Origin of the sequence: Asticcacaulis sp. W401b, from assembly GCF_046503825.1 — a bacterium.
GTDB lineage: Bacteria > Pseudomonadota > Alphaproteobacteria > Caulobacterales > Caulobacteraceae > Asticcacaulis.
This window is the reverse complement of sequence record NZ_JBKFEE010000004.1, coordinates 1-57671: the sequence shown is the minus strand read 5'-3', so window position 1 is coordinate 57671 and position 57671 is coordinate 1. Positions and strand designations below refer to the sequence as shown.

51 protein-coding genes (1 of these 51 running past the window's edge) are annotated in these 57671 nt (G+C 61.5%); 27 read left to right on the top strand and 24 right to left on the bottom strand.

Annotated elements, in window-relative coordinates; all coding sequences use genetic code 11:
- Positions 1-438, top strand: partial view of an acetyl-CoA carboxylase biotin carboxyl carrier protein gene (gene accB / locus ACK8OE_RS10040; RefSeq protein ID WP_013480466.1) — the 3' portion only. 54 nt of this gene lie to the left of the window's left edge; 438 of the gene's 492 nt are visible here — the last part of the coding sequence; the start codon falls outside the window, past its left edge; its stop codon occupies positions 436-438.
- Between the two features lie 22 nt (positions 439-460).
- Complete coding sequence (gene accC, locus ACK8OE_RS10035; protein ID WP_410272677.1) at positions 461-1816, top strand: acetyl-CoA carboxylase biotin carboxylase subunit; 1356 nt, start codon at positions 461-463, stop codon at positions 1814-1816.
- Positions 1817-1861: 45 nt separating this feature from the next.
- On the opposite strand, the gene ACK8OE_RS10030 is transcribed toward accC, so the two are convergent.
- Positions 1862-2248, bottom strand: coding sequence for a hypothetical protein (locus ACK8OE_RS10030; RefSeq protein WP_410272423.1), 387 nt, complete (start codon positions 2246-2248; stop codon positions 1862-1864).
- 56 nt (positions 2249-2304) lie between these two features.
- On the opposite strand from ACK8OE_RS10030, the gene aat reads away from it, so the two are divergent.
- Complete coding sequence (gene aat / locus ACK8OE_RS10025) at positions 2305-2955, top strand: leucyl/phenylalanyl-tRNA--protein transferase (protein WP_410272422.1); 651 nt, start codon at positions 2305-2307, stop codon at positions 2953-2955.
- On the opposite strand, the gene ACK8OE_RS10020 is transcribed toward aat, so the two are convergent.
- Together ACK8OE_RS10020 and ACK8OE_RS10015 are read right to left on the bottom strand one after the other, a co-directional pair.
- Complete coding sequence (locus ACK8OE_RS10020) at positions 2892-3701, bottom strand: DUF2155 domain-containing protein (protein ID WP_410272421.1); 810 nt, start codon at positions 3699-3701, stop codon at positions 2892-2894. The two genes, aat and ACK8OE_RS10020, sit on opposite strands and share 64 nt — an antisense overlap.
- Entirely contained in the window at positions 3701-4096 is a 396-nt protein-coding gene (locus tag ACK8OE_RS10015; protein ID WP_013480471.1) for an NADH:ubiquinone oxidoreductase subunit NDUFA12, read from the bottom strand. Before ACK8OE_RS10015 ends, ACK8OE_RS10020 begins: the two co-directional genes overlap by 1 nt.
- Positions 4097-4353: 257 nt before the next feature.
- Between ACK8OE_RS10015 and ACK8OE_RS10010 the strand changes: the two genes are divergently transcribed.
- A complete protein-coding gene (locus ACK8OE_RS10010) occupies positions 4354-7110 on the top strand; it encodes a ribonucleoside-diphosphate reductase (protein ID WP_410272420.1) in 2757 nt (918 codons plus the stop codon).
- A gap of 108 nt (positions 7111-7218) precedes the next feature.
- On the opposite strand, the gene ACK8OE_RS10005 is transcribed toward ACK8OE_RS10010, so the two are convergent.
- Entirely contained in the window at positions 7219-8316 is a 1098-nt protein-coding gene (locus tag ACK8OE_RS10005; protein WP_410272419.1) for an aspartate-semialdehyde dehydrogenase, read from the bottom strand.
- Between the two features lie 312 nt (positions 8317-8628).
- Between ACK8OE_RS10005 and ACK8OE_RS10000 the strand changes: the two genes are divergently transcribed.
- Entirely contained in the window at positions 8629-9114 is a 486-nt protein-coding gene (locus ACK8OE_RS10000; RefSeq protein WP_410272418.1) for a pentapeptide repeat-containing protein, read from the top strand.
- A 129-nt stretch (positions 9115-9243) separates the two neighbouring features.
- Here ACK8OE_RS10000 and aspS read toward each other — a convergent pair whose 3' ends face one another.
- The gene (gene aspS / locus ACK8OE_RS09995) at positions 9244-11025 is read right to left on the bottom strand and encodes an aspartate--tRNA ligase (RefSeq protein WP_410272417.1); all 1782 of its coding nucleotides are present in this window, start codon (positions 11023-11025) and stop codon (positions 9244-9246) included.
- Between the two features lie 335 nt (positions 11026-11360).
- Here aspS and ACK8OE_RS09990 point away from each other — a divergent pair, with 335 nt between their 5' ends.
- The 4 genes from ACK8OE_RS09990 to ACK8OE_RS09975 are packed head-to-tail and all read left to right on the top strand — an operon-like array spanning position 11361 to position 16097.
- The gene (locus ACK8OE_RS09990) at positions 11361-12026 is read left to right on the top strand and encodes a chromosomal replication initiator DnaA (RefSeq protein ID WP_410272416.1); all 666 of its coding nucleotides are present in this window, start codon (positions 11361-11363) and stop codon (positions 12024-12026) included.
- Between the two features lie 37 nt (positions 12027-12063).
- Entirely contained in the window at positions 12064-14292 is a 2229-nt protein-coding gene (locus ACK8OE_RS09985; RefSeq protein ID WP_410272415.1) for an RNA degradosome polyphosphate kinase, read from the top strand.
- Positions 14273-15799, top strand: a complete 1527-nt coding sequence (locus ACK8OE_RS09980) for a Ppx/GppA family phosphatase (protein WP_410272414.1) — start codon at positions 14273-14275, stop codon at positions 15797-15799. Before ACK8OE_RS09985 ends, ACK8OE_RS09980 begins: the two co-directional genes overlap by 20 nt.
- Positions 15800-15803: 4 nt before the next feature.
- Positions 15804-16097 carry a hypothetical protein gene (locus ACK8OE_RS09975; RefSeq protein ID WP_410272413.1) on the top strand — a complete coding sequence of 98 codons (294 nt, stop codon included), beginning with the start codon at positions 15804-15806 and terminating at the stop codon, positions 16095-16097.
- A 211-nt stretch (positions 16098-16308) separates the two neighbouring features.
- On the opposite strand, the gene ACK8OE_RS09970 is transcribed toward ACK8OE_RS09975, so the two are convergent.
- The 3 genes from ACK8OE_RS09970 to purM form a co-directional block, all read right to left on the bottom strand.
- On the bottom strand, positions 16309-18384 hold the full coding sequence (locus ACK8OE_RS09970) for a S46 family peptidase (protein WP_410272412.1): 2076 nt from the start codon (positions 18382-18384) through the stop codon (positions 16309-16311).
- Positions 18385-18470: 86 nt separating this feature from the next.
- Positions 18471-19052 (bottom strand): phosphoribosylglycinamide formyltransferase, encoded by a 582-nt coding sequence (gene purN / locus ACK8OE_RS09965; protein ID WP_290796858.1) that lies wholly within the window; start codon positions 19050-19052, stop codon positions 18471-18473.
- Positions 19053-19215: 163 nt separating this feature from the next.
- Complete coding sequence (purM, locus tag ACK8OE_RS09960) at positions 19216-20244, bottom strand: phosphoribosylformylglycinamidine cyclo-ligase (RefSeq protein WP_410272411.1); 1029 nt, start codon at positions 20242-20244, stop codon at positions 19216-19218.
- Positions 20245-20458: 214 nt separating this feature from the next.
- On the opposite strand from purM, the gene rnd reads away from it, so the two are divergent.
- On the top strand, positions 20459-21607 hold the full coding sequence (rnd, locus tag ACK8OE_RS09955; RefSeq protein ID WP_410272410.1) for a ribonuclease D: 1149 nt from the start codon (positions 20459-20461) through the stop codon (positions 21605-21607).
- A gap of 311 nt (positions 21608-21918) precedes the next feature.
- Here rnd and ndk read toward each other — a convergent pair whose 3' ends face one another.
- On the bottom strand, positions 21919-22335 hold the full coding sequence (gene ndk / locus ACK8OE_RS09950; RefSeq protein WP_013480483.1) for a nucleoside-diphosphate kinase: 417 nt from the start codon (positions 22333-22335) through the stop codon (positions 21919-21921).
- A gap of 96 nt (positions 22336-22431) precedes the next feature.
- Between ndk and ACK8OE_RS09945 the strand changes: the two genes are divergently transcribed.
- Complete coding sequence (locus ACK8OE_RS09945) at positions 22432-24333, top strand: ABC-F family ATP-binding cassette domain-containing protein (protein WP_410272409.1); 1902 nt, start codon at positions 22432-22434, stop codon at positions 24331-24333.
- 142 nt (positions 24334-24475) lie between these two features.
- Here ACK8OE_RS09945 and ACK8OE_RS09940 read toward each other — a convergent pair whose 3' ends face one another.
- The 3 genes from ACK8OE_RS09940 to ACK8OE_RS09930 are packed head-to-tail and all read right to left on the bottom strand — an operon-like array spanning position 24476 to position 26757.
- Complete coding sequence (locus ACK8OE_RS09940; RefSeq protein ID WP_410272408.1) at positions 24476-24811, bottom strand: proteinase inhibitor i78; 336 nt, start codon at positions 24809-24811, stop codon at positions 24476-24478.
- The gene (locus ACK8OE_RS09935; protein WP_126423951.1) at positions 24808-25257 is read right to left on the bottom strand and encodes a DNA polymerase III subunit chi; all 450 of its coding nucleotides are present in this window, start codon (positions 25255-25257) and stop codon (positions 24808-24810) included. The genes ACK8OE_RS09940 and ACK8OE_RS09935 overlap by 4 nt, the downstream gene beginning before the upstream one ends.
- A 30-nt stretch (positions 25258-25287) precedes the next feature.
- Positions 25288-26757 carry a leucyl aminopeptidase gene (locus tag ACK8OE_RS09930; RefSeq protein WP_410272407.1) on the bottom strand — a complete coding sequence of 490 codons (1470 nt, stop codon included), beginning with the start codon at positions 26755-26757 and terminating at the stop codon, positions 25288-25290.
- A 291-nt stretch (positions 26758-27048) separates the two neighbouring features.
- Here ACK8OE_RS09930 and ACK8OE_RS09925 point away from each other — a divergent pair, with 291 nt between their 5' ends.
- The 6 genes from ACK8OE_RS09925 to rsmA all read left to right on the top strand — a co-directional run bounded on the left by ACK8OE_RS09925 (position 27049) and on the right by rsmA (position 35697).
- Positions 27049-28203 (top strand): LptF/LptG family permease, encoded by a 1155-nt coding sequence (locus ACK8OE_RS09925; protein ID WP_290796883.1) that lies wholly within the window; start codon positions 27049-27051, stop codon positions 28201-28203.
- Positions 28200-29339 carry an LptF/LptG family permease gene (locus tag ACK8OE_RS09920; protein WP_410272406.1) on the top strand — a complete coding sequence of 380 codons (1140 nt, stop codon included), beginning with the start codon at positions 28200-28202 and terminating at the stop codon, positions 29337-29339. The genes ACK8OE_RS09925 and ACK8OE_RS09920 overlap by 4 nt, the downstream gene beginning before the upstream one ends.
- Before the next feature lie 217 nt (positions 29340-29556).
- Positions 29557-32484 (top strand): LPS assembly protein LptD, encoded by a 2928-nt coding sequence (gene lptD, locus ACK8OE_RS09915; protein WP_410272405.1) that lies wholly within the window; start codon positions 29557-29559, stop codon positions 32482-32484.
- Positions 32485-32554: 70 nt separating this feature from the next.
- The gene (locus ACK8OE_RS09910) at positions 32555-33826 is read left to right on the top strand and encodes a peptidylprolyl isomerase (RefSeq protein ID WP_410272404.1); all 1272 of its coding nucleotides are present in this window, start codon (positions 32555-32557) and stop codon (positions 33824-33826) included.
- A 5-nt stretch (positions 33827-33831) separates the two neighbouring features.
- Positions 33832-34863, top strand: a complete 1032-nt coding sequence (gene pdxA / locus ACK8OE_RS09905; RefSeq protein WP_410272403.1) for a 4-hydroxythreonine-4-phosphate dehydrogenase PdxA — start codon at positions 33832-33834, stop codon at positions 34861-34863.
- A complete protein-coding gene (gene rsmA / locus ACK8OE_RS09900; protein ID WP_410272402.1) occupies positions 34864-35697 on the top strand; it encodes a 16S rRNA (adenine(1518)-N(6)/adenine(1519)-N(6))-dimethyltransferase RsmA in 834 nt (277 codons plus the stop codon). It begins immediately after the preceding gene.
- Positions 35698-35800: 103 nt separating this feature from the next.
- Here the strand turns inward: rsmA and ACK8OE_RS09895 are convergent, their stop codons facing one another.
- The 5 genes from ACK8OE_RS09895 to ACK8OE_RS09875 form a co-directional block, all read right to left on the bottom strand.
- The gene (locus ACK8OE_RS09895; RefSeq protein ID WP_410272401.1) at positions 35801-36586 is read right to left on the bottom strand and encodes a hypothetical protein; all 786 of its coding nucleotides are present in this window, start codon (positions 36584-36586) and stop codon (positions 35801-35803) included.
- A gap of 12 nt (positions 36587-36598) precedes the next feature.
- Positions 36599-37402 carry a class II aldolase/adducin family protein gene (locus tag ACK8OE_RS09890; protein ID WP_410272400.1) on the bottom strand — a complete coding sequence of 268 codons (804 nt, stop codon included), beginning with the start codon at positions 37400-37402 and terminating at the stop codon, positions 36599-36601.
- Positions 37403-37496: 94 nt separating this feature from the next.
- On the bottom strand, positions 37497-37979 hold the full coding sequence (locus ACK8OE_RS09885) for an NfeD family protein (RefSeq protein ID WP_290796903.1): 483 nt from the start codon (positions 37977-37979) through the stop codon (positions 37497-37499).
- Between the two features lie 11 nt (positions 37980-37990).
- Positions 37991-38920 (bottom strand): SPFH domain-containing protein, encoded by a 930-nt coding sequence (locus ACK8OE_RS09880; protein ID WP_290796906.1) that lies wholly within the window; start codon positions 38918-38920, stop codon positions 37991-37993.
- A gap of 101 nt (positions 38921-39021) precedes the next feature.
- On the bottom strand, positions 39022-39423 hold the full coding sequence (locus tag ACK8OE_RS09875) for an NUDIX hydrolase (RefSeq protein WP_126423963.1): 402 nt from the start codon (positions 39421-39423) through the stop codon (positions 39022-39024).
- Between the two features lie 55 nt (positions 39424-39478).
- Between ACK8OE_RS09875 and ACK8OE_RS09870 the strand changes: the two genes are divergently transcribed.
- Entirely contained in the window at positions 39479-40915 is a 1437-nt protein-coding gene (locus tag ACK8OE_RS09870; protein WP_410272399.1) for an FAD-binding oxidoreductase, read from the top strand.
- A gap of 242 nt (positions 40916-41157) precedes the next feature.
- Here ACK8OE_RS09870 and ACK8OE_RS09865 read toward each other — a convergent pair whose 3' ends face one another.
- Positions 41158-41958, bottom strand: coding sequence for a response regulator (locus tag ACK8OE_RS09865; RefSeq protein ID WP_410272398.1), 801 nt, complete (start codon positions 41956-41958; stop codon positions 41158-41160).
- A 293-nt stretch (positions 41959-42251) separates the two neighbouring features.
- On the opposite strand from ACK8OE_RS09865, the gene yaaA reads away from it, so the two are divergent.
- A complete protein-coding gene (gene yaaA, locus ACK8OE_RS09860; protein ID WP_290796921.1) occupies positions 42252-43013 on the top strand; it encodes a peroxide stress protein YaaA in 762 nt (253 codons plus the stop codon).
- A gap of 142 nt (positions 43014-43155) precedes the next feature.
- Here the strand turns inward: yaaA and ACK8OE_RS09855 are convergent, their stop codons facing one another.
- On the bottom strand, positions 43156-44085 hold the full coding sequence (locus ACK8OE_RS09855) for an L-threonylcarbamoyladenylate synthase (RefSeq protein ID WP_410272397.1): 930 nt from the start codon (positions 44083-44085) through the stop codon (positions 43156-43158).
- 231 nt (positions 44086-44316) lie between these two features.
- The gene (locus ACK8OE_RS09850) at positions 44317-45585 is read right to left on the bottom strand and encodes a YceI family protein (RefSeq protein WP_410272396.1); all 1269 of its coding nucleotides are present in this window, start codon (positions 45583-45585) and stop codon (positions 44317-44319) included.
- 217 nt (positions 45586-45802) lie between these two features.
- On the opposite strand from ACK8OE_RS09850, the gene ACK8OE_RS09845 reads away from it, so the two are divergent.
- A complete protein-coding gene (locus ACK8OE_RS09845) occupies positions 45803-47557 on the top strand; it encodes an acyl-CoA dehydrogenase (protein ID WP_410272395.1) in 1755 nt (584 codons plus the stop codon).
- 3 nt (positions 47558-47560) lie between these two features.
- Here the strand turns inward: ACK8OE_RS09845 and ACK8OE_RS09840 are convergent, their stop codons facing one another.
- Positions 47561-48436, bottom strand: a complete 876-nt coding sequence (locus ACK8OE_RS09840) for a trypsin-like serine peptidase (protein WP_410272394.1) — start codon at positions 48434-48436, stop codon at positions 47561-47563.
- Between the two features lie 152 nt (positions 48437-48588).
- Here ACK8OE_RS09840 and ACK8OE_RS09835 point away from each other — a divergent pair, with 152 nt between their 5' ends.
- A complete protein-coding gene (locus ACK8OE_RS09835; RefSeq protein WP_410272393.1) occupies positions 48589-50847 on the top strand; it encodes a S9 family peptidase in 2259 nt (752 codons plus the stop codon).
- A gap of 240 nt (positions 50848-51087) precedes the next feature.
- Positions 51088-51633, top strand: a complete 546-nt coding sequence (locus ACK8OE_RS09830) for a GNAT family N-acetyltransferase (RefSeq protein WP_290796939.1) — start codon at positions 51088-51090, stop codon at positions 51631-51633.
- Between the two features lie 219 nt (positions 51634-51852).
- Here the strand turns inward: ACK8OE_RS09830 and ACK8OE_RS09825 are convergent, their stop codons facing one another.
- Entirely contained in the window at positions 51853-52287 is a 435-nt protein-coding gene (locus ACK8OE_RS09825; RefSeq protein WP_290796942.1) for a phasin family protein, read from the bottom strand.
- 425 nt (positions 52288-52712) lie between these two features.
- Between ACK8OE_RS09825 and ACK8OE_RS09820 the strand changes: the two genes are divergently transcribed.
- Positions 52713-54107 (top strand): D-alanyl-D-alanine carboxypeptidase, encoded by a 1395-nt coding sequence (locus ACK8OE_RS09820; protein ID WP_410272392.1) that lies wholly within the window; start codon positions 52713-52715, stop codon positions 54105-54107.
- 20 nt (positions 54108-54127) lie between these two features.
- On the opposite strand, the gene ACK8OE_RS09815 is transcribed toward ACK8OE_RS09820, so the two are convergent.
- Both ACK8OE_RS09815 and ACK8OE_RS09810 read right to left on the bottom strand, forming a co-directional pair.
- Entirely contained in the window at positions 54128-54568 is a 441-nt protein-coding gene (locus ACK8OE_RS09815) for a molecular chaperone DnaJ (protein ID WP_410272391.1), read from the bottom strand.
- Between the two features lie 27 nt (positions 54569-54595).
- A complete protein-coding gene (locus tag ACK8OE_RS09810) occupies positions 54596-55477 on the bottom strand; it encodes a division plane positioning ATPase MipZ (RefSeq protein WP_410272390.1) in 882 nt (293 codons plus the stop codon).
- A 192-nt stretch (positions 55478-55669) separates the two neighbouring features.
- On the opposite strand from ACK8OE_RS09810, the gene ACK8OE_RS09805 reads away from it, so the two are divergent.
- From ACK8OE_RS09805 to ACK8OE_RS09790, 4 genes are all read left to right on the top strand, one after another.
- On the top strand, positions 55670-55939 hold the full coding sequence (locus tag ACK8OE_RS09805; protein ID WP_410272389.1) for a type II toxin-antitoxin system ParD family antitoxin: 270 nt from the start codon (positions 55670-55672) through the stop codon (positions 55937-55939).
- Positions 55932-56222, top strand: coding sequence for a type II toxin-antitoxin system RelE/ParE family toxin (locus tag ACK8OE_RS09800; protein WP_410272388.1), 291 nt, complete (start codon positions 55932-55934; stop codon positions 56220-56222). Before ACK8OE_RS09805 ends, ACK8OE_RS09800 begins: the two co-directional genes overlap by 8 nt.
- Before the next feature lie 37 nt (positions 56223-56259).
- Positions 56260-57072, top strand: coding sequence for a type I methionyl aminopeptidase (gene map, locus ACK8OE_RS09795; RefSeq protein WP_410272387.1), 813 nt, complete (start codon positions 56260-56262; stop codon positions 57070-57072).
- A 10-nt stretch (positions 57073-57082) separates the two neighbouring features.
- A partial coding sequence (locus ACK8OE_RS09790; RefSeq protein WP_410272386.1) for a RadC family protein occupies positions 57083-57671 on the top strand: 589 nt, incomplete at its 3' end.

The window sequence follows — 57671 nt, the reverse complement described above, 5'->3', positions numbered from 1 at the left end:
GCGGACATCCTGAAGGAAACCGAGCTGACCGAGATTGAGGTCGAGCAGGGTGAATTGAAGATCCGCGTCGCGCGCACCCTCACCGCCGCGCCTGTGGCCACTTACGCCGCTCAGGTCGCGGCCCCCGCCCCTGTGGCCGCTCCGGCTCCCGCGGCTGCGGCTCCAGTGGCCGCCCCTGTGGCTGCCGAGGCCCCGAAAGCCGCCAAGGACGCGCTGAAATCGCCCATGGTCGGCACCGTCTATCTGTCGCCGCAGCCGGGCGCTGCCACCTTCGTTAAGGTCGGCGACAAGGTGAAGGCCGGTCAGACCCTGCTGATCATCGAAGCCATGAAGACCATGAACCCGATCCCGGCGCCCAAGGACGGCACGGTGTCGGAAATCCTCGTGTCCGACGCCCAGCCCGTCGAATTCGGCGAAGGCCTCGTGGTAATCGACTAACGCCATGTCCGACACCCCCAAACTGTTCGACAAGATCCTCATCGCCAACCGTGGCGAAATCGCCCTGCGCGTCATTCGCGCCTGTAAGGAGATGGGGATTGCCACCGTTGCGGTGCATTCGACCGCCGACGCCAACGCCATGCACGTGCACCTGGCGGACGAAAGCGTCTGCATCGGGCCGCCCGCTGCCGCCAAGTCGTATCTCAACATTCCGTCGATCATCGCCGCCGCCGAAATCACCGGCGCGCAGGCGATCCACCCCGGCTATGGCTTCCTGTCGGAAAACGCCCGCTTCGCCGAAATCGTCGGCGCGCACGGCATGACCTTTATCGGGCCTCAACCGGACCACATCCGCCTGATGGGCGACAAGATCACCGCGAAGCAGGCCGCCAAGGACTCCGGCATCCCCGTCGTTCCGGGCTCTGACGGCGGCGTGGCCACGGTCGAAGACGCCATCGAAGCGTCGAAATCCATCGGCTTCCCGCTGATCATCAAGGCCGCTGCCGGTGGCGGCGGGCGCGGCATGAAGGTCGCGGCCAATGCCGACGTGCTGGCCGAACAGGTAATGAGCGCCCAGACCGAGGCCGCCGCGGCCTTTGGCGACGGCACGGTCTATATGGAGCGCTACCTCCAGAAGCCGCGCCACATCGAGATTCAGGTCATCGCCGACAGCCACGGCAATGTCGTCCACCTCGGCGAACGCGACTGCTCGCTGCAACGTCGTCACCAGAAGGTGCTTGAAGAAGCCCCCTCGCCCGTCATCGACGCGGCGGCGCGCGACAAGATCGGCATGATCGTCGTCGAGGCCATCCGCAAGATCGGCTATCTGGGCGTCGGCACCATCGAGTTCCTGTACGAGGATGGCGAGTTCTTCTTCATCGAGATGAACACCCGCCTTCAGGTCGAACACCCGGTCACCGAATTCGTCACCGGCGTCGATCTGGTCCGCGAACAGATCCGCATCGCGGCAGGCCTGCCCCTGTCCTTCACCCAGGCCGATGTCGACCTGAAAGGCCACTCTATCGAAGTGCGGATCAATGCTGAAAACGCCCGCACCTTCGTGCCATCGCCCGGTACGGTCACCGACTTCCACACCCCCGGCGGTCTGGGTGTGCGCATGGATTCGGCCGTCTATAACGGCTACACCATCCCGCCCTATTACGACTCGATGATTGGTAAGCTGATCGTCTATGGGCGCGACCGTCCCGAAGCCCTGGCCCGCCTCAAACGCGCCCTTCAGGAAACCGTGGTGGCCGGTATCGACACCACGATTCCGCTGTTCCTCGACCTGCTGAACGAAGCCGATATCCAGAAAGGGGATTACAATATCCACTGGCTGGAAAAGTGGATCAAGGCGCAGGAAGAGGCGAAGGTATAACTAAAGAAAAAGGCCTTGTTTCCGACAAGGCCTTTTTCTTACAATTCAATTTGGTTGCAATTCCACGCGATGATGACCAGTTATTTCATCGAAATAAGTAACAACCCATCGACTATTAGGGCTATTGGCAATTTCTGCGTCTCCATTCCCTTTAACTGGCTTATCATAAAGAATTACGTCAACGAGTCCCCCGAATTTATCGACCGCTTTAGAAAGATGTGCACGACGACGAGTGTTACCGGGCAGAGACATTCTCATTTTTTCCCAGTCGGGTATTTGGCGAGTATCAAAAATCGTTCGCTTGTTTTCATATCTTAATTCATGCCGCATTATTGCTATGACTACACCATCTTCTTTTTCAGAACTTACGTCACTTATTGGTGATGAAATGTAATAACCGAGAGTTTTGAAAGCCTCAGCATAGCCTACCATTTGCGCCTCCTAAGAAGTTAGGAGAATATTATCCCACCACTTGCCCAAGTAAAGCCTTGCAGGAATTCACCCTCGACGATCTGGTCCAATGCTACCGCACCGGCATTTTTCCGATGTCGGATGCGCGTGACGATGAGACCCTGTTTCTGGTCGATCCGCCGCTGCGGGGCATATTGCCGCTGGAGGGCGTCCATGTGCCGTCGCGGTTGGCGCGCACCGTGCGCAACACCCCCTTCACCGTGAAGATCGACACGGCCTTCTGGCAGGTCATCGAACTGTGCGCCGAAAGCGCCGCCGACCGCGAAAGCACGTGGATTTCCCATTCCATTCAATCGCTTTACGAAGCCCTGTTCGCGCGTGGCCTGGCCCACAGCGTCGAGGTGTGGGACGGTACAAGGCTGGTCGGCGGCCTTTATGGCGTGGCCATCAGTGGGGCCTTTTTCGGCGAAAGCATGGTGTCGCGCGCCACGGATGCCTCAAAGATCGCGCTGGTGCATCTGGTGGCGCGGCTGCGCGCCGGTGGCTATCGCCTGCTCGATTGTCAGTTTCTCACTGACCATCTGCGCCAGTTCGGCGTCATCGAAATTCCGCGTGAGGACTACAAGGCGCGCCTGAAAGACGCGCTGTCGGTCGAAGGCGACTTCTACCGGCTGGCGACCGCCGTGACCGGCAAGGGCGTCCTGCAACTGACCACCCAGACGTCATAGACCGGGTGTTCCATGCCGTTGACGCCCGGCGTCGAGGCGTAGGTCCAGCCTTTGAACACGTCCTTGGGCTTGGGCACCGTGCCATTAGCCGCTGGCTGCGGCGAGGTACGTACCTCCAGATAGGTCATGGTGTCGCTCATCGCCTCGTCCTGCGCCGAGGTTTCGCAGGCCTTTACCGTATAGACCATGCCGCGATAACGCTTGGGCTTGCCCACCGGCGCTTCAAAGCGAATGGCTTCGCCGGTCACCTTGTCGAGCACGGTCAGGATGGCCGCACTGTAGCGCAGGCGCTTTTCGGGCGGCACCACGACCACAGGGGCCGATGACTGAGACGCGCTGCTGCTGGCCACCGGCGCATTGCCCACCACCTGACCGGCGGAATCGACATACGGCGTGCCCGCCGACGACTGAGCGGCAGCGGTTGGCGGCACGGCGGCGGGCGTACCCGTCCCCACGGCCTGCGGCTGGCTGGCCACCGGCGCGGCCGGGCGGTTCACGGTTTGCGTATTGGCGGCGCGCTGAGGGGTATTACGTTTATTCCCGGTCGGGTCGTAGGGCTTATACTCTACGCCGTCGATATAGTAGGGTTCCGGGTCATAGTCGGCATTGTCGCGCGCATCGCGGCGGTCACCGCGGCGCGGAGCTTCTTCGTCGGGCGGGATGTTCTGGGCATAGAGCGGCAAGGCGATGGCGGCCACGCCGGCCATCAGCAGCACCGCCCGAACCATCGCGCCGGTCTTTCTCATCAGGGCTTCCACGCCTCATAGTCGCCCGACTTCGACGCCTGACGCTCGCCTTCGGCGTTCAGCGACCCCTTGGGGAACTGCGCGAACGGCGTCCCCGACAGGTTAGGCAGGTGCGGCTTTTCCCACGATTTGCGCGGCAGCGGGGCCACCGTCGGCGGCTCATCGTACATATAGTGCATCCAGCCGTGCCAGTCGGGCGGGATCTTCGAGGCGTCGGCATAGCCATTATAGATCACATATCGGCGCGGCTTGTCGCCGTAGCTTTCTTTGGTGTTGCGGGCCTGATAATATTTGTTGCCGAATTCGTCGGTCCCGACGAGCTTCGACGTGCGGCCGATGGTGAACAGCGTACCGAGCGTCGCACCGCTCCACCACAAGAAGGCTTTATCCAGCAAGGTCTTACCCTATTTCACTAAAAGGCGAAGAGGGAGACTCCGCCGGTTATGCGTCCCCTGACTTATAAAGCGCCGCTGCATCTGCGTAAAGCGCTTCAAAGGCCACAACCGGCGAATTATCCCCCATGCGGGAGCTACGCAACATATTGTGGATGGATCAGCCCTCCGGCCCCACATTTATTGCTGAAAGGTTAAAATCGGTCTAGGCTTTATCCCCAACTGTGTTCGCCAATCCGGGGAAGCCAATGGCAAAGATAATGTCCGGCGATTCTGTCCTGCCCGATCTGTCCTTTGCGGCCCGCGCCGAACAGGCCCAGCCGGTGCTGGAATGGCGCGAAATCGAACGCGGCCCCGACAGTTTCAGCGTCCTATGCCCACGCGACTGGACCACGGCGCAAAGCGAAGCCTGGCACGACTGGGTCGAAGCCTTGCCGCGCGACCTGCCCGAAGGGGCGTTTCCGCCCGTGGCCGAAGGGCTGGATGGGGCGTTCGACCTCTATGCCCATCGTCTGGCGGCGTGGGGCCGGGTGTACGGTATATTGCGCGAAGATGAGGCGCAGGCCTTTGCGGCCGAACTGGCGGCGACCCTGCGGTTGGGGCTGGCCGCCCCCGCAACGGGCCTGCGGACCGGGCACCGCGTGCCCTTGCTGGACGGCAGCAAACTCGCCCAGACCGAGACCCGCTACGCCGATATCGAAGACCCTGCCTGCGTGCGTGAGCTGCGCGACCTTCTGGTCGGGGCGCGCTCCGAAGCGGTCGCCCGCGCCACCCGCGATCAGTTGCACGCCGCCCTGTCCGGCATCACCGCCGCCATTGCCCGCGCCGAGGGCGAACAGCGCGCCAGCTTACAACATAATCCAGCGCTGGCCCGCGCGGCGCTGAAGGCCCGGCGTCTGGGGGCTTCGGACGCGCTCATCCAGTCGGTTATTCAGTCCACGGATGGTTTGACCGGCGACAGCGCCCTGCCCGACTGGTCTTTGCAAAATGTCGAGGCCGACCGGCCCGCCGCACCGGTCATCGTCACGGCGCGCCGCGACCTGATCGCCGCGGGTAACCCGTCGGCGCGTCTGGCGGCGCAGGCGGCGCTGGAAAGCGGTCGCCTGTGGATCGCCTTCGATCCGGACGCCGCCGAAGCGCTGGACGACACCCTGATCGCGCCGCGCGCCGCGCTCAACGCCTATGGTTTCCTCAAACAAAACGGCTTTGATGTCGAAGGCTTTGCCGCCTGCGCCGCCCTGTGGACCGTGGCGCTCGATATCGAAAGCCACCTGACTTTTGCCGCCACACCCGAAGCAGCGCAGCGTCTGGCCCAGCATCGCCCCATCGCCCTGACCGTAGCCGGCCTCAGCGAAACCCTTATGGCGCTGGGCCTGAGCGCGCAAACCGAAGCGGGACAGGATTTTGCCGCCGCCTTGATGGCCGTGCTGGATGCCGAAAGCGTGCACGCCTCCGCCGTGCTGTCGCGCCACCTGACGCCCTATGCCGGGTTCGCCGCCGAACGCGATGACCGGGTATCGGCGCTGAGCCAGAAACTCTATCGCCTGTCGGGCCTCAAAAGTGCTGACCTTAAGGCGCACGCCCTGACGCGCCTGCAAACGGCGCTGAAACTGGCCAAGCCCACCGGCCTGCGCCACGTCCAGACGACGACCCTGTTTGACGATCCGGAATTGTCGCTGCGGCTGGGCGTGACGCTGGGCGATGCGCCGCTGACCGCCCTGACCGTGGCGATGGAAGGCGCCGACGGCGTCTTTGTGCGCGGCCTGCACCCCGCCGCCTGGCAAGGGCTGAGCGGAGATGAACGCGACGCCGTGCGCACGCATCTGCTGGGCCACCGCACGCTGGACGGCGCGCCGCATATCCACGCCCAGACGCTGAAAGCCAAGGGACTGAGCGATTTTGAAATCGCGGCCCTGGAGGCGGCGCTGATCACCGCCTACAGCCTTGATGAGGTGGTGTCCCCGGCGGTGCTCGACGCCGATTTCATCAAGGATATCTGGGGCATCAGCGACGGAGACCTGCACGCGCCGGGCTTTAGTCTGCTGCGTTTGATGGGCTTTACGGCGGACGAAATCGCTGAGGCGCAGGCCTTTATCTTTGGCCATGACACCACGGAGGGGCTGCCTGACGCCCTGCGTCAGCGCCTGAGCCCCCCCGGCCTGAAGGCGCGACTGGCTCTGCGGCAAAAACTCGAAAGCTTTGCCTCGGCGCCGGCGGCCTCGGCTCTGGTGCTTGAATGGGATCAGGGGGTGCCCGACGCGCTCAAGGCCCTCGCTCAGGCGGCCGATAGCGGTCTGCGCGCCATCGGCCTCAAGCGTCAGCCGGCCCCGCCGTCGCTGACGCTCGATATTCCGGAATTTGAAGAGGCCCGCCGCCCGCCCCCCGAACCGGTGCGCGAAGCCCCGACCCAGACGGTCATCGAAAAGATCATCGAACGCGACCGCGAACGCCAGAAGCTGCCCGACCGCCGCAAGGGCTATATCCAGAAGGCCAGCGTCGGCGGCCATAAGGTCTATCTGCACACCGGCGAATACGAAGACGGTTCCGTGGGCGAAATCTTCATCGACATGCACAAGGAAGGCGCGGCCTTCCGTTCACTGATGAATAATTTCGCCATCGCCGTGTCGATCGGCCTGCAATACGGCGTGCCGCTGGACGAATTTGTCGATGCCTTCGTCTTTACGCGCTTTGAACCGGCCGGTCCGGTCAGTGGTAACGATTCGATCCGCTCGGCGACCTCGATCCTCGACTATATCTTCCGGGAACTGGCGATTTCCTATCTCAACCGCGAAGACCTGTCGAACGCCGACCCGGATGAACTGAACGCCGACGGTCTGGGTCAGGGGCATGGCCTGTCGAAGCTGGCCGATGACGGCAATGAAGGCATTGCCGCCTCGCACCTGATTTCCAAGGGGTTTATGCGTGGACAGCCGGACAATCTGGTCGTCGTGCCCTTTGGACGCAAACCTTCGAAATCCGACGATCCTTCCCTGCCCCCCGAAGCGCAGGGGGAATAGTCCAGCCTCCTCCTCTGTGAGCGGTGCGAACGGGGGAGGTGTCGAGCAAGCGAAGCGCGTCGAGACGGAGGGGGCGTTCGGTGGGTTTCGCCCCCTCCGTCTCGTGGCTTACGCGACGATCCACCTCCCCCGCTTTGCAGGGGAGGAGATCAGGCCCACGCCTTTTTGCTTCAGCCATTCTTCCGCGATCTGCACGGCATTGAGCGCGGCACCCTTGCGCAGGTTGTCGCCGCTGACGAACAGGGTCAGGCCGTGCGCCACGGTCGGATCGCGGCGGATACGGCCCACCTGCACCGGGTCGCGACCGGTGACGGCCAACGGATTGGGCACGTCGGCAAGTTCGACGCCGGGGGCTTCGGCCAGCAGGGCCAGCGCCGCCTCCGGCGTCATCGGGCGCTCGAATTCGGCATTGATCGACAGGGAATGGCCCGTAAAGACCGGCACGCGCACGCAGGTCGCCGCGACCTGCAATTCAGGGATTTCAAGGATTTTACGGCTTTCGTCGCGCAGCTTCAGTTCCTCTTCCGTATAGCCGTCCTCGCCCAGCACGTAGTTGAGCGGCACGACATTATAGGCGATCGGCACCGCCCATTTGCGCACCGTTCCCAGATCGACCGCCGCCCCGTCCTGCGCCAGAGCGGTGCAGGCGTCGGCCCCCGCCACGATCTGATCGCGCAGGATTTCAACGCCTTCCATGCCGCCGCCGGACACGGCCTGATAGGTGCTGGCGATCAGGCGCTTCAGCCCCGCCGCCGCGTGCAGCGGCTTCAGGACCGGCATGGCGGCCATGGTGGTGCAGTTCGGATTGGCGATAATGCCCTTGGGGACATTGCGCAGCGCGTGCGGATTGACCTCAGCCACCACCAGCGGCACGTCCGGATCGCTGCGCCAGGCCGACGAATTGTCGATGACGATGGCCCCGGCGGCGGCCACCTTTTCGGCCAGGGCCTTGGACGTTGAACCGCCCGCCGAGAAGAAAACGATATCAAGGCCACTATAGTCGGCGGCGGAGGCGTCCTCCACCACGATTTCGCGCTCCCCGAAACGCACGCGGCTGCCGGCCGAACGGGCGGAGGCAAACAGGCGCAGCTTGTTCAGCGGGAAGCGGCGTTCGCCCAGAAGGGTCAGCATCATGCCGCCAACAAGGCCCGTCGCGCCAACTATCCCCACGTTGGGAAACTGCGTATAATGGGATTGATCGTTCATAGGTCACGTCTCCTGCGTCAAAAAAGGTTTGGCGGGAGGCGCGAGGTGTTGGGTTTTCTGTGAAACCGGCCCCGCGCGTTCCGCGGGGCTTCGTCCAGATGCCTTGGCTTACACCGTCAGCACGACCGGACCGGCCCCGCGATGCGGGTCGGCTTGGTAGTGGCTTTGGTGGTGGTCGTCTGGAACATGAAAGCGCCTTTACCGGGAATGAGGGGTTTTGTAAACCGCTCTTATACCTCTCCTGTTTACGGAGGGGAGCGCGCAGGCCCCGATCTTGCTTAAGAAAAGCTAAACCACAAGAGGTGTCCCATCATGAAACGCATCGCTCTGGCCGTGGCCGCGCTTTCGCTGTTTGCCCTTCCCGCTTCGGCGCAAAACCCTGTACAGATCAGCCGTGCCGGTTCGGGCGCGTCCTGCCCTGGCTGCAACCTGTTCCAGGCCGATTTTTCCGGTAAGACGCTGAAAGGCAAGAATTTCGCCGGGGCGCGCCTGCGTCAGGCGGACCTGTCGAGCGGCGTTTTCAACGGCACGAGCTTTGCGGGCGGTGACCTGCGTGACCTTAACGGGTTTGGCTCGCTGTTCGGCCACGCCAATTTCGCGCGCACCAACCTGACCAATGCCAATTTCGTCGGGGCCTACCTCGAAGGGGCCAATTTTGCGGGCGCCAATCTGAGCGGCGTCAACTTTTCCGGGGCCGAGATGGCGTCGGCGCGCGGCATCACGCAGCACATGATGGATCAGGCCTGCGGCGACAAGACGACGGTGGCACCGAAGGGTATCCGCGTTCCGGTGTGCTAAAACGGATGGGGTTTGGGGCCTGCGGCCCCAAGTCTTCTACTTTCAAAGAAAAACCCCTTCGGCAAAACCGAAGGGTTTTTCTTTGAATATTAAAGGTTTGTGGGGTCACAGACCCCACACCCCATAGGTTTAGCTCACCTTGATCGGCAGTTGCGTCCGGATATGCAGTTCCTTCAACTGCTTCTCCGTCACCTCCGACGGGGCACTCATCATCACGTCCTGCCCCTGCTGATTCAGCGGGAAGGCGATGACCTCGCGGATCGCCGTCTGACCGGCCAGCAGCATCACAATGCGGTCGATACCGGGGGCCAGACCGCCGTGCGGCGGCGCGCCGTATTTGAAGGCATTGAGCATCCCGCCAAACTGGCTCTCGACCACATCGGCGCCATAGCCCGCGATCTCAAAGGCCTTAAGCATGATCTCCTGCTTGTGGTTCCGGATCGCGCCGGAGCACAGCTCATAGCCGTTGCAGACGATGTCGTACTGATAGGCCAGAATGTCGAGCGGGTCCTTGGTGAGGAGCGCCTCCATCTCGCCTTGCGGCATGGAGAAGGGGTTGTGCGAGAAATCGACCTTCTTCTCGTCCTCATTGTACTCAAACATCGGGAAATCAACGATCCAGCAGAAGCGGAACTGATCCTCGTCCACCAGGTGGAGATCGGTGCCGACCTTGGTGCGCGCCAGACCGGCAAACTTGTAGAAGACCTTGGGGTCGCCAGCGACGAAGAAGGCTGCGTCGCCCTGCCCCAGACCCAGAGCCGTCATCAGCGCCGTGGTGGCGTCGTTGCCGAGATTCTTGGCGATGGGGCCGCCCCACGCGCCCTGATCCTCGGACCAGAAGATGTAGCCGAGGCCCGGCTGACCTTCGCCCTGCGCCCACGAATTCATACGGTCGCAGAAGGCGCGCGAGCCGCCCTTGGGGGCCGGAATGGCCCACACGGCGTTAGCGCTGTTTTCGAGAATGCGCGCAAACAGGCCAAAGCCGCCGCCGCGGAAATGCTCAGACACGTCCTGCATTTCGATGGGGTTGCGCAGGTCCGGCTTGTCCGAGCCGTACTTGGCGATGGACTCTTTGTAGGGGATGCGCTGGAACGGATAGCTGGACACGCGCTTGCCTTCGCCGAACTCGGTAAACAGGCCGTGCATCACCGGCTCGATGGCAGCGAACACGTCTTCCTGCGTCACAAAGCTCATCTCGATATCGAGCTGATAGAATTCCAAGCTACGGTCGGCGCGCAGGTCTTCGTCACGGAAGCACGGGGCGATCTGGAAATAGCGGTCAAAGCCCGACACCATCAGCAACTGCTTGAACTGCTGCGGCGCTTGCGGAAGGGCATAGAACTTGCCCGCATGCAGACGCGACGGCACCAGGAAGTCGCGCGCCCCTTCGGGCGACGAGGCGGTCAGGATGGGGGTCTGGTATTCCAGAAAACCCTGCGCGACCATGCGGTTACGGATCGACTGAATGACGCGCGAGCGCAGCACGATGTTCTTGTGCAGGGTTTCGCGGCGCAGGTCGAGGAAGCGGTTTTTCAGACGGATTTCTTCGGGATATTCAGGCTCACCGAACACCGGCAGCGGCAGTTCGGCGGCTTCGGACAGCACTTCGATATCCGACACCACGACTTCGATAGCCCCGGTCGGCAGGTTGGGATTGACGGTCGCCTCATCCCTCGCCACCACCTTGCCATCGACGCGGATAACGCTTTCAGCACGCAAGCGTTCGACCTTGGCAAAACCCGCGCTGTCCGGATTGAACACCAGTTGCGTCAGGCCGTAATGGTCGCGCAGGTCGATGAACAACAGGCCGCCGTGGTCGCGCTTGCGGTGAATCCAGCCCGACACGCGCACCTCGGCGCCGGCGTCGGTGGCGCGCAGCGCGCCGCAGGTATGGGTACGGTAACTATGCATTGTGAGTCTCTGAATCCGGCTCAAAAAACGGTTGGGGGCTAGGGCACATGACAGGGGCGGATTGTCAAGACTTGTGTCCGGACTCCCGGCAAAAAGCCGCCTCCGAATTTAATTTTATTTTGCAAGCGAGCTGTCTTTTTGGGTTTTAACCACGGATGCGCACGGATGATCGCCTGCGGCGATCGCACGGATAGTCAGACCCACACGCCTCAGCCTTCTCGGACCCTCCGTGTCTATCCGGGGTTTCTTTTCCCCAGAACGGCCCACCGAACTAACCCCATCGGATGCGGCGGCCACGGATTGCCTTCTGCGCCCCATCTTCCTAAGTTAAGCGCATGGCGCATCAGTACCCGCTCGACCTGTCCCTGCCTGCCCCCTATGCGGCGGCGAACTTTGTCGTTTCCGACGCCAATCGCGCACTGTTCGACCTTTTGAGGCAGCCCGCAGACTGGCTGAACCCGCATCTGGTGCTGACCGGACCGGTCGGCTCCGGCAAGACCCACGCCGGCCATGTGTTTGCTGAAACACACGGCGCGCACTGGCTGAGCCCCGGCGTGCCCGTACCCGACACCGCCACCCTGTTCGTGGTTGATGAGGCCGAGAGCTTCGATCAGGAGGTCCTGTTCCACCTCTATAACCGCACGGCGTCGGACGGCCGCCTGCTGCTGCTGTCACGGCAGCACCCGGCACAATGGAGCATCCGTGTCCCCGATTTCGAGTCACGGTTGAAGGCCATGCGCGTCGTCGATATGCCGGAACCGGACGATAGCCTGCTGAAAAGCGTGCTGAAAAAGCTGTTTGAAGCGCGCGTCATCACGCCCTCCGACGACGTGCTGGAATATCTCAGCCGCCGCATGGAGCGCTCGGTGGCGCACGCCCAAAAAATTGTCACAGGTCTTGAGGCATATGCCAATGGCCGCGCCTTTACCCGGTCTTTGGCGCGTCAATTTATCGAGACCAGTGAAAATATGACTTGGTTCGACGATTGGGATGAGATTTAGTCAGTAAAACATAAGAAAATAAGGATTCTGAACCGCTATGCCCGCCTCCGAAACCGTCAATGACATTATCCGCACGACCGAGTCGGTGGCGGCTGAGCCTCAGCCAGAGGCTCAAATTGATCTGACCTCGGACGAGGCGCTGGGTGATGCGCTCTATATCAACCGCGAACTGTCGTGGCTGGCCTTCAACAAGCGGGTGATCGAAGAGGCCGAAAATCCGCGCCACCCGTTGCTGGAGCGGCTGCGCTTCCTGTCGATTTCGGCCAACAATCTCGACGAATTCTACATGGTGCGCGTCGCCGGGCTTCAGGGTCAGGTGCGCGAAGGCGTGCGTATCCTGTCCGAAGACGGTCACACCCCGGCCGAACAGCTTGAGGCCGTCAACAAGGTCGCTCAGGCCCTGATGAACAAGCAGCAGACCATCTGGTCCAAGCTGAAGGCCGAGCTGTCGGCCAATGGCCTGATCCTGCTGGACCACAAGGAGGTCACTAAGACCGACACGGCATGGCTGGAAAAGCGCTTCCATGAGCAGCTTTTCCCCGTGCTAACGCCGCTGGCCATCGACCCGGCGCACCCCTTCCCCTTCATCCCCAATCTGGGCTTCTGCATCGCGCTGAAACTGCAACGTCGCGCCGATGCCAAGACCCTCTATGCCCTTGTGCCCATTCCTACGGGCGTGCGCCGCTTCTGGGAGATCGGTGGCAATTCGCGTGCTCAGAACACGCGGCGCAAATTCGTCACACTGGAGGGCATGGTGGTCATGTTCGCCCAGCAAATCTTCCCCGGCTTCGATATTCTGGGCAAGGGCGTCTTCCGTATCATCCGCGACTCGGACATCGAAATCGAGGAAGAGGCCGAAGACCTGGTGCGTGAGTTCGAGGCCCTGCTGAAACAGCGCCGCCTCGGTTCGGTGGTACGCGTCAAATTCGGCGCCTCCATGCCCGAAGACCTGCGCGAATTTATCATCGAGCAACTGCATGCCCAGCCGCAGGACGTGACCATTGTCGATGGCATTCTGGGCATGTCCGAGCTGTCGCAGCTTATCCCGCCCGACCGTAACGACCTGAAATTCAAGCCCTACACGCCGCGCTTCCCGGAACGCATCCGCGACAATGCCGGGGACATCTTCTCGGCCATCCGCGAAAAGGACATTCTGGTCCACCACCCGTTTGAGAGTTTCGACGCCGTGGTGCAGTTCCTGCGGCAGGCGGCGCGCGACCCCAACGTTATCGCGATCAAACAGACGCTTTACCGCACCTCAAAGGACTCGCCCATCGTCGCGGCCCTGATCGAGGCCGCCGAGCAGGGCAAGAACGTCACGGCGCTGGTCGAAATCAAGGCGCGCTTTGACGAAGAGGCCAATCTGCGCTGGGCCCGCGCCATGGAGCGCGCGGGCGTGCACGTGGTCTATGGCTTTGTGGAGTACAAGACCCACGCCAAGCTGAGCGTTGTGGCGCGCCGCGAAGGTGAGGCCTTGCGCACCTATTGCCACTTCGGCACCGGCAACTATCACCCGGTGACGGCCAAGGTCTATACGGACCTGAGCCTGTTCACCGCCGATCCGGCGCTGGGGCGCGACGCCATGCGCGTCTTCAACTTCATCACCGGCTATGCCCGCCCGGACGTGATGGAAAAGCTCTATTTCTCGCCCGTGACGCTGAAACAGGGGCTGATCTATCTGATCGAACAGGAAATCGCCAATGCCCGCGCCGGCAAGCCTGCGCAAATCTGGGCCAAGATGAATTCGCTGGTCGATCCGGTGATCATCCGCAAGCTCTATCAGGCCTCGCAGGCCGGCGTGCAGATCGACCTCGTCATCCGCGGCATCTGCTGCCTGCGTCCCGGCGTGGCGGGCTATTCGGACAATATCCGCGTCAAGTCGATCGTCGGCCGCTTCCTGGAGCACACGCGCATCGTCTGCTTCGCCAACGGCCACGCCCTGCCGTCGGATCAGGCACGTGTCTTCATCTCGTCCGCCGACTGGATGAGCCGCAATCTGGACCGCCGCGTCGAAACCCTGATCCCGGTGGACAATCCCACCGTCCACCGTCAGGTGCTGGATCAGATCATGGTCGCCAACCTCAATGACGAGGCGCAGTCGTGGAACCTGTCGTCAGACGGCACCTATACGCGCTTTGATACGACCGGCCTCGATGCGCCCTTCTCGGCCCACGAATACTTCATGACAAACCCGTCGCTGTCCGGTAGAGGTCGCGGCGTCAAGGATCTCCCCCAAGCGTTTGATCATGTCGGTGCCCGAAAGTAGCTTTGCCCCCCTTCCCACCGCGACGGCCCTGCCCGCCGCCTACTACACGGCCGTCATCGACATCGGGTCGAACTCGGTGCGTCTGGTCATCTATCGCGTCGAAGGGCGCTCGATCTGGCCGGTGCATAACGAAAAGGTGCTGGCGGGGCTGGGGCGCGAACTGATGAGCAGCGGCCGCCTGAGCCCGTCGGGCTGCCGCGACACGCTGATCGCGCTGAAACGCTTTCGTTTCATCGTCGATTCCTACCCCCTGTCGCAGGTGCACGCCGTGGCGACCGCCGCTATCCGTGAAGCCGAGGACGGCCCGGACATGGTGCAAACTATTGAGGCCGAAACGGGCTTTAAGGTGCGCGTCCTCAGCGGGGCCGAAGAGGCCTATTACTCGGCGCTGGGCGTGCTGTGCGGCCATGACGATGCGGTGGGCGTGGTGGGCGACCTCGGCGGATCGAGCCTTGAACTGATTGATCTGCAAGGTGAAAATGCTTTCAAAGGCATCACCCTGCCCTTGGGGCCCTTCGCGCTGGGGGCCCCGGCAGCGGTCGATATCGACAAGACCTTGACGCGCATCCGTGAGGTTCTGACGCCGCACAAAGATCGCTTTCAGTTTGCAACTTTTCATGCGGTCGGCGGTGCGTGGCGCAACCTCGCCATCATCTGGATGCAGAAGGCCAACTATCCGCTTCAGATCGTTCAGCAATTTGAGCTGCCCGCGCGCGAAGCCCTCAATATCTGCCGCCTGATCGCCACCCAGTCGCCCGCCTCGCTGGAGCGCATCCGCGGCGTCACCAAGCGGCGCATGGAGCATCTGGCCTATGCGGCTCTGGTGCTACAGGCCCTGATCGAAACTTTCGGCTTCGACACCATCAACTTCTCGGCCAACGGCCTGCGCGAAGGCGTGCTGTTTGAACAACTGCCGAAGGACGTGCAAAAGCGCGACCCGCTGATCGAAGGCTGCGCCGCTCTGGGGGCGCGTCAGGGCATCAGCAACGATATGGGGCCGGCCCTGGCCCAGTGGGTATGCGATTTCTATGATACCACCTCCGGCATCGACATACCCGATGTGCGGCTGATCCGCGCGGCGTCCAAGCTGGCCGACATGGGGGCGCTGCTGCACCCCGACCACCGCGCCGACCTCGTCTGCGATCAGGTGCTGCGCGCGCCCATTCCGGGGCAGAACCACGCCGAGCGCGTCTTCCTGGCCTCGACCCTGTTCACTCGTTATTCGGGAGACGCCTACACCAAGGAGCCGGTGCTGATCAGCCGTATTCTGGGCGATGACGGGCTTGAGCGCGCCACGCGGCTGGGTCTGGCCCTGCGGCTGGGCTGCGACCTGTCGGCCAAGTCGGGCGCGTTGCTCAGCCACGCCCACCTGACACAACAGGGCCGCGATCTGGTGCTGGAGGCCAAGAGCGGCTGGGAAGACCTGCTCCTTGGCGAACAGACACGCAAACGCGCCAAGGCACTGGCCAATGCGCTGAAACTCAACCTGAAAATGGGAAGTTACTGACTCCATGCCATCCGAAACGCAGAAGCTTCGCCAAACCGCAAACACTTGGATTGGCATAGCTATTGTCGTTACCGGAATAGGCGCGTTCCTTGCTCACGGTTATTATTTTGACCTTTGGGGACAGAAGCTTCAGTTCCGCTGGGCGTCGCTAGGATGGTGGGGTTGGATTGCCATCATCTCATTTGGCTCGGGCTTTATGACCGGTGGTGTCAAGAGTGGCGTAAAAGCGGCTGCAAGCATAAGCGGGCTATTAGTTTTGGCGTTGATAATAGGCGTCTTAACCGGAAGATATGGCTGACTCCCTCCTCCCTGTTGCGCAGCAATGGGGAGGTGCCGAGCTTGCGAGGCGGAGGGGGATGACACGGAAAAAGGCCGGGGACGCGATCCCCGGCCTTTTCTGATTTCAAGGGGCAGCGCGCGTGACCGACGAAGGCGCAATCCCCCTCCGTCAGTCTGCTTCGCAGCCTGCCACCTCCCCATGCCTTCGGCACAGGGAGGAGGGTTGAAACCTACCTACCGGTCAGTTCCTTCACCAGCGCCTTCTGGTCATAGACCTTGTCCAGCGCTTCAAGGATGGCGGTCGAGGCCACGGTGACGGTGCGGTTGATCGTGCCGTCATAGTAGTAGGCCCCGCCCAGGCTATGGATATTGCCGTCAAAGGCCGCGCCCACGACTTCCGCCCTGGCATTGATCACCGGCGAGCCGGAATTGCCGCCGATGATGTCATTGGTCGAGGAGAAGTTATAGACGATCTTCGGGTCGATCTTGCTCTTGGCGGCGGCGAACTTCGGCGACAGCTCATAGGGGTCGTTGCCCGTAGCGCGGTCATACAGGCCCGCGAACTGCGTAAAGGCCGGCACGGTCTGACCGCGATAGGTCCAGCCCGTCACCTTGCCATAGGACAGGCGAAGCGAGAAGGTCGCGTCCGGATAGGTCGAGTTGCCATAGGCCTTGAAGCGGATCTTGGCGACCTTTTCGGCGGCGATGCGCGTCGGGCCCGAAACCTTGGCCTCGTATTCCTTACGTAGCGCCAACGCCTGATCGTCGATTTTCAGCGCATACTGGATCATCGGGTCGTCAGAGGCCTGAATGGCCGCCAAACCGCCGTCCCACAGGGCCTTGCGCACCGCCGGATCACCGAGCTTCGTGCCTTCGATCAGGCGCTTCGACAGGCCTTCGGGCGATTCCTTACCCAGCATCAGCTTGGTGATGGCGTTGTCCGTGGTCAGGTATTCACGGGCCTTGAGCAGGCGGAATTCGAGGAAGATGCGCTCATGCGCCGGGATGATGTTCGCCTTGTCCAGCAGGCGCTTTTCGACCAGCGGCAGGCGCGTATCGGCAAATTCCGGCAAACGCTCGGCGGACGGCTTGGCGCGCTCCTTGGCGGCGCGCACCAGGGTGCGGGCATAGGAGAACAGGCTCGACGAATTGAGCGACGAGTCGAGGAAATAGTAGGGCAGATAGAGGTCCTTGGCCGCCACCTGAACCGCCGCCAGATCGGCCCACGGATCGCCATAGAGCGCCTTGTCCTCAGCGCTCATACCGGCCTTCAGGGCCGCTTCTTCGGCGCGTTTGGCCTCCATCACCTTGGGGTCCTGAAGCGCCAGTTGCTGACCATAGAAGACCTTGAAGCCGTTTTCGAGGCTGGTCAGGGTATCGACGGTGATTTTCTTGTTAGCTTCGGATTCAGCCCCAAACTGGATCAGGCGGCCGCGCAGTTCCGAGCGCATCAGTTGCTGGGTCGGGATGGTCACGTCGCGCAGGGTTTCAAGCTGAGAGACGGTCAACAGACGGCTGGTCGAACCGGGGTTACCGGCCACCAGCACCAGCTCGTTCTCCTTGGGCGCCGTCGTGGCGAATTTGAGATGCTGCGGCGTCTTCACCGGCTGACCGTTCTCGTACAGGCGCAGGAAGCCGGAATCGAGATTGTAGCGCGGGAAGTTGAAATTGTCGGGGTCCCCGCCAAAGAAGCCCGCCTTATATTCCGGATAGAAGACCAGACGCACATCGGTATAGCGGCGATACTTATAGAGCTTGTACTCACCGCCCTGATAGAAGCTGATAACCTGACAGCGGATCGTCTTGTCATCGCCGCACCCGGCCTTTTCCAGCTCGGCCGACTTGACGTTCTGCGCCTTGACGAAGTCAGCGCCGGTGAGACCCTTGGTCGCCGCATTGATGTCCTTGGTCACGTCGGTGATCGACAAAAGGATTTCCGCCGTCTGCCCGGGGCAGGTCTTTTCCTCGGTGCGGGCCTTCGTCAGGAAGCCGTCATTGACGTAATCCGCCTGCGGCGTGGACAGGTCCTGCGCACAGGCAATCACGCAGTGGGCATTGGTCAGCACCAGACCGTCCGGCGACACCACCGAGGCCGAGCAGCCCGACAGGCGCACGGCCGCAGCCTGCACCTTGTCCATCCATGCCTTGTCGAGCGTCACGCCGTAGGTCTCCTTGACCTTGGCGGCGGGGAAGTTGTCGAAGGTCCACATGCCTTCGTCGGCCAGAGCCGTACCCGGCGCGGCGGGAGCCATGACGGCGGCCAGCGCAAAGGCGGCCCCGTAGGTGAGGACGGATTTCAGCGACATACAAGCGCATCCTGTGTAAATTTATAACAGGCTGCGGACTTTACATGAGCGCCTTTGTTGCGCAAGAAACCTTAACGACGGCCAGATTACATTTTTGTTAGAATATCGCGCACCGCGGCGGGATAGAGCCGGTGTTCCTCTGTCAGCACCCGCGCCGCCAGCCTATCGGGCGTATCGCCCTCGAGAATCGGCACGCGGGCCTGAGCGATCAAAGCCCCCTCGTCCACCCCGGCGGACACCCAGTGGATGCTGCACCCGGCCTCGGTATCCCCGGCGTCTATGGCGCGTTCGTGGGTGTGCAGGCCCTTGTATTTCGGCAGCAAGGACGGGTGAATATTGATCATCCGCCCTTCCCACTGCGTCACCAGCCACGGCGTCAGGATACGCATATAGCCGGCCAGACAGATGAATTCGACGCCACGCGCCCGCAACTCAGCGTCAATGGCGCGCTCATGCGCCTCGCGGTCCTTGCCGAAGGGCTTGTGATCAACGGCCAGCGCCTCGATGCCTTGCGACGCGGCCCACTCAAGCCCGGCGGCGGCAGGATCGTTGGACACCACCACGACGCACTCGGCCGGAAAGTCCGGGGCTTTGGCGGCTTCGACAAGGGCCATCATGTTGGACCCGCGCCCGGAAATGAAGATGGCGGTTTTGGTTTTGGGGGTCACCTAAACTCTCCTCCCTACGGCGCAAGCCGTGGGGAGGTGGCGCGCCGGAGCTTTAGCGAAGGGGCGACGGAGGGAGGCCGAAGGCCTGCGTCATCCCCCTCCGTCTTTTTGCCTATGGCAAAAATCCACCTCCCCATCGCTTACGCGACAGGGAGGAGATTCATTACGCCGCCACCAGCTGGCCGCAGATAAAGGCGTCTTCGCCCGCATTGAGCAGCGCCGCCAGAACCGCATCGGCGTTCTGTGGCTTCACATAAAGCACAAACCCGACACCGCAGTTAAAGGTGCGCAGCATTTCGTGTTTGTCGATATTGCCTGCCTGCATCAGCCACTGGAAGACCGGCGGGAAGGTCCAGCCGTCGAAATCGAACTCGGCCTTCAGGCCTTCGGCAATGGCGCGGCCGGGGTTTTCGATCAGGCCGCCGCCGGTGATATGCGCCCCGCCGGTGACCAGACCCGCCTTCATCAGCGGCAGAACCGACGAAATATAGATGCGCGTCGGCTCCAGCAGGGCCTGAGCCAGCGACTTTTCGGTGGCAAACGGTGCGTCGTCGGCCCAGCTCAGGCCCGAGCGCTCAACCACCTTGCGGATCAGCGAATAACCGTTGGAGTGCGGCCCCGACGACCCCAGAGCGATGATCAGGTCGCCCGCTGCCTGTGCCTCCAGCTTCGGCAGCACCTTGTCGCGGTTGACCGCGCCGACGCTGAATCCGGCCAGATCATAGTCTTCGCCCTCGTACATGCCGGGCATTTCGGCGGTTTCCCCGCCCACCAGCGCGCAGCCCGCACGCTTGCAGCCTTCGGCAATCCCGGCCACCACCCGACGCGCCGTATCGACGTCAAGCTTCGACGTCGCGTAATAGTCGAGGAACATCAGGGGCTCTGCCCCTTGCGCCAGCAGGTCGTTGACGCACATGGCCACCAGGTCGATACCCACCGTGTCGTGGCGATTGGTGTCGATGGCGATACGCAGCTTGGTGCCCACGCCGTCCGTCGTCGTGACAATCAGCGGGTCGTCATAGCCCGCCGCCTTCAGGTCAAACAGGGCACCGAACCCGCCCAGGCTGGCCTCGGCACCCGGGCGGCGCGTGGCCTTGGCCAGCGGTTTGATGGCGTCCACAAGCGCTTCGCCCGCGTCGATATCGACGCCCGACTGAGCATAGGTAAGGCCGTTGGATTGGGGCTCGGTCATAAAACTAACCTTAAGTGTACGCGCCGGAAAGCGATTTGAGGGTGATTTGCGCGCTCTATAACCGGCTTGACGCTTTTCGTCCCGCAAAAACTTGCTATAGCTATTCGCAAAATCATCAAATCGTGCGCCGGGCAGCCGCCGTGCGGTCCTTTCTTTTCATCGCCGTGGAAAAAGACGGGCATCCCCGTCGCGGTTCACGCACAAAGTCGTATTTATGCCCACTATCACCACGACCGCCGCCCTCACCGATTTCTGCGCCAAAATCGCCAGCGCCCCGTTTATCACCGTCGATACGGAGTTTATGCGCGAAACCACCTACTGGCCCAAGCTGTGCCTGATACAGGCAGCGTCCGAGGACCACGCGGGCATTATCGACCCCCTGTCCCCTGACCTTGATCTGAAACCGTTTCTGGACCTGCTGACCGATCCGGCCATCCTCAAGGTGTTCCACGCCTGCCGTCAGGACGTGGAAATCTTCAACAATCTGGGGGCCATGCCCGCCCCGGTCTTCGATACGCAGGTCGCGGCCATGGCGGCGGGCTTCGGCGATCAGGTGGCCTATGATTCGCTGGTCCGTCAGGTCATCAAGGTCGATATCGACAAGGGCTCGCGCTTTACCGACTGGTCACGCCGGCCCCTGTCCGAGCAGCAGTTGCAGTATGCGCTGGGCGATGTGACGCATCTGGCTAAGCTCTATCCGAAGCTGGTCGAAAAGCTGAAAGCCCAGAACCGCTACGAATGGGTCGCCGCCGAAATGGCCGATCTGACCGATCCGAAGCTTTATAACACCTCGCCCGACGACGCCTGGCGACGGCTGCGTCCGCGCAAGCCCTCGCTGAAATATATGGCGGTGTTCAAGGAGGTCGCGGCGTGGCGCGAGCGCGTGGCGCAGGAGCGCGATCAGCCGCGCGGCCGTATCCTCAAGGACGAGGGCGTGGACGAAATCGCCACCCAACTGCCCACCGATGCGGCGGCCTTTGACCGCCTGCGCTCGACCCCCAAGGGTTTCGGGGCGTCCAAATTCGGCATCGAACTGTGCGAGGTGATCCAGACGGCTCTGGCCGAGCCGGAAAAATACGCCCCCAAGGTCGATAAGGCCCCGCCGCCGGTGCAGGTCCCGGCCAGCGTGGTGGAACTGCTGAAGGTGCTGCTGCGCGTGCGCTGCGAAGACGAAGGCGTGGCCCCGAAACTGATCGCGTCCGTAGCCGATCTGGAAAAGATCGCGCTCGATGACAAGGCCAATGTCCCGGCGCTCGAAGGTTGGCGGCGCAAGGTGTTCGGCGACGACGCCATCAAGCTGAAAAAAGGCGAACTGGCGCTGGTGCTCAACGGCACCCGCGTCGAGGTGGTCGAACTGGATTAGGTTCGCGACCAAAGAATTAAGCCACAAAAAACACGAACAAAGGGGTCAACATTTGGCGCGCAGCGCCGGGCATGAAGGACTGTCGCAATGACGGGAGTCCCTTCAGGCAAACAGGGGCAGCCTTTTTGTGCTTTTCGTGTTTTTCGTGGCTAGAGCGAAATGACTTAGGTGGAAACGCCATTTCGCTCTAAATTTTTGTTTTGTCGCGATGTTCTTACGGAAAACCGCTCACACTTTTCCGCACATCGCTCTAATAAAAAACCCCGCCGGGCGCACCGGCGGGGTTTTAAGTTTCGGCAATAAGCCTCAGATTAGCCGACGATTTCGGCTTCCGAGAAGAACTGCGCGATTTCGATGGCCGCGTTTTCATCCGAGTCCGAACCGTGCGCGGTGTTTTCACCGATCGACAGGGCGAACAGCTTGCGGACGGTGCCTTCGGCGGCCTGTTCCGGGTTGGTGGCGCCCAGCACTTCGCGGTACTTGGCGACGGCGTTTTCGCCTTCCAGAACCTGAACAACGACCGGCGCAGCGGTCATTTGCTCAACCAGTTCGCCGAAGAAGGGGCGCTCCTTGTGGACGCCGTAGAAGCGCTCGGCCTGAGCCTTGGTGAAGTGAACGCGCTTTTGAGCGACGATGCGCAGGCCGGCGGCCTCGATCACGGCGTTGACGGCGCCGGTGATGTTGCGGCGGGTGGCGTCGGGCTTCAGGATGGAGAAGGTACGGGACATGGGAAATCCGTTTTGTCTTGCGTTTAGGTTGGGGCGGCTTATAGCGAGGCCGACGGCTTACGCCAACCGCTTTTTTACGACGTTTTTTACAGTCTCATGCTTCAGATCACCAACCTGACCTACGACGCCTATGGCCGTCGCTTCTTTGATGGCGCCAGCCTGACCCTGACGCCGGGAACCAAGGCCGGTCTGGTGGGGCTGAACGGCGTCGGCAAATCGACCCTGTTCGGCCTGATTTTGGGCAAGTCGCAACCCGGCGGCGGCGAAATCACCACGCCCAAAGGCTGGCGCGTGGCCAGTGTGGATCAGGAAATCGCCGCCTCACCGCAGCACCTGATCGACGCGGTGCTGGCCATCGACACGCGCCGCGCCAATCTTCTGAAGGCGCTCGAAACCGCCGATCCGATGCAGCAGGCGGAAATCCACCACGACCTCTACGCCATCGGCGCGGATCGTGCGCCTTCGCGCGCTGCGGAAATCCTCAGTGGTCTAGGCTTTTCCAATGCCGACCTGACGCGGCCCATCTCGGACTTTTCCGGTGGCTGGCGGATGCGCGCGGCGCTGGCCGGGGCGCTTTTGGCCGAGCCCGACCTGCTGCTGCTCGATGAGCCGACCAACTATCTCGACCTCGAAGGGGCCCTGTGGCTGGAAGCCAAGCTGAAACGCTACCCCAATGCCGCCCTGATGATCTCGCACGACCGCGACCTGCTCAACGAGTCGGTCGATGCCATCGTGCACGTGGTCGGGCAAAGGCTCGACTATTACAGCGGCAATTACGACACTTTCGAGCGGATGCGCGCCGAAAAGGCCCGCCTCAATGCCGCCAATGCCGCCAAGCAGGAGGCCGAGCGCGCCCACCTCCAGGCCTTTGTCGATCGGTTCAGGGCCAAGGCGTCCAAGGCCTCGCAGGCCCAGTCGCGCATGAAGAAGCTGGAAAAGCTGCCGCCGATTGCCGCCAATATTCAGGACCGCGTCGCGCCCTTCCGCTTGCCCTCGCCCGAAAAGGAACTGGCTCCGCCGATCCTGCGTTTGGACGACGCCAGTGTCGGCTATGGGGATACGATCATTCTTCGGAACATCAATATCCGGCTCGATCCCGATGATCGGATTGGGGTTTTGGGGGTCAACGGGGCCGGCAAATCGACCTTTGCGAAGCTGCTGGCCGGAGCCCTGACCGAAATGCACGGCACGCAGTGGCGCGACCGCCGCATGACGGTCGCCTGGTTCCATCAGCACCAGATCGAGGCCATGGACCCGGAGGACACGCCTCTGGAGATGATGCGCCGCGCCCGTCCGGATGAGACGGAATCCAAGCGCCGCGGGCGTCTGGGCAGCTTCGGCATGACGGTGGAAAAGGTCGAGACCAAGGTAAAGGACCTGTCGGGGGGTGAGCGCGCCCGCCTGCTGCTCAACATGGTGGCCATGGACGGGCCGCACCTGCTGATCCTCGATGAGCCGACGAACCACCTTGATATCGACTCGCGCCGCGCGCTGCTCGATGCGCTGAACGATTATGAAGGTGCCGTGCTGATCATCACCCACGACCGCTCGCTGGTCGAACTGGTGGCGGACAAGCTTTGGCTGGTCAATGACGGGACGGTGAAGACCTATACCGGCACTATGGACGACTATGCCAAGCTGGTGGTCGAACGCGCCAAGACAGCGACGCGCGAGGAAGCGCAGGCGGCCACCAAGGACAAGCCGGCCAGCGTCAATACCAAGGAGGCGCGCAAGGCCGCCGCTGCTGCCCGCAACGCCATCGCGCCGCTGAAGAAAAAGGCCGACGACCTAGAGCGTCAGATTGAAACTTTGGGCAACAAGATCAAGATGATCGACCTGAAACTTTCGGACCCGGACATCTATGTGAAGGCCCCCACAGAGGCGGTCAAACTCGGCAAGGAAAAGGCCAAGCTGGAAGACGATCTGGTGAAGATGGAGGGCGACTGGATGGAGGCCGCCGAAGTCTATGAGACGGCCAAAACCGAGGCGGGGCTTTAATCTCCTCCCCACGCTTCGCGCAGGGAGGAGAGAGGTCTGCAAATTGCGAGATTTGTCGCGAATAGCAGGAGCCTAGCGCCGCAGGTACGATTGTACCTGCAAGCGACGGCGACGAACGAGGCGCCCAAAGACCGCGATTTGCCTAACCGCAGGTGACCGACTTGATTATCCCCGTATCCGTATCGAAAATGATCGTCTGACGATCGGCGCGGTAATCCATGGTCGCCGCACAGGTCGAACACAAAACACGGCGCTTTGAAGGCTCCAGCGGCACCGGGATCTGGGTGCGCGGTTTACCCACCAGATATTGCAGGCTCTTGGCCTCGCACTTGTCGGTATCGACCGGCTTGAATTCCGGCGGTTTTTGCGGCGTGGGGCGCGAGACGGCAGGCGGCGGTGGCGCAACAGGCGACGGGGCCGGCGTCGAACAGGCCGCCAGCAGCAACAGGGCCGAACCGGCCGCGATCTTTTTCATCATTGCACCTTCTCCCAACGACCGGCGTCGTTTTGTTTCCAGTAGGCCAGATCGAGATTTTGGGCCTTCAGCGTCTTCCACTGGGCGCGCGCCCAGTTCAGATGCGTCTCATCGTGGCCCTCAAACAGGATCAGACACCTCTGATACGGCGACAGTTCAGGCAAATTCATGGCGGACACCGAGAACAGCACCTCAGCCCCGTTGGCATTGCCACCGCTGTCGCCCAGCAGCACCGGCTGGCGCGCCGCCTGAGGCTCGCTCTCCAGTCCATGCGGCAGAAAGGCCTCATCGCGATACGCCCACAGGTGCTGATCCAGTCCCTCCAGCGTCTCGCCCGCCGCCCCCAGCACATAGGCCTTCCAGCCCTTTTGCAGGGTCTTTTCCAGCAGGTCCGGCAGGGCGGCCTTCAGCGGCGTGCGTTCGAGATGATAGAACCAGACCTGCGTCATGGTATCCCTTCTTGTCAGAGGGGGCGTGCCTTACTGCTCGTAATAGGCCTCAACCAGCGCATTGAGCGTGCGCACGCCAAAGCCGGTGCCGCCTTCGGGCACGGTGGTCAGGCGCTGCTCATTGGTCCAGGCGGTCGGGGCGATGTCGATATGCGCCCACGGCACCTCATTGACGAAGCGCTGGAGGAACAGGGCCGCGGTGATCGAACCCGCCGGACGGCCGCCAATGTTGCGGATGTCGGCGATTTTCGAGTCGATCTGCTTTTCGTACTGCGGCGGCAGCGGCATGCGCCAGATGTTTTCCGACACCGACTTCGACGCATTCGCCAGCTTGTCTGCCAGATCGTCATTGTTGGAGAAGACGCCGGCATAGTCCATGCCAAGCGAAATGATCATGGCCCCGGTCAGGGTGGCCAGATCAATCATGAACTGCGGCTTGAAGCGTTCCTGACAATACCACAGGGCGTCGGCGAGAACGAGGCGGCCTTCGGCGTCGGTATTGATGACCTCAATCGTGGTGCCCGACATGGCCTTCACCACATCGCCCGGACGCTGGGCATTGCCATCCGGCATGTTTTCGACAAGGCCAACGATACCCACGGCATTGACCTTCGCCTTCCGCCCGGCCAGCGCCACCATGGCCCCGACCACAGCCGCCGAACCGCCCATGTCCCATTTCATGTCTTCCATGCCCTCGGCCGGCTTGATGGAGATGCCGCCGGTGTCAAAGGTCACGCCCTTGCCCACAAAGGCCACGGGCTGCGCATCACCCGCACCGTTCCACTGCATGACGACCAGCTTCGATTCCTTGCGCGAGCCCTGCCCCACGCCCAGTAGCGCGTTCATGCCCAAGGCCTTCATTTCGGGTTCGCCCAGCACCTCGACCTTAAGGCCCAGCGATTCGTAGCCCTTGATGATTTCGGCGTAGGATTCGGGATAGAGAACGTTCGGGGGCTCAGACACCAGATTGCGCGCCAGAATGATGCCCTCGGCTACAGCTTTCAACGGTTGATAAGCCGCTTCGGCGGCGGCCACATCCGCCGTCACCAGCGTGATCGTCTTCAGCGCCGGGAGCTTGTCCAGCTTGGCCTGACCGAAATATTTGTCGAAGCGATAGGCGGCGAGCGTCAGGGCGAAGCGCACCGTCGCCACCTCTTGCGCCGCAAAGCCGGACAGATCAAGCGCCACCGAAGTCAGGCCCGACGCCTTCAGGCCGTGCCAGAGGCTGCCGGCCACCGATTCGAGCGTCTGGCCCTTCAGGTCGCCCAGAGGTCCGGCCCCCAGCGCAACCAGAGCCGTGTAGGTCTGATCCGCCGTGGCCGATACGGTCTGCACCTTGCCCTTAGCGCCGGTAAATCCTGACTTTTTAAGCGCCCCGGTGAAGTAGCCGCCCGTGGCGGTCTCCACCGCCTGAGCGGCGGCGCTGAGGGTCAGGCCCTCGCCGACCACAACGGCCACGGCGGTATCGGCGGGAAGGATGGCGGACAGTTCGATCTGCATGGAAACTCCATCTGCGTATGCGGCGGGCCACGCACACACCCTTTGTCTCTCAGGGCAGGGACCCGCAATCCGCGCCCGTTTAAGCACCATTTGCCCGGCCGTGGCAAGGCGGTCACAGTTGTCTCAGGGCAAACAAACAACCGATTTTTCTACTGCACTGCGGTAGATGGCTTGCTATTGCCTGTGTATGCGGTCAAAACAGATCGTATAGACGGTGCGCGGCCATGATTTCGACAAGGCCGACATCTAAGTGCCATCTTTGTTTCATTTAAACTTTTTTCAGGCTGGCCATTGCGTACGATCGAAGGTTACATCTCGCGCCAGATGCGCACGCCGATTCTGGGGGCGATTGCCGCCCTGACGGCTATCGCCATCCTGTCGCAATCCCTGACCCAGTTTGACGTCATCGTTGAACGCGGGCAGAGCCTGAGCACCTTCCTGAAAATCACCTTCCTGGCCCTGCCGCAGTTGTCCGGCCTGATCTTTCCGGTGGCCATCTTTGTCGGCACGCTGGTGGCGCTCAACCGTATGCACAATGACCATGAAATTGTGGCCAGCTATGCCAACGGCATGTCCTTGTGGCGTATCGCGTCTCCGGTGGTGCGCTTCGGGGTCTATATCACCCTGACGGGCCTGTTGATGACCCTGTTCATCCAGCCCGCCGCCTCGCGCGCCATGCGCGAAGAACTATTCAAGATCAAGACCGACGTCATTGCCGCCGCTGTGCGCGAGGGTGACTTTTCGACGACGCCGTCCGGCATGACCATCTACGTGCAGCGGATTGATCAAAGCGGCCTTTTGCGGCAAATCTTCATCCGCACGCCCGGTGCCAACGGGCAGGACCGCACCTATATGGCGCGCGAAGGCCGCGTGATTACCCCGGCCAAGGGGGGGCAGGTCCTGATCCTGCGCGACGGATCGACCCAGCAATTGTCGCCGCAGGGCGTGCTGAACCATCTGACCTTCGCCGAATACTCCTTCGACATTTCGCAGTATGTGATTTCCGAAGATTATCTGCACTTCAAGGATTCCGACCGTTTCCCGCACGAACTCTTCTTCCCGAACCGCGCCATGGAGTGGGAAAACGGTAACTGGACAAAGCTGATGGCCGAAGGCCATGCCCGCATTTCGGGGCCTCTGTATAATCTGGGCTTCTGCTTGCTGGCGGTTGTGGGCGTTCTGGGGGGAACGTTCAGCCGTCAGGGCTATGGGCGTCGCATCGCCACTGTCTCCTTTATCGCCGCCGGTATCCGTATCGTCGGCTTTGCTATCGAGGCCGGGTGCGCCAACACACCCGTGGCCAATATCCTGCAATATGTGGTGCCGGTGGCGCTGATCTGGGCTTGCCTGGCCATCATACGCAAAAACGACCGCACCTGCGTGCGGGGTAAGGCCACAGGCGCACAAAACCTGAGGGAACTCAGACCCCTCGGAGGTCAGGCATGAACCCGCTTACCGCCGCTCTCACTCTGCTGAGCTATGCCAATCCATGGCGTCGGGAACGCCTGACGACCTACATCATCACGCGCTGCCTGATGGCCGTCGGCACGGCTCTGGTGATCGTCTCCAGCATCATCTTCCTGATCGACTATGTTGAAGTATCAAAATCGCTGGGTCAGCGCGGCGACCTGAGCAGCTTGCAGATCGTCGGTCTGCTGATGCTCAAATCCCCCAATATTATTCTCGTCCTACTGCCCTTTGCCTTTCTGTTCGGCACCCTGTCGGCCTTTGTGGGGCTGAACCGCCGTTCCGAGCTGATCGCCATGCGCGCCGCCGGTATGTCGGCCTGGCGCTTTGTACTGCCGGTATCCGGCATGGCAGCCATTTTAGGGGCTCTGACCATAACCGTCCTCAACCCCATCGCCACCCGGCTGGCGGATGAGTACGACCGTTTTGCCGCGCTTCAATCGCAATCCGATACGCGCGCCAAAACGGGCGAGGTCTATCTGAGGCAGGGGGACGGCAAGCAGCAGACCGTTATCCATGCCCGCAAACAGAGCGATGATGGCCGCCTGATCGACGCCAGCTTCTGGACCTTTGCTCTGGACGAAACCGAAATCCCGCGTTTTCTGACGCGTATCGACGCCTCAGAAGCGGTGCTGCGACCCGGCACCTGGCAACTCAAGAATGCGCGCGTCAGCAAACCCGGCGAATCCCTGTTATATTACAACACCCTCTCTATCGACTCGAATTTGAGCCCGGAGCGGGCGTTCAGCCGCTTCGCCGTACCGCAATCGACCAATTTCTGGCAATTGCCCGGCACCATAATGCAGATTGAGTCTTCCGGTTTTTCGGCCGCAGGCTACATACTCCGCCTGCACCAGTTGCTGGCCACGCCGCTGATGTTCGCCGCCATGACGGCGCTGGGGGCCGCCTTCAGCCTGCGCCTGATGCGGATTGGCGGGCTGGCGCGACTGACCCTGTCAGGCATCGTGCTGGGCTTCATGGTGTTTTTCCTCAACCAGCTCTGTGGTTCGCTGGGCAAGGCCGAGGTTATCCCGGCCTTTCTGGCGGGCTGGGCCACTCCGCTGGTCGCCTTTTTGACGGCCCTGACATTGCTTGTTTACACTGAGGACGGCTAGAAAAGGGAATTGACATCTGAGGACGCCCGGTGCGCCCTCGCCTGGCCAGGAGCAAAATCGATCCTGAGTGTCTGAACTCTGAAATTCGCCCGTCTTTCGACACGAAAAATGAAGCGAACTTCAAATTCGCGATACCCGACAGCCGTCTGGCAACCTATTATTAGCCAAATCACCCGAAGCGTTTGTCCCGCGTTCCCTTCCATCAGGTACACCCCATATGAGAAAAGCGTCGCTCAAGCTGAGCGTAGGAGTCCTGACCTTGTTGGCCGCCGGCGTTGTCAGCGGCGAAGCCGCCGCGCGTCCGGAAACCGACGCCGAAGGTGAACTGGGCGTAAGGGGGATTCGCTTTTTTGCTGATGACAGCGATATGGCCGCACCGACGGTCGAAGCTGTCGCTCGACCGGCGCCAGTTGTGACGACGGCCCCTGCGCCTGATCCGGCCGCACCACCTGCGTCCGTCAGTCAGACGGTTGCCGACGCCTCCGAAGCTCCCCATGTCACGCGCCCCCGGCGCCCTGCCGCTCCGACTGCGGAGGCCGTAGCCCTGCCCGCCCTGGCTCAGACCGCAACGGATAATCCGCCCGCCTCTGTGCCGGCTTCTGCCCCTGCGCCCGTGACGATGACCGCGCGCCTGAGCGACGAACAGGTGCTGAAGGCCGAACGCGACCGCCTGAACGGCAAGGATAGCCCCAACAGCAACACGCCTGCGGAACCACCGCTGCCGGACGATGGGCTGGGCGAAGAGGGGGCGTTTATCACTGCGGACGAGGTCACCTCTCCGGAGGAAAACATCATGCTGGCGCGCGGCAAGGTCGAGATGCGCTGGGAAGGCCGCCTCATTCGTGCTGACGAGGTCCGCTACGATCAGACGACGGGTAAAACCGTGGCAACCGGCAATGTGCAAACGATCAATCCGGACGGTTCGGTGCAATACGCCGACCGGCTGGAGGTCGATAATGAACATTCGTCCGGCACCGGCGATCGTATCGCCTATATCGACGGCGAAAAATCCAAGCTGTTCGCCAACAAGGTTGAACGTCTCGACGAACAGACCAACCGCCTCAGCGAAGCGATTTTCACCCCCTGCGAACTGTGTGTGAAAAACAATGTCACGCAGGAGCCGACCTGGCATATTCAGGCCAGTTCGATCACGCAGGACAAGAAACACCGCGTGGTGATCTATCGCGACGCTATCATCAAGGCCAAGGGCGTCCCCGTCCTGTACCTGCCTGTTCTGTGGCACGCCGACGTGACGGCCAAGCGGAGCTCAGGCTTCCTGATGCCAAAGCCCGGCTTTTCAGGGCGGCGCGGAGCGACGCTGGAGTTGCCGTACCTGTGGGCGGTCTCGCCCTACACGGACATTATCATCAGCCCGGAATTTTCCAGCAAGCTCAATCCACTGCTGTATCTGGAACTCAACCGCCGCTTCTACTCCGGTGATTTGCACAGCCGCTTTGGTGTCACCAATGAGCGCTTCTTTGATAATGATGGCCACAAATGGGGCGAAAGCGCCACCCGTGGCTTCATGCTGCTGGATGGCAAGTTCGATATCAACGAAGACTGGCGCTGGAACTTCACGGCGCAGCGGGTATGGGACAAGACGAGCAACGGCCTGCTGTCATGGTCAGCCGACGCCAATGGTAACCCGGTCTCGACGCCCATTGCTGCGGGTCTTCCGATCTCGAACTTCTACGAACGCTACAAGGTCGATGAAGGCTTCCCCTATGCCGGGGATTTTTCGAGCAATTCGCGCCGCCTGATCAGTCAGATCAATCTGGTGCGTCAGACCGATACGGCCTTCTTCAGCGCCTCGCTGATATCCTTCCAGAGCCTGGCTATTGGCGGTCAGCACCGGCTGAGTTCCGATCTGGCAACAAGCCCGATGCTGTATCTGGCGGAACGCGACCGGAATCAACCGGCTGTCGCGCCGATGATCGATGCCTACTGGTCGCCGGATCAGGAGATACTGGGCGGGCGTCTGACCCTGTCGGCCAATGCCGTGTCGATCATTCGCAAGACGACGCCTTCGACGGATATCTTCCTCGCACCCGACATCGTGAATCCGGACAATCGCGGCCCCGTCGATACGGCGCGCGCCAATATCGGCCTGTCGTGGCGGCGCGACATGGTCACCCCCGGCGGCCTCAAGTTCGCGCCCTTCCTCGACGCGCGTCACGACGAATACTATCTGCGGGACTATTACAAGACCGGATATGACCTGCAACCCGGCGAAGAGGACACGCGGCGGGTGTCGCGCAGCCTCGGTACGGTCGGCCTCGACCTCTCCTATCCGCTGCTGCGCAAGTTCAACGGCCTGTCCTTGGTGGTCGAACCCATCGCGCAAATCGCCCTGTCTCCCGATTCGCAGGTCGAACCCTTCCTCACGAACGAAGACTCCAATGCGTTCGAAGTCGATGCGACCACCCTGTTCAAGGCCAACCGTTCCCCCGGTTTCGACCTTTACGAGGGCGGCAAACGCCTGAATGTGGGGCTGAAGACCCAGCTCAGCTATGATTCGGGCTTCCGTTTCTCCTCGCTGATCGGTCGCGCCTTCCGCAAGACCCCGGAAGAAAACTTCTATCGCCTCTACAAGATCGGCAATACGACCTACAAATACGACGCCTCCAGTCTGGCCAACACCAAATCCGACTGGATCGTACAGGCGGACGTCGATACGGGCCGGGGCCTGCGCCTTTATACCCGTCAGCGCATCGGCGACGATGGCACGATCCGCCGGGGCGAAACCGGCGTGAGTTATTTCAGCGCCAATACGCAGCTCACCCTGCGCCACCAGTACGACAAGACGGCGCTGCTTGGCCTGAAAAACAACTATAATTTCACCGTCGTCGATGGCGAACTGGTGCCGACCGTGGGCTATCACGACCTGCAACTGTTCGGACAGCACTTCTTTAACTCCAGATGGGGGGTTTCGGCTCAGGTCAGCCGCGACATGCTGCGTGACCGCTGGCTGCGTTCCGAAGCCTCGGTCATCTACAAGGATGACTGCGCACGTCTAGAACTGGTCTATCAGCGCGATGAGACGGCCCTGCTCAGCAATAATGGCAAGGCGAATGAGTCTATTTCGGTTCGGATAAGTCTTGCCACATTGGCGCCATCGGACGATGATTTTGTCAATGTACGCTAAGAGCCGTATGGTTTATAGATTGCCCGACCCGGCCGCAGCGCCGCTTTGTTGAAAAGATTAAAACGACGACATGACCTCCGTTGCCTTCCGCCGCTCCGCGATGCTGCTTTGCACCTGCCTCACCCTGTCGGGCCTTCCGGCCGTCGCACAGACGACCGCTCAACCGGCGGCGCAGGCCCGTCCGCTGGGCGAAGGGGTCGTGGCGCTGGTCAACGACAAGCTGATCTCGTCCTACGATCTCAAGCAGCGTATGCTGTTGCTGATCATCACCTCGGGTGTGCAGGTCACGCAGCAAAACTACGCGGCTTTTCAGCAGCAGGCCCTGCGCGCCCTGATCGACGAACATCTGCAACTGGCCGAGGCCGACCATTTCAAGCTGACCGTTTCCGATGAGGAAATCGACGAGGAAGTCGCCAATATGGCGCAGCAGTCGGGCCTGTCAAAGGACCAGCTTCTGGCCGAACTGAAGCGCGCCGGCATCGAAGCACAGACCCTGCGCGATCAGATCAAGGCCGAAATCGCCTGGGGGCAACTGGTCAATGGCCGTTTCCGCCCCAAGGCGCGCGTCGGCAAGGATCAGGTCGATGCCTTCATGACCAAGCTGACCGAAGATAGCCAGAAGCCGCAATATCTGGTGGCGGAAATCCTGATCGATCCGGAAGTCGCCGGTGGCCAGAAAGAGGCCGAAGCCGGGGCGCAGCAACTGTTCGATCAGATCGCGCAAGGCGTCGCGCCGTTTCAGTCGGTGGCAAGGCAGTTTTCCAACGCTCCGTCGGCGGCCAATGGCGGTGACGCGGGCTGGCTGGTCTCCGGCACCATCGACCCCAAGGTTGAAACCGTCCTCAAGGGCATGAATCCGGGGCAGATGACGCGTCCGATCGTTACCGACGAAGGCGTCTATATCTACTACCTGCGCGAAAAGAAGGAAGGCAAGGCCGACGCCAAGGTGCGCCTGAAACAGGCCGCCGTGCCGCTGACCGGCGGGGATTCGGCCATGCGCGCACTGGCCAGCGTCCGCGCCAGGTATCCGACCTGTGATGCCCTCAATAACGAAAAGGGCAGTGGTCAGGTCAGCGTCGCCGATCTCGGCTTTACGACCCTCAGCGACTTAAAGCCGGAATACGCCTCGGCACTGCAACCGCTCAAGGTCGGGCAAAGCACTGAGCCGATGAAAAACGCCATGAATATCAATGTGGTCTATGTCTGTGACAAGACCGCCGCCGGTGATGATGTCCCTTCGCGCGAACAGGTCGAACAACGCCTGACGCAGCAAAAGGTCGCCATGCTGGGCCGCCGCTATCTGCGTGACATCCGCGACGGTGCCACGATCGAAAGCCGGTAAGGGCGTTGCGCCCGCCCATCACGGCGCCGCTGGTCCTCAGCCTGGGTGACCCCTGCGGCACAGGGCCCGAACTGGTGCACAAGGCGTGGGCGGCTCTCAGATCACAGACAGACTACGCTTTCGCGGTTTTGGGCGATGCCGATTTACTGGCCTCTCTGGGGCCGGTTCGGCCTATCCATGACCTGTCCGAAGCCATAGCGGCCTTCCCCGATGGCCTGCCGGTTCTCGACCGCCCGCTAAGCGCCCCCGCCCGTCCAGGTCAGCCCGATCCGGTTCACGCGCCGCATATTACCGGCTGGATACGCGAAGGTGTCTGCCTATGCCTGTCCGGCGCGGCACGCGGCCTTGTCACCGCCCCCATCGCCAAGTCGGTGCTCTACGCCACCGGCTTTGCCTTTCCCGGCCATACGGAATATCTGGGTGACCTGACCGCCGATACCCCCTATCCCGGCACGCGCGGCCCGGTCATGATGCTGACTGCGCCCGATGCCGCCAATGACAGCGCCCTGCGCGTCGTGCTGGCCACCATCCACATCCCCCTGTCCGAGGTGAAAGCGCACCTGTCGGCAGAGACCGTTCGCAGCCTTGCCCACGTCACCCACGAAGCCCTGATCCGCGACTTCGGCGTGGCCAAACCGCGGCTGGTGCTGGCCGGGCTCAATCCTCATGCCGGTGAAGACGGCACCATCGGGCGCGAGGAAGTCGATCTGTTGCAGCCTCTGGTGGCGGCCTTGCGCACCGAAGGGCTGGACATCTCAGGCCCCCTGCCCGCCGACACCCTGTTTCATGCAGAGGCGCGTCGCACCTATGACGCCGCCCTGTGCCTGTATCACGATCAAGGCTTGATTCCGCTTAAGACGCTGGACTTCTGGGGCGGTGTCAATATAACCCTCGGCCTGCCCCTTGTGCGGACGTCTCCGGATCACGGCACCGGTTTTGCCATTTCCGGCAAGGGCATAGCCCGTCCCGACAGCCTGATCAACGCCATCCGGGCCGCCCACGACATCAGCCTGAACCGAGCCCAAAAAACCACGTAAATGACCCTGCCCTCCCTCCGCGAAAGCCTCGAAGCCCACGGCCTGATGGCCAAAAAGAGCTTCGGTCAGCACTTCCTGCTCGACCTGAATGTGACGCGCAAGATCGTGCGTCTGGGGCAGGAAGGCGGCAACGCCTTTGACGGTCAGGTGGTAATCGAGGTCGGCCCCGGTCCCGGCGGCCTGACGCGCGCCGCACTGGAAAGCGAAGCCGCCTATGTGCTGGCCGTCGAAAAGGACGCGCGGTTTATCGACTTGCTGACGGAGCTGGATACGGCCTATCCCGGCCGTTTCGGCGTGGTCGAAGCCGATGCGCTGAAGGTCGATGAGCGCGCCCTTCTGGCCGAACGCGGCCTGCCACCACAGGCTCATCTGGTCTCCAACCTGCCCTACAATGTCGGCACGCCGCTGCTGATCAAGTGGCTGACCGGGCCGTGGCAGCCCAAATCCCTGACCCTGATGTTTCAGCTTGAGGTCGCCCTGCGCGTCGTCGCCCCGGTTGGGGACGATGATTACGGTCGTCTGGGGGTCATCTGTCAGGTCCTGTGCGACTGTGAAAAGCTGATGGACCTGCCGGCGCGTGCCTTTACGCCGCCGCCCAAGGTCGATAGCGCCGTGGTGCGCCTGATCCCCAAGGCCGAGCGCCCCGACGCGCGCATCATCCGCAATCTGGAAACCCTTACCGCCGCGGCCTTTGGTCAGCGTCGCAAGATGCTGCGGGCCTCGTTAAAAGCGCTGGGCGGTGAGACCCTGCTGGCCAAGGTTGGGATTGATCCGACCCTGCGCGCTGAAAATATCAGCCCGGCGGACTTTTTGCGGTTGGCAGAAGCGCTTTAAGGTCTTGGGGCCAGTTGGCCCCAAACCCCATAACTCTCTGCAATGACTCTGACGGTGCCTTTTACTCCCGGTTCCGGGTGAAGGGCCCGTGGCCCTTCGCCCTTCAAAACCTTTTCCAAAGTCCGATAGTCACCGCACTCGACTTCGGCACATTTTCGCCACTGACCGTCTGACGCAGGCCAAACTGCACGCCCAGCGTCTGTTTGGCATCGAAAAAGCGCACGGCGCTGGTTTCCACGTGAGTCCATTTGGCTTCAAAGCCGTTCAGGCGATCCGTTTTGCCCGCAAACACCTGAGCCATCACGATCCATTTGGGCGAAGGCCGCGCCCCGACGGTCACATCCACCCGCCACTGATCGGCATTTGACCCGCTGCGGGCGCGCCTAGCGACCTGCGCATCGACAAACATCGGCACCTTGCGCGCCTCGAAACTATGTCCGCCATAAAGGCGCACCTCGACATCCGGGTCTTCATCACCGGGCACAGAAAACTCGTCGCGTCGCCCCTTGCCAAAGCCATCCAGCGACACACTGGCGCTCAGCGCACTGCGATCGGAGCGATAGAGGGGCGTCTTCAGCCCGATCTCGACAGAGCCCAAACCTGAGAAACTGTCCACAGAGGTTTGAATATCCTGAATATTCGCCTTGGCGAACACACTCAGCAGGTCGTGCACCCCGCGTTCGGCAAAGACCGTCACGCGCTTTTCTTCCCACTGCGGCAGATCAATCGCGGCCGTGCCGGACGCATCGAACCCCTGGCTGGCAGTGACCACCTCGACCTTGACGATGACTTCGCTCGCCCCACTGTCCGGCCCCCAGGCCGAGGCGCAGACGGTCGCCGGCCACAGGGCCAGCACCACTGCCAAAATCCACCGCCCCCGCTTGCGCAAACCTGCCCCCTTTTAGCGATCCCAGCCGGGATACTGACGCTCCAGCCGCCGCATCAGCCCCGGCCACAGCAGACCGGAGACAAACCCGACACCGGCCCCTAACGGCGCCACCTTGTCCTGCACGTCCTGCGGCGCTTCCAATACGCCGTCGCGTCCGGCCGACAGGGCGGCAATCTGCTGCCGACAGGCCTGCTCCAGAAAATAAACCAGGGTAAAGGCTTCGGCCGCCGAGCCACCATAGGCCAGCGCCCCGTGGTTGCGCAACAGCATGATCTTTTTTTGCCCCAGATCGGCGACGATACGCTGGCGTTCATCGTGATCAAGCGCCACGCCCTCATAGGCGTGATAGGCCAGATGCGGCCCCAGCAACAGGGCGTTCTGCGTCAGGGGCAGCAGGCCCTCTTTTTGCGCCGAAACGCCGGTCATGGCGTCCGTGTGCAGGTGGATGACCACATGGGCATCCGGACACGCCACATGCAGGGCACTATGGATGGTAAAGCCCGCCGGATTCACAAAGGCGTCGGCCGCGCCCACGATCTGGCCCTCCAGATCGACCTTGACCAGCGCCGAAGCCGTCATCTCCTCAAAAAAAGTGCCGTAGGGATTGATCAGGAAATGATCGACGTGCGACACCACCGGCCCATCCGGCCCGGCCACAAGCGAGTCCTTCGCCGGAACGCGGGCCGAAATATGGGTGAAGATGGTATCGTCCCAGCCAAACATCGCCACCAGTCGATACAGCGCCGCCAGATCCTTACGGATGGCCCATTCGGCGGGGCTGATCAGCGGATGAACCGAGGCGGTTTCAGTGGTCATGAACATGTCTCCCTGTATCGTTTTGCCGATGACAGGGGATTGACGTACCGTAAGTCAAGCCGATTGCATGGCTCGCGGGGTTATCTATGTCCTATCAAACCCTTGTGACGATCAGCTTACCTTCGCTGACCGCCAGAATGCGGACCTTTTCGGACAGGGCAATGGGCGCGTCCGTGCGTTCGCTCTGGGCCGGCCATTCGACGCCATCGAAGATGACGCGGCCATTGACGCGCTGACCTTCGAGGTCGTCGAAGGCATCAATCACCGTCGCCTCCTGCCCGATCAGGCGATGATGCGGGTCATTGATGTCAGCCCCTTCCGCCACGGGAGGCTTGAGGAAACGCCGCGACAGAAGCGTCATGGTCAGCGTCAGGACGCAGAAAATGACGATCTGCACCAGCAGGTTGGCCGGGGCCCCGGTCAGGGTGATCACCGCCACGATCACAGCGGCGGCCGCAGGCCACAGAAGCCACTGCGTACCGATGACGATTTCAAACGCCAGCAGCGACCCGCCAATAATCAGCCAGGCCCAGAAAAGCTGCCGCCCCTGCGGCTCAGCCAGCAAAAACTCCAGCATACTCCCCTCCGTTACTTGCTCCGCGTGGCCGGAGCCTGATCCGTGACGGTCTTCAGCAGTTCGGCCACACCGGCAACGGACCCCGATAGAGACGCCAGATCGGCTGGCAGAATCAGGGTCTTGGTATTGGCTGAATTGGCGAAACCGGCAAAGGCTTCGACATATTTTTGCGCCACGAAGTAGTTGATGGCCTTGGTGTCGCCCGAAGCGATGGCGTCCGACACCATCTGGGTCGCCTTGGCTTCGGCTTCGGCGGCGCGTTCGCGCGCTTCGGCGTCGCGGAAGGCGGCTTCCTTGCGCCCTTCGGCCTCAAGTACGGCGGCCTGCTTGGCCCCTTCGGCGCGGGCAATGGCGGCCTGACGCTCACCGTCGGCTTCGATGATCAGGGCGCGACGCTCGCGCTCGGCCTTCATCTGACGCGCCATGGCGTCGGTAATGTCGTGCGGCGGGCGCAGGTCCTTAATTTCGATGCGTGTCACCTTGATGCCCCAGGGCGAGGTGGCGTGGTCGATAACGGTCAGGAGCCGCGTATTGATCGAATCGCGCTGCGACAACACTTCATCCAGTTCCATCGAACCGACCACGGTGCGCAGATTAGTCATGGCCAACTGCGTGATGGCATTGTTGAGATTATCGACGCGATACGCAGCCGCAGCGGCATCCATCACCTGCGTGAAGACGATCCCGTCCACCTTGACGATGGCATTGTCCTTGGTGATCACGTCCTGCTGCGGCACGTCGAACACCTGCTCCATCATGTTGACCTTCTTGCCCACCGTTTCGATGAAAGGCGTCAGGAAGGAGATGCCGGGCTTGAGCGTGCGGGTATAGCGGCCAAAGCGTTCGACCGTAAATTCACGGCCCTGCGGGACGATCTTGATGACCGAAAACAGGATGAAAAAGGTCACGACGATCAGAACGCCGGCGAAGATACTGAACATGAAGACTCCCCTCAGTGGTTATGTGCACAGTGTAGCGCAACCGGGAGGAATAGCTACGAAAACCGGAGGTTAGGCCGCCGATTTTCGTTCATGCTTTCAGCCTATTTGCTATTGATCAGGTACTGTGCCTTACGCACGACATCCCTCAGGTCTTCATCGACGAGCAAGACCAGCGCCTCCCCGAAACCAACGAATCTGGCCTCATCGGCATCGTCCGCTGCCTTCGGTTCGCCCTCAGTCCAATGCGCCAGATAGTCAATCAGCGCATAATGAAAATCTGGCTCAATGATTTCATAGACATCAATCAAGGGCCCAAGTTCAGCCTTGCACCCTGTTTCTTCTTTCAATTCTCGTAAAGCGGCCGTTCTGAGGCTTTCGCCCCACTCGACCTTGCCGCCGGGAATGGACCAATGACCTTTGCGCGGCTCACGGCCCCGCCGGATCAGCAGCACCTTATCGAAACTGACGCAAACAACGCCAACACAGACTTTTGGGGCTTGCATTGCCAGAGCCTCTCACCTAACGGAACCACACATCGTTTTATGCAGGTAATACAGCATGTCCGACGCCGCCAGTGATTTCGCCCAATGCCCTCCCGTCGCGCCCGAAGTGATCGCTGAGATCAAGGCCGCGGTTGGTGAGGCTGGCTGGTCTGACGACGAACTGCGCGTGACGGCCAAGCTGACCGAATGGCGCGGCAAGTGGAAGGGCCACACGCCGCTGCTGGTCCTGCCGAAGACCACCGAAGAACTGTCGCAGGTCGTGAAAATCTGCAACGCCCACGGCGTGGCCATCACCCCTCAGGGCGGCAATACGGGACTGGTCGGCGGTCAGATTCCGTTTGGCGAAATCCTTGTGTCGCTGGAGCGTATGCGCGCCATCCGCGACGTAGCCCCGACCGATGACACCATGGTGCTGGAGGCCGGGATCACCCTCCTTGAGGCGCAGGAGATTGCCGAAAAGGCCAATCGCTTCTTCCCCCTGTCACTGGCGGCTGAGGGCACGGCGACGGTCGGCGGCGTGATCAGCACCAATGCCGGTGGCACAGCGGTCCTGCGTTACGGCGTGACGCGCGATCTGGTCTCCGGCCTTGAGGTCGTCCTGCCCAATGGGGAGATTTTCAATGGCCTCAAGCGCCTGCGTAAGGACAATACGGGCTACGACCTCAAGCAAATGTTTATTGGCGCCGAAGGCACGCTGGGCATCATCACCGCCGCTTCGCTCAAGCTGTTCCCGGTGATGAATTCGCGCTGCGTGGCCATTGTTGGCTTTGAAACCGCGCAGAAGGCCATCGACCTGCTGGGGCGCGCCAAGCAGGAAACCGGCGGTCAGGTCGAAGCCTTTGAGCTGATGGGCCGCTATGGCCTGTCGCTGGTGCTGAAAAACATCCCCGACACGCGCGAGCCTCTGGAAGGGGAATACCCCTGGTACGCCCTGATCGAGGTGGCGTCCGGCGACCCCGACGGTGCGGAAGGCGCGATGGAGCGCCTTCTGACGGCGGCGTTTGAAGAAGAGCTGATCGTCGATGCGGCCATTGCCCAGAACGAAACCCAGGCCGCGGCCTTCTGGCGTCTGCGCGAAGAGCACTCCGCCGCTGAAAAGGTCGAGGGCGCGGCGTGGAAGCACGACGTCTCCGTGCCCCTGTCGCAGATGGCCGACTACATCGAAAAGGGCGCGGCGGCGGTCGAAGCCTTCCTGCCCGGCGCACGTCTGGTCACCTTTGGCCACGTCGGCGACGGCAATGTGCACTTTAATGTCATCGTCCCCGAAGGCATGGACGCCGCCGAATTTAACGCCCTGCGCGATCAGGGGGCCAAGGTGGTGCACGATCTGGTGCATCAATACGAAGGCTCGATCTCGGCCGAACACGGTCTGGGGCGCATGAAGACGCAGGAGGCGCTTCAGTACAAGGACCCGGCGGCGGTCGAAGCCATGCGCGCCATTCGTCTGGCGCTCGATCCGAAGCGCATCATGAACCCACATGTTCTGTTCTAAGGCGGATACGCGCTTCGGTTTATTGTTGCGCTAACGCTTCGCTCCTTGAGCGCGGGCGCATCATGAACCCGCACGTCCTGTTCTAAGGCGGATACGCGCTTCGGTTTATTGTTGCGCTAACGCTTCGCTCCTTGAGCGCGGGCGCATCATGAACCCGCACGTCCTGTTTTAAATCGAAAACAATATCCGGCTCAGCCGACCTTTGTCGGGTCCAGAGCGGCCTTGGCCTCTTCGTTGCGCGCCTAAATGCGGTGCTTGGCCATGCGCGCCACAGCCGTCATAAGTTCGGGTATGACGAACGGTTTGGGCAAAAGTTCATCCGCCCCGGCATCCTTGGCCGCCGCCAGCACATGCATGGCGCCAATCTTGTCATTGATACCTTCGGACATGGCCAGGGTGCGGATGTGCGGATAGTCCTTGCGTAACTGCATGATACCCTCGACCCCGCCCATGCCGGGGATGAGCACCGCGGTTATTACCGCATCGACCAGACCCAGATTGTGGTCAAACAGCACGTCTTCCATCGTGTTGGCGACACTGACCCTGTAACCCACCTGTTGCAGGGTCATGCCGATAAAGGTGCGCAGTTGCACGTCCGGATCAACGACCAGCACATGGAAGTCCGTCTGCCGTGCCCGGTGAAACTTGAGCGTCTCAGCCAGCAATATTTTCAGTTCAGACGGATCGACGGGTTTCGGCAGCATGAAATCCGCCCCGGCCTGCAAGGCCTGATCGCGGACCTTTTGAGTGGCGCCCGCGCCCTTCCAGACAAAGGACATCAGGGCAATCGGCGTATCCTGCATCAGGCCTTTGAGGCTGCCGACCTTTTTCAGCATGTCCACGCCATCGACATAACCATCCATCACCAGCAGTTGAAAGCGGTTATGCTGTAGCGTGCGCGTCGCCATCACCTCATTGAAACACAGCACAGACGTCCAGTTCTGACGGCTCAGTTGACGCGCCATTTCACGCGCCTGATCCCGGTCGGAATCGAGCACAAGCACGCTGCCGTAAGTTGCGGAAGGCCCTCTTTCCGCGTTCATCTTTGCCCCTTAGCTCACAGTGAGGTACGCTACGCCTAATTAAACACAGAACAAGGTTCGGAATTTGCAGTTAAATTCCTTAAAAATTTAGAAATATAACATTTTACCCAATGAAAGCCGCTTTAAAAATCGCCAAAAACGCGCATTTTTATTTTACCCTTATCAAATCGTTATTTGAGAAATACCTTTACAGGCATTCCGCACCGACGCCAGAGATACGCCACCGCACGATTGAATACACCATTGCCCGCAAACCTCTTTGCAGCGCAGGGATTCGCCGTTAAACAAACCGCATGATCCTGCTGCTTTCCCCTGCCAAATCCCTGGACGAAACGCCGGTTTCTCCACCCCTGCCGACCAGCGAGCCGCGCTTTACCCGTGAGACCCAGAGCCTGCTCAAGGTCATGAAGGGCAAAAAACCGGCTGACCTTCAGCGGCTGATGGATATTTCGGCCAGGCTGGGTGAACTGAACCATCAGCGCTACAAAGCGTTTGCCGATCAGGCCGCCCTGCCCGCCGCCCTGATGTTCGACGGCGATGTCTATACGGGCCTGAAGGCGCGCGATCTTGATGCCGACGGGCTGGCCTTTGCGCAGGATCACGTGCGGATATTATCGGGCCTGTATGGTCTGCTGCGCCCGCTCGACCTGATCCGGCCCTATCGGCTGGAAATGGGGACCGGTCTGGAAACGGGCAAGGGCAGTACCCTCTACGCCTTCTGGGGCGACCGCATCGCCAAAGAGATCGTGGCGGACGCGAAAGCCACGGGCAGCGACACGGTGCTCAATCTGGCCAGTCAGGAATATGCCCGCGCCGCCCTGACCAAGGCGTTGAAGCTGAAAGTCATTGAGGTGAAATTTCTCGAGATCAAGGGCGACAAGACCTCGATGATTTCCTTCTTTGCCAAGAAGGCGCGCGGCCTGATGGCGCGCTACGTCATCGACCACCGCATTACCGATCCGCAAGCGGCCAAGGCCTTCGATTCCGAAGGCTATCGCTTTGTGCCGGAACAATCGTCAGAGACGGTATGGACCTTTTCGCGCAAGCACCCCTGAAAAATTTTGAAACCACAGATGACACAGATGGCACAGATTAGGATGGGTTCTGATCCGGCAGAGAGGGTGTAACGCAATTGCAGGCACCGAAGCGCCAATCTGTGTAATCTGTGAAATCTGTGGTTATAAGCAATGTGGCGCTCTACCCGACAAACCCCGCCGCACGTTTGAGGCGGTCATTGATCGCCTCCCCCAGACCCTCCGACGGGATCGGCGCGACGCAGATACGGGCGGGCTTATGCGCATCGGCCTCGCGCAGATAGGCGAACAAGTTGGCCGCGGCCTCCGACAGCTTGCCCGTAGGGCTGAGGTTGAGGAGTGTCCCCGCAAAATCCACAGCCTTATCCACCGGGCCGAAGGCCAGATACACACAGTCGGCGGGCGGATTTTCCACATTTATATCCACAGGCGCGTCGGGCGCGTAATGCAGGCTGAGGCGGCCCGGTGAGCGGTGCCCTTCGGCGGCGTCATCGGCCAGCGGCCCGACCACCGCCTCGACCTCGGCGCGCGTCACGGCCCCGGGGCGCAGGTAACGCACCTCACCCAGCAGGCTGACCACCGAAGATTCCAGCCCCACCTGACAATCACCGCCATCGACCGATGCCCCGACAAAGGCCCCGGTTTCGCTAAGCGCATCGGCAAAGCGCGTCGGGCTGGGGCGACCTGACCGGTTGGCCGAAGGGGCCACCACGCCGCCCGCAAAGCCTTCGAGAAGGGCGCGCGCCAACGGATGCGACGGCACGCGGATCGCCACGCTGTCGAGTCCGGCGCGCGCCAGATCACAGACCTTTTGCGTATCGCGCACCGGCACCACCAGCGTCAGCGGGCCGGGCCAGAAGGCCTGAGCCAGAGCCCGCGCGCGATCGTCAAAGACGCCTATAGCTTCGGCGGCCTCCAGCGACGCCACGTGCACGATCAGCGGATTGAAGCGCGGCCGGCCCTTGGCTTCGAACACCTTCGCTACTGCCGTGGGATCATCGGCACGCGCCCCCAGCCCATAGACCGTCTCGGTCGGCAAGTGGATCAGTTCGCCACGTCCCAGCGCGGCAATGGCATCGGTAACAGTTGACATAACTCTATCTCTCCTCCCTGTGCCGCAGGCATAGGGAGGTGGCGGCGAGCGAAGCGAGACCGACGGAGGGGGGGGGGGATTCAGTAGCCGGAAGGCCCGAAGCCCTTGATACAGAGGTGCTATCCCCCTCCACCCTCTACGCTGCGCTTGAGGGTCCCCCTCCCCATCGCTACACGACAGGGAGGAGAAAAGGATGGCGCGCCATATCACACCACGGCGCGCGCGTAAGCCCTATTTCGTCGTGGCCGTGACCTTGAGATCAAGCGACACGGCATTGGGCACGGCGTCGGTGGCCGTCCATTCGCCGGAACCCACCCCGTAGTCCAGACGATTAAGTTTGGCGGTGGCGGTCATAACCGCCTGTTTGCCGTTGATTTTCAGCGTAAACGGCAGGTCGAACGGTTTGGTCTGGCCGTGCAGGGTCAGGCGGCCCTTAGCGAGATACTTATCCGGCCCCGTCTGGGTGAAGGTCGTCGCCTTGAAGGTCGCCTTGGGGGTGGCGGCCGTGTTGAAGAAGCTGTCACTTTTCAGCGTGTCGTCGCGGGTGGAATCGCCGCTGTTGACCGAGGCCAGATCAATCACCACCGTCGCCTTCGACTGATCAAGGCGTTGCGGATCGAAGGTGATATCCGCCGTATAGCCGCCGAAACCGCCCTTGATGGCCTCACCGTTAAAGGTGGTGGCGAAATGAATATATGAGGCCGCCTTGCTGACCGTCCAGACGGGCACGGCTGTGGACACCTCTGTGGAAGAGGACGCTGACTCTGTGGACGAGGCCGCTTCGCTGGCTGCGGCTACGGTTTCGGCTGAGGCCACCGTTTGCACCGCTTCGGGGGCGGCGACAGGGGCCGGTTCCGGCACACTGGCCCCGCGCATCATAAAGGTAGCCAGCACAAACGCGCCTACCACAGCCACCGCCGGCACCAGCCAGCGGACGTTCAGCGCGCTTTGCAGGATCGTCGGCTTTGGCTCCAGCCCCGGCAACATGCGCGTCACCGTATCGTCCTTGTGGATGAAATGGTGCATAAGCGCCGCGCCGACGTGCAGCGGGATCAGGACGTAGAAGATCAGCTTGGCAAACAGGCCATGCAGCGCCTCAAACACCTCATGCGTCTCATGCCCAAGCGGCAGGTGCGGGATCGGCACGACGCCGAACCACAGGGTAGGCACCGGCACCTTGGCCGTTGACACCAACGCCCAGCCGCTCAGTGGCAGGCCGATCATCAGCACATAAAAGCCGATATGCACGGCCTTCGCCGCCGCCATCTGCCATTTGGGTCCCTCGATCTCCGGCGGGGCCTTATAGGCCACACGCAGACCGATGCGCACAAAGGTCAGCAAGAGGATCAGGAAGCCCACCGACTTGTGCATCTGATAGCGTGAGAACAGGCCCCCATCCTTGTCCTCCAGCGTCCAGCCCAGAAAGACCATGTAAAAGATCAGGGCGGCCATGGCCCAATGCAGGTAGCGCGAGGCGCGGTGATAGGTGGCGGGCGTCATGGAACGACTCCTCAGATGTGGGTTGCGAAACACTATGCCAATGCGGCGTGCAAAATCAACGACTATATGTAACTAACAAAATTACATATCAAGCCCCACCCTGTTTTCCTGTACTTTTTCTCTTGTGACCTAAGGGAAGTTCACGGAACTGTGAATTTCCCTGCCGCCACGTCATGCGTCATCAGGAAATCAGTAGAATAAAAGCTGAGGAAACCCCATGACCTACCGTGCCCCGCTCGCGGATCTCAAGTTCAGCCTGACGGCGGTAACGGGCATTGAGCGCCTGTACCAGAGTTCCGCCTATCCCGATTTCGACGGCGATCTGCTGGATGCGATTCTCGACGCCGCCGGGCAGTTGTCCGAAGAGGTGCTGGCCCCGCTCAACCGCGTTGGCGATACGCACGGCGCGAAGCTCGAAAACGATAAGGTCACCGTCGCCCCCGGCTTTGCCGAGGCCGTTTCCGCCTTTGCCGAAGGCGGCTGGGCCGGTCTGGGCGCCCCGGCGGAACACGGCGGGCAGGCCATGCCCAAGGCGCTGGAAATGGCGGCCTATGAGATGTTCCACGCCGCCAATATGGCCTTTGCCCTCTATCCCACCCTGTCGCAGGCGGCGATTGAGGCTTTGCACCACCACGGCACCGAGCGTCAGAAGGCGCTCTATCTGCCGTATCTGACCAGCGGGGAATGGTCGGGCACCATGAACCTGACCGAGCCGCAAGCGGGCTCCGATCTGGCGCTTCTCACCAGTCAGGCCGTGCCCGACGGCGATGCCTACCGCCTGACCGGGCAGAAAATCTATATCACCTGGGGTGATCACGAAACGCGCGACAATATCCTGCATCTGGTGCTGGCGCGACTTCCCGGCGCACCTGAAGGGACGCGCGGTATCTCTCTGTTTTTATGCCCGAAATACCTCGTCAATGACGACGGCTCTCTGGGCGAACGCAATGCGCTGCGCGCCGTCGGTCTGGAACACAAGCTGGGCATCCACGCCTCGCCCACCTGCGTCATGGCGTTTGAGGGCGCGAAGGCCGAACTGGTCGGGCAGCCGCATCAGGGGCTGATGGCCATGTTCACCATGATGAACGCCGCGCGTCTGGCCGTCGGCGTACAGGGCGTGGGCATTGCCGAGCGCGCCTATCAGCAGGCGCTGGCCTATGCGCATGATCGTCGTCAGGGCAATTCGGTTCTCACCGGCGAGAAGAAGGCCCCGATCTTCGATCACCCGGATGTGCGCCTGATGCTGGCCCTGTCCAAGGCGAAGATCGAAGCGGCCCGCGGCATCTGCCTGCTGACGGCCATAGCCGCCGACGACTATCGCCTGAACGCCGACGCCCGCGTGAAGCGCCGTGAGGATTTTCTGGTCCCCGTCGCTAAGGCGTGGGCGACCGATATCGGTGTCGAAGTGGCCTCAGCCGGAGTGCAGGTGCACGGCGGCATGGGCTTTATCGAAGAGACCGGCGCGGCCCAGCATTACCGCGACGCGCGCATTGCCCCCATCTATGAAGGGACTAATGGCATTCAGGCCGGCGACCTTGTGGGGCGCAAGCTGGGCGACGACGCGGCTTCGGCACTGGAGCTTAAAGCCGATATCCAATCCTATATTCAAAACAATGATCTAAGTGACGATCTTAAAGCGTCCGTCACACCGCTTGAAACCGCCCTGACGGCATTTGAGGCCGCCAGCCTGTGGCTGGTGGCGCAGAAGAAAGCCCGACCGGCAGACGTTCAGGCCGGGGCCACCGCCTATCTGAAACTGACCGGCGACGTAGTCGGCGGTTACGTCCTGCTGCGCGGCGCGGTCGAAGCGACGGCGCGTCTCAAAGCCAACGACGGCGATCCGGCATGGCTGAATGCCAAGGTCGAACTGTGGAAGCTCTATGCGGCGCACATCCTGTCGCACGCGCAGGCCCTTCACACCGCCATCACCGCCGGAGCGGCCTCGCTGGAGACCCTGTCCGAGGGTCTCTGAGGCTCAGGGCTTGCTTTTGGATTGTCCGGCCGCTGCCGCGCCGGCGGCCTCTCTGGGGGAGAGCTTTTTCGGCACAACCACCACCGGCGGCGGCGCAGCCGATGAGGTGACGCCGACCTTGACGCCGGGGGCCTGCCCCCGCGCGACGAACAACTGCTCGATGGTCTGGCGCACAAAGACGGCATGGGTGACAAGGCCCAGCTCAAGACGCTGGGCATTGACCTCCACCTGCTTGGTCAGGATACCGGACACCAGAGTCGCCCTGGGCGCATCGGCCCCCGGCGCGCGCTCGGTATGTTCGGTCATAAACACCGGCCCGCCGGAATTGCCCGGAATGGCCGTCAGGTCGATCAGAAAGGTCGGGAAGCTCGATACCGGCCCCACCGGATAGGAGGCCAGCCGACCAGCGCGCAGGATGGGAAAACCGATCGTATTAGCCGAATAGCCGTGCGGATAGCCGAGCGTCATCATCTCGTCGCCGGGCGAGACGTGCCACTGATCGAACGAGCGCTCATCGGCCAGCCAGCTCAAAGGGATGGCCTTGTCCTTATAGGACGGTGGCACCTGAACGGCGATGACGGCAATGTCCTGCTTGGGGTTTTGCGTCCACAGAGGCCCGGCATCGGTGCGGATGGGGATGCGGGTGGGGCTATATTGCCAGGTGCCATTGGCGGCCTTAACGCGCCAGCCGATACGCACTTCGTTCTGCGGCATACGCTCAAAGACGTGGGCGGCGGTGACCAGCACCACTTCGGGGGCGGCCCCTTCGCGCGGAACGGACACAAGGAAGCCTGTACCCACCATGCGCTTCTGATCATTGACCGGCTGGTCAATCTGAACGGTGGCTTCGATCAGGTCGAGGGTCAGGTCAGCATCCATGTCCTATGTCTTACCCCCCAAATGGGCCAAAACCATGCCCAAAGCACCGTCACAAATAAACAAGGCGTAAGTTGACGTCCGGTGGTGGATCGTATCAACCTCTTACCCAATTCATCCTTGCGTCCCGAATGCAATTTGTCAAAGGTGCCCCTATGAAAAACCCGCCGGTTCGTGGCCTCAATCGCCGAAATTTCCTGAATTATAGCACCGGGGCCACCGTGGCCCTCCATGCCGGTCTGGTGGCTGCCCCTTCCTCCGTCTTCGCCGCAGAGAGTCTGATGTCCAAAACCCCCGCCCCCAAGCCCCTGAAGAAGCCGCACACGATCGAGCAACTGGGCTTCAAGCGCACCGACGACTATTTCTGGATGAAGGATGACAACTGGCAGGCCGTACTGCGTGATCCCGCCGCCATCAAGGCCGACGTCAAGGCGCAACTGATCGAAGAAAACGCCTATACCAAGGCCCTGCTCAAGCCGACCGAGGCGCTTCAGACGACCATTTTCGAAGAGATCAAGGGCCGCATCAAGGAAGACGATTCGTCGGTGCCTGCGCCCGATGGCCAGTGGGAATATTATGTCCGCTACAATATCGGCGGTCAGCACCCAATCAATGCCCGCAAGCCGCGCAGCAAGGACAAGATCAGCAGCGAAACCGTGCCCTTCGCCAAAATCCCGGCCGATGAGCAAATCCTGCTGGACGAAGACGCCGCAGCCAAGGGCCACGAATATTATTCAACGGCCACCACGACCCACAGCCCCGATCATAAGCTCTATGCCTGGGCCGAGGACACGCAAGGCTCTGAGGTCTATAAGATATACGTCAAGGACATCGCCACGGGGCAAGTGTTGGGCAAGCCGGTCGAAAGCGCCACGGGCGATTTCGTCTTCACACCGGACTCGCAATATATCTTCTGGACCTTCCGCGACGATAATGGTCGCCCGTCCAAACTCTACCGCCGCCCGGCCAAGGGTGGTGAGGACGTGCTGGTCTATGAGGAAACCGATCCCGGCTTCTTCATGGGCGTTGGCCTGACCTCGGATGAGCAATTCATCCTGATCAGCATCAATGACCACGAAACCTCGGAGGCGCGTCTGATCCCGGCCAAAACGCCGACCGCTGCCCCCGTGGTCGTTGAGGCGCGTCAAACGGGCGTGCAATACAGCGTCGATCACTGGGACGATCGCTTTGTTATCCTGACCAATGCCGACGGCGCGGTCGATTTCCAGATCATGACCTCAACCGCGGCCGTCCCGGCGCGCTCAACATGGAAGCCGTGGATCGCGCACCGTCCGGGCATCTACGTCACCGGTTTTGGCCTGTTCAAGGGCCACATGGTGCGTACCGAACGCGAAAACGCCAATTCGCGCATCGTCATCACCAAAAAGGCCGACCTCAGCGAGCACGAGATCGCGGTGAAAGAAGAGGCCTATGCGCTGGGTCTGGGCGGGTCGATGGAATACGACACGACGGTGATGCGCTACACCTATACCTCACCGACCACCCCGGCCCAGACCTATGATTACGACATGGCGACCAAGGAACGGGTGCTGCGCAAGACGCAGGTCGTGCCGTCGGGCCACAACCCCGCCGACTATGTCGCCAAGCGTCTTTATGCCAAGGCGTCGGATGGGGCAGAGGTGCCGGTGACGGTGCTGATGAAAAAGGATACCAGGCTGGACGGCTCGGCGCCCCTGCTGCTCTACGGCTACGGCTCCTACGGCATTTCGATGGAGCCGACCTTCTCGGTTTCGACCCTCAGCCTCGTCAATCGCGGCTTTATCTACGCCATTGCACATATCCGCGGCGGCACGGAAAAGGGCTACAACTGGTTCCTCGAAGGTCGAAAGTTCAAGAAAAAGAACACCTTTACCGACTTTATTGCCGCGGCGGAGCATCTGATCGCCAATGGCTATGGCGCCAAGGGCCGCATCGTGGCGCAGGGCGGTTCGGCCGGCGGTATGCTGATGGGGGCCATTGCCAATCTGCGGCCGGACCTGTGGGGCGGCGTGATCGGTCAGGTACCGTTCGTCGATGTGCTCAACACCATGAGCGACACCTCTCTGCCGCTCACGCCACCCGAATGGCCGGAATGGGGTAACCCGCTGGAGGATAAAGCGGCTTACGAATATATCGCCTCCTATTCGCCCTATGACAATGTGACGGCCAAGGCCTATCCGCCAGTTCTGGCCACGGGCGGCCTGTCCGATCCGCGCGTCACCTACTGGGAGCCGATGAAGTGGGCTTCCAAGCTGCGCGAATACACCACGTCGGGTTCGCCCATCCTGCTCAAGATCAATATGGAGGCTGGGCACGGCGGGGCTTCGGGGCGTTTTGATCGCCTTAAGGAAACCGCGCTCAACTACGCCTTCGCCATCTGGGCGCTGGACAAGGGCTGGACCAAGCCTGCGTAAACCTGCTCTCCTCCCTGCGGCTTTGCCGTGGGGAGGTGGCATTTGAGCGATAGCGAAAATGACGGAGGGGGATACCTCCGAAGGCGTTGCAGACTGAGTCCTTGAACCAGATATCTCGTCAGATATCGCGTTTGAGGAAAGGCCTGAGTCATCCCCCTCCGTCAATCCGCTTCGCGTCCTGACACCTCCCCATGCCTTCGGCACAGGGAGGAGAAACCGACTGTTCTGTTAGAGCTTCCCATGCCCGAAATCCGTAAAGTTCAGGTCACCGACTTCGCCGCCATAGCCGAAATCTATAAGGACGGGGTGCTGAACGGCACCGGCACCTTCGATATCGTACCGCCGGGCGAGGACGCCATGCGGGCGCGTTGGCAGGAATTGCGGGGCATGAACCTGCCCTATCTGGTGGCGACTGAAGGCGATAGCGTCATCGGCTATGCCTATGCCTCGCCGTTTCGGGCACGCATCGCCTATCGCTACGGGGTCGAGGACAGCATCTATGTCCACCCCGCGCACAAGGGCAAGGGCGTGGGCAAGGCCCTGCTCAGCGCCCTGATAGCGGCTTCGACCGAGGCCGGCTTCTACGCCATGTACGCCGTGATCGGTGACGCCGAAAACACGGGCTCGATCCGCCTGCATGAACAGGCAGGCTTTGAACATACGGGCAAGCTGCCCAAGGCCGGCTATAAGTTCGACCGCTGGCTGGATGTGATCTTCATGAGCAAACCCCTGCGCCCAACCGACGGCCCGGCGCAAGGCATGGGCTGGGCGGGCAAAGAGAATTAGCCACTAAAAACACGAAAAACACGAACCTCAGACCACAGATACGTTGCGTGAAACGCCCGACATACTGTTGCCGCAAAAACTGACAGCGCCGCCTCGGCGCATCTAGCCCCGCAGCCTTTTACAGCTTTTCGTGTTTTTCGTGGCCAAATTCCTTTCGTGTCCAAAAAAAATCCCCGCAGTTGCCTGCGGGGATTAATCTTTTTCAGACCGTACCGTCGATTAACGGTAGGACTGGAACTTTTCGACGGTCGCCGTCATGCGCGCGTTCAGCGGCTTAAAGGTGTCCTTGAACGAGGCCGACAGGGTCTCGGTCAGGGCGTTCATTTCCGACACATAGGCTTCGAGCGCCGACTTGGCGTAGGACGACTGAAGCTCGATCACTTCCTGCACCGACTTGGCCGAAGACAGGGTCTTGGCAGCCGTAACGGCCTCTTCCCAGCTCTTCTTGGTGTAGGCCGCGGCCTGCGCGCCGACCGTTTCCGCGCCCTTGGTGGCGGCGGTCAGGCTTTCGACGACGGCCTCAACATTGGCCTTCGACAGGGTGTTGACTTCGTTCAGGGCGCCGAGCGTCTTTTCAACGCCGTCCTTGAAGGCTTGGTTGGACGCAACGGTCATTTTTTCGACGGTCGCCTTGTAGGTTTCGGTATCCACCATGGCAGTCTCTCCACTCAGGGTTAGGCGGGGTTTCCGCAAACCGGGCCATGCGCGTCGCAGGTGAGGCGTTGCCCGTAATGACCCTGTGTATAACGCATATGCAGCATGAGGTCAATAAATATTGTGCAGCGCACAAAAGCCTAACACGATTGTGATGTGGTTTCCTCACCCTGCGGACGAATCCGGGCGCATTTTGGCCAAAAATGCACGCTCTTGTAAGACACTGGTAAGGAAATCGGGCGTTCTGATTAAGGATGAATGAATTGAGGCTGACAGGCTTGGTTTTCCATGGTCTTATGTCACCTTCGCGTTCGGACTAAGGCAGGTGTTGTCTTTTGGCCGGGTGGCGCGGGCATCCAAAATACCTCCCCTTGCGGCGTTTTGTCGCCGTTCAGTCAGTAGCAGCGTAAAAGCGGGATATGCGAATGCGTCAGAAAATGTCTCACACGGCCCCGACACGGAACCCGGTCAGGGTCGCGGCGAAAGCGGTCAATTTGCGGGCCATGCTGGCAACGACCGCTACGGCTCTGGCGCTGATTGGCGTGCTGGTCGTATCGCCCGCCCGCGCTCAGGACCCGGCCGCCAGCGACCGCTATGCGGCCATCGTGGTCGATGCGCAGTCGGGTGAGGTCTTTTACGCCATGCGCGCCGATTCGCCGCGCTACCCCGCCTCCCTGACCAAGATCATGACGCTGTACATGGCGTTCGAGGAGATGGCGCAGGGCCGCCTCAAGCCTGATGACGTCATCACCCTCTCCGCCCACGCCGCCTCCATGCCGCCCACCAAGTCGGGTCTGAAAGCCGGTGATACCATCACGGTCGATATGGCCATGCGCCTGATCGCCGCCTATTCCGCCAACGATCTCGCCGCCGCGCTCGGTGAGCATATCGGCGGCTCGGAGCAGCGCTTCGCCGCCCTGATGACCATCAAGGCACAGGAACTGGGCATGACGCGCTCCAACTTCGTCAATGCCTCGGGCCTGCCCGATTCGCGTCAGGTCTCTTCGGCGCGCGACTTCGCGGTTCTGGCGCGCGCAGTCATGCGCGACTTCCCGCAATATTACGAATATTTCCACGTGCGGTCGGTGCAATTCAATGGCCGCACCTATTCGAACCACAATCCGCTGCTGGCCTATCCCGGCGTCGATGGCATGAAGACCGGCTTTATCAATGCCGCCGGCTACAACCTTGTCGCCTCGCAGCGCAAGGGCAATCATCGCCTGATCGCCGTCATGTTGGGCGGCTCGAACAAGGCGCAGCGCCGCGAACACGTCAGCACGCTGATGAACACCGGCTTTGACGTCTTTGCCCGCCGTGAAAAAGGTGAGCAGATCGTTGTGGCCCAGAACGAATTCCGCAGCGCCATGGCCCCCAAATATCAGGTGGTGGGCGATTCCAACGCCCTGATGGCCGCCCTTGACGCGCAGGACGACGAAGACGGCACCACGGTCCAGCGCCTTTCCGGCACCGCCAAGGCCCCGGCCGTGGTGGCCGCGCTCAGCAAGGCCGAAAAGGCCGCAGAGGACAAGGCCGCGGCCAGAAAGACCTCGACCACCGCCGCCGCCAAAAAGAAGAAAAAAGACCCGGACGCCATCTGGGCGGTGCAGGTCGGGGCCTTCAAGCAGAAGTCGCTGGCCGCCGACTGGGCCAAGGACATCAAGAAGCGCTTCCCGACCCTCAAAGGGTTTGAAACCGACGTGTCGGAAAACGACGCTGGCCGCTATCGCACGCGCTTTATCGACATGACCAAGGCCGAGGCGCAAAAGGCCTGCAAGGCCATCGAAGCCAAGCGTCTCGATTGCATGGTGGTGAAGTCGTAAGGTTTACGGCTGTGCTGAAGCTATTTTTGCTTCAATAACGTGTCCCGCGCGGCATTGAGTTTTGCCGCCAACGCATCCGAGCCGCCCTGATCCGGGTGTGCCGCCTTCATACGCTGTTTCCATGCCTTGACGATGGCGCGGCGATCCGCCCCGACCTCCAGCCCCAGCGTGCGATAGGCCTCGATCTCGGCCTGTGTCCACGCCCCCGTCGGTCTGGGCTCACGGCGATACCGCGCCCCGCCCGCCATGGCAAAGGCGATGGACACCAGAATGCTGGCCAGAATATATTGTCCTCGCGCCACGCAAACGACACCCGCCATGGCCACGGCCACGGCCCCTACGGCGATCAGGGCGCGCTTTTGCCTGATCCACGGACCGGGTTTGAGCTTCCCCAGACGCGACTGACGTCCGACCCAGACCAGCAGGGCAAAGGCGGCAGCGGCGGCAATGATCAGATACACAGGGCGTTGTCCCGGACGGGGGCAGAATTACTCCGCCGCTTCGAAATCGTCCTCGTCCGTTTCTAGCTGAGGCCCCAGTTCCGTCAACTGTTCCGACACCGCTGCCGCGTTTTCGAGGTCGAGCGCCAGCATGACGGCACGGATTTCGGCACGTGCCGACACGTGTGCCATGGACACGGCCACGGGCTTGATCTCCTCGCTGAGGTCGAGCACCGTTAACCCGAATGGGAACAGTTCGCGGTACAGCACGCGGTCGCGCAGACCAGCCGCAACGCGGAAGCCGATCCGCTTGCCCAGCGCCTGAAGCCGGTCGTCGATACGTTTGGCATTGCGTGCCTGATTGGTGGCGAGGCGGTTGCGCAGCACGATCCAGTCGATGGTCTTGCCGTCCCAGGTGGCGCGTACCTTGCGCGAATTCCACACGGTTTCGGCGTAGATGGACGGGCGTTTGACGTCGAGCGTCACCGGATCGACCTGCCCCAGCAGGTCAAAGTCGATAAAGCTGTCGTTCATCGGCGTGATGATGACGTGTGCCACCGCGTGGGCACGGCGCGAAAGGAAGCTGTCGCCGCCCGGCGTGTCGATGATCACATAGTCGGCCACGTCGATCGCTTCGCTGAGCGCGCGGTCAAAGGCGGCCTTGGCCTCGGCATCTGCCACCTTGACCAGCTCGGCCGGGTTTTTGTGCAGAAACGGCTCGAACGCGTGCGGCAGGATCTTTTCATTGGCCGCCGCCCACTTTTTGCGGTTCTCGAAAAAGTGCGCCAGCGAACGCTGCCGCAGGTCGAGGTCGATAATGGCGACGCGCTTGCCCTGATGCAGCAAGGCTGCCGCCACGTGCATGGCGACGGTGGACTTCCCCGCCCCGCCCTTTTCGTTGCCAAAAACCAGAATACGCGCGTTCGACATAACCCTACTCCCACAGCCCGAATCAGTACCCGATCCGGCACTTTCATATTTGAGGCGCCCCAGCCAAAGGTCAATAATAGGTTAACGATTTAACGTGGACAGAGCGGTGCGCGTCTTCGCCAGCGAACGTCCGTTTTATGAATATTTGTGAATTTTGCTTACTTGATATAGGCTGGGGAGAGAGGTGTTTTGATGGCGACCATGACCGTTTCCCTGCCCGATCAGATGAAGGACTGGATCGAAGAGCTGACGCGCAACGGCGAATATGCCAGTTCCAGCGACTATGTCCGCGATCTGGTGCGCCGCGACCGGGAACGGCGCGCTCAAGGACTGACCTTGGACGATCTGCGGCAGATTATTGACGAGGCGCGCACGACCGCACCTTCCGAGCGCACGGTGGCCGACATTTTTGCCGAGGCCAAACGCCGTACCGCCGCCCGTCAGGACTTTGGACGTGGCTGATTACCGGCTGTCGGCCCGCGCCGAAGGCGACCTGCTCGACATATTCATTTACACGATCGAGCGGTTTGGCCTCGCACAGGCCGAACGCTATCAGCACGACCTGAGGCTCTGTTTGGACCTGCTGGCTGAAAATCCCGGCATGGGGCGGCAGGCAAACGCGGTCGCCGAAGGTGTACGCCGCCACGAACACGGGCGTCACGTGATTTTCTACGAAGTCACGCCTAGCGGTATTCTGATCCTGGCGCTCCTTCACGCCGCCAGTCTCAAAGGCCTTGCGCTTTAGTCTGGCTTTGGCGTCATCAAATGACTATATTGCCACCATGACCACAGATAGCGATTACATCACCCGCACCGACCGTATCAAAATCCACGGGCCCGAAGGCTTTGAAGGTATGCGCCGCGCCGGCAAGGTCGCCGCCGACTGCCTCGACATGCTGATCCCCTATGTGGTGCCCGGCGTGAAGACCTCCTATCTCGATGATCTGGCGCGGGAATTTATCTTCGACCACGGCGCGCTGCCGGCCTGCGTCTTCTATCGCGGCTATATGCACACCGTGTGTATTTCGCCCAACCACGTCGTCTGTCACGGCATCCCGTCCGAAGCCAAGACGTTGAAAGACGGCGATATCGTCAATATTGACGTCACCGCCATTATTGATGGCTGGCATGGCGATACCTCGCGCATGTATGAGGTCGGCAATGTCAATGCCAAGGCCCGGCGTCTGGTCGATGTGACCTATGAGTCGCTGCATCTGGGGCTGGCGCAGATCAAGCCCGGCAACACCTTCGGCGACATCGCCCACGCCATTCAGAAATGCGCTGAAGCCCAGCGGTGCAGCGTCGTGCGCGACTTCTGCGGCCACGGTCTGGGGCAGGTCTTCCACGACAACCCCAATGTCCTGCACTTTGGCCGCGCGGGCACCGGCCCGGTGCTGGAAGAAGGTATGTTCTTCACGGTCGAGCCGATGATCAATCTTGGCCGTCCGGAGGTGAAGGTGCTCAATGACGGCTGGACCGCCGTGACGCGCGACAAGTCGCTGACGGCGCAGTGCGAACACAGTATCGGCGTGACGAAGGACGGGCTGGAAATCTTCACGGCCTCGGATAAGTTCCGCCCCCAACCGGTGAGCTGAGATAGCGGACATGGCTGAGGGGGAGCCACCGAGAAGCGAAACCACACTGCGCGACCCCACCTTGCCCGACCACGGCGGCCATCGTCAGTGGCTGCGCGACCGGGCGCGGCGCGGCGGGATATCGGTTTTGCCCGATTACGAAGTGCTGGAGCTGTTCCTGTTTCGCTCCATCCCGCAACGCGACGTCAAGCCGCTGGCCAAGGCGCTGTTGAGCCGTTTCGGCAGCCTGTCCGCCGTGCTGTCGGCCCCGCTGGAGGACATGCTTCAGGTCTCCGCGCTCGACAACAAGGGCCGGTCGCTGAAGATGACGCCGGACATCGCGCTCGATCTGCAACTGATGTTCGAAGCGACGCGCCGGCTGATGGCCGAGCCATTGAAACGCTCAACGGTCATTTCAAGCTGGCAGGCACTATTGTCGTACCTGCGCGTGACGCTGGCGCACGAACCGCGTGAGCAGTTCCGCCTGCTGTTCCTCGACAAGAAGAACCAACTCATTGCCGATGAGATCATGAACTACGGCACGGTCGATCACGCCCCGGCCTATCCCCGCGAAATCATGCGCCGGGCGCTGGAGCTGTCGGCCTCATCGGTTATTTTAG

Bases quoted from the DNA above. Each gene is read 5' to 3' on its own strand.
- ACK8OE_RS09820 (WP_410272392.1), top strand. From the start codon at position 52,713: ATGCGTCAGAAAATGTCTCACACGGCCCCGACACGGAACCCGGTCAGG.
- ACK8OE_RS10020 (WP_410272421.1), bottom strand. From the start codon at position 3,701: ATGAGAAAGACCGGCGCGATGGTTCGGGCGGTGCTGCTGATGGCCGGC.
- ACK8OE_RS10005 (WP_410272419.1), bottom strand. From the start codon at position 8,316: ATGAACGATCAATCCCATTATACGCAGTTTCCCAACGTGGGGATAGTT.
- ndk (WP_013480483.1), bottom strand. From the start codon at position 22,335: ATGTCCCGTACCTTCTCCATCCTGAAGCCCGACGCCACCCGCCGCAAC.
- map (WP_410272387.1), top strand. From the start codon at position 56,260: ATGACCACAGATAGCGATTACATCACCCGCACCGACCGTATCAAAATC.
- yaaA (WP_290796921.1), top strand. From the start codon at position 42,252: ATGATCCTGCTGCTTTCCCCTGCCAAATCCCTGGACGAAACGCCGGTT.
- purM (WP_410272411.1), bottom strand. From the start codon at position 20,244: ATGACCGAGCCCCAATCCAACGGCCTTACCTATGCTCAGTCGGGCGTC.
- ACK8OE_RS09830 (WP_290796939.1), top strand. From the start codon at position 51,088: ATGCCCGAAATCCGTAAAGTTCAGGTCACCGACTTCGCCGCCATAGCC.
- ACK8OE_RS09940 (WP_410272408.1), bottom strand. From the start codon at position 24,811: ATGATGAAAAAGATCGCGGCCGGTTCGGCCCTGTTGCTGCTGGCGGCC.
- ACK8OE_RS09990 (WP_410272416.1), top strand. From the start codon at position 11,361: ATGGCGCATCAGTACCCGCTCGACCTGTCCCTGCCTGCCCCCTATGCG.
- ACK8OE_RS09880 (WP_290796906.1), bottom strand. From the start codon at position 38,920: ATGTTCAGTATCTTCGCCGGCGTTCTGATCGTCGTGACCTTTTTCATC.
- ACK8OE_RS09810 (WP_410272390.1), bottom strand. From the start codon at position 55,477: ATGTCGAACGCGCGTATTCTGGTTTTTGGCAACGAAAAGGGCGGGGCG.
- ACK8OE_RS09935 (WP_126423951.1), bottom strand. From the start codon at position 25,257: ATGACGCAGGTCTGGTTCTATCATCTCGAACGCACGCCGCTGAAGGCC.
- ACK8OE_RS09865 (WP_410272398.1), bottom strand. From the start codon at position 41,958: ATGAACGCGGAAAGAGGGCCTTCCGCAACTTACGGCAGCGTGCTTGTG.
- rnd (WP_410272410.1), top strand. From the start codon at position 20,459: ATGCCCACTATCACCACGACCGCCGCCCTCACCGATTTCTGCGCCAAA.
- ACK8OE_RS09855 (WP_410272397.1), bottom strand. From the start codon at position 44,085: ATGTCAACTGTTACCGATGCCATTGCCGCGCTGGGACGTGGCGAACTG.
- ACK8OE_RS10010 (WP_410272420.1), top strand. From the start codon at position 4,354: ATGTCCGGCGATTCTGTCCTGCCCGATCTGTCCTTTGCGGCCCGCGCC.
- ACK8OE_RS09885 (WP_290796903.1), bottom strand. From the start codon at position 37,979: ATGCTGGAGTTTTTGCTGGCTGAGCCGCAGGGGCGGCAGCTTTTCTGG.
- ACK8OE_RS10030 (WP_410272423.1), bottom strand. From the start codon at position 2,248: ATGGTAGGCTATGCTGAGGCTTTCAAAACTCTCGGTTATTACATTTCA.
- aspS (WP_410272417.1), bottom strand. From the start codon at position 11,025: ATGCATAGTTACCGTACCCATACCTGCGGCGCGCTGCGCGCCACCGAC.
- ACK8OE_RS09970 (WP_410272412.1), bottom strand. From the start codon at position 18,384: ATGTCGCTGAAATCCGTCCTCACCTACGGGGCCGCCTTTGCGCTGGCC.
- ACK8OE_RS09805 (WP_410272389.1), top strand. From the start codon at position 55,670: ATGGCGACCATGACCGTTTCCCTGCCCGATCAGATGAAGGACTGGATC.
- rsmA (WP_410272402.1), top strand. From the start codon at position 34,864: ATGACCCTGCCCTCCCTCCGCGAAAGCCTCGAAGCCCACGGCCTGATG.
- ACK8OE_RS09850 (WP_410272396.1), bottom strand. From the start codon at position 45,585: ATGACGCCCGCCACCTATCACCGCGCCTCGCGCTACCTGCATTGGGCC.
- ACK8OE_RS09945 (WP_410272409.1), top strand. From the start codon at position 22,432: ATGCTTCAGATCACCAACCTGACCTACGACGCCTATGGCCGTCGCTTC.
- ACK8OE_RS09870 (WP_410272399.1), top strand. From the start codon at position 39,479: ATGTCCGACGCCGCCAGTGATTTCGCCCAATGCCCTCCCGTCGCGCCC.
- ACK8OE_RS09845 (WP_410272395.1), top strand. From the start codon at position 45,803: ATGACCTACCGTGCCCCGCTCGCGGATCTCAAGTTCAGCCTGACGGCG.
- ACK8OE_RS09875 (WP_126423963.1), bottom strand. From the start codon at position 39,423: ATGCAAGCCCCAAAAGTCTGTGTTGGCGTTGTTTGCGTCAGTTTCGAT.
- lptD (WP_410272405.1), top strand. From the start codon at position 29,557: ATGAGAAAAGCGTCGCTCAAGCTGAGCGTAGGAGTCCTGACCTTGTTG.
- ACK8OE_RS09920 (WP_410272406.1), top strand. From the start codon at position 28,200: ATGAACCCGCTTACCGCCGCTCTCACTCTGCTGAGCTATGCCAATCCA.
- ACK8OE_RS09835 (WP_410272393.1), top strand. From the start codon at position 48,589: ATGAAAAACCCGCCGGTTCGTGGCCTCAATCGCCGAAATTTCCTGAAT.
- ACK8OE_RS09890 (WP_410272400.1), bottom strand. From the start codon at position 37,402: ATGACCACTGAAACCGCCTCGGTTCATCCGCTGATCAGCCCCGCCGAA.
- ACK8OE_RS10000 (WP_410272418.1), top strand. From the start codon at position 8,629: ATGAAACGCATCGCTCTGGCCGTGGCCGCGCTTTCGCTGTTTGCCCTT.
- ACK8OE_RS09985 (WP_410272415.1), top strand. From the start codon at position 12,064: ATGCCCGCCTCCGAAACCGTCAATGACATTATCCGCACGACCGAGTCG.
- ACK8OE_RS09980 (WP_410272414.1), top strand. From the start codon at position 14,273: ATGTCGGTGCCCGAAAGTAGCTTTGCCCCCCTTCCCACCGCGACGGCC.
- ACK8OE_RS09825 (WP_290796942.1), bottom strand. From the start codon at position 52,287: ATGGTGGATACCGAAACCTACAAGGCGACCGTCGAAAAAATGACCGTT.
- ACK8OE_RS09930 (WP_410272407.1), bottom strand. From the start codon at position 26,757: ATGCAGATCGAACTGTCCGCCATCCTTCCCGCCGATACCGCCGTGGCC.
- ACK8OE_RS09910 (WP_410272404.1), top strand. From the start codon at position 32,555: ATGACCTCCGTTGCCTTCCGCCGCTCCGCGATGCTGCTTTGCACCTGC.
- ACK8OE_RS09975 (WP_410272413.1), top strand. From the start codon at position 15,804: ATGCCATCCGAAACGCAGAAGCTTCGCCAAACCGCAAACACTTGGATT.
- ACK8OE_RS09840 (WP_410272394.1), bottom strand. From the start codon at position 48,436: ATGGATGCTGACCTGACCCTCGACCTGATCGAAGCCACCGTTCAGATT.